Consider the following 55,308-nt stretch of genomic DNA (forward strand, 5'->3'; position numbering starts at 1 on the left):
ATCGCCGTGGACTACGCCCTCACCCACCTCGACGCGGACCTGCGCTGGCTGCAGAGCGCCCTGCACCGCGTCGCCGACCTGCACCGGGAGGTGCGATCATGAGCCCGATCCTGACCGCCCGCGACCTGACCAAGACCTTCGGCGTCCAGCCCGCGCTGCGCGGCGTCGACCTCGACCTGCACGAGGGCGAGATCGTCGCGGTACGCGGCCGCAGCGGCTGCGGCAAGTCCACCCTGCTGCACTGCCTGAGCGGCATCATCCGGCCCGACGGCGGGCAGGTGCACTTCCGGGGTGAACGCCTCGACGACACCCGTGAGGCATACCGCAGCACGCTGCGCCGCACCCGGTTCGGCGTGCTGCTGCAGCATGGCCACCTGGTCGCGGAACTCACCTCGGCGGAGAACGTGGCCCTACCGCTGCTGCTCGGCGGCGGCACGCGTCGGGCCGCGCTGGCCGCGGCGGACACCTGGCTGGGCCGGCTCGGCGTGGCGGAGGCCGCCGAGCAGACCCCGGGCCGGCTGTCCGGCGGGCAGTTGCAGCGGGTCGCGCTGGCCCGCGCGATGGTGACCCAGCCCGAGGTGCTGTTCGCCGACGAACCCACCGGGGCCTTGGACTCCCTGGCCGGCGAGCTGGTGATGCAGTTGCTCACCCGGGTCGCCCGGGAGCAGGGCACGGCCGTCGTGGTGGTCACCCACGACGCGACGATCGCCGCGTACGCCGAGCGGGAGCTGGTGCTGCGCGACGGGGCGGTGGACCCGACCGGACTCGGCGTCGCCGTCGGGGCGGGCGCGTGAGGCCCGGGGTGCTGGTGCGGCTCGCCGTGGCGGGCACGCGCACCGACCTGGTGCGGGTGGTGCTGACGACCGCCACGGCGACCCTCGCGACCGCGATGCTGCTGGTCGCGGCAACCGTGCTGGCCGTCGACGTGCCGGAGCCGCGATACCAGGTGGTCCTGCTGAACCACTTCGACCTGCGGCAGACCGTCGCGGCGACCCTGCTGCTGGTGAGCCTGCCGGTGCTGGTCCTGGCGGCGCAGGCGGGCCGCATCGGGGCACCGGCCCGGCACCGCCGTCTCGCCGCGCTACGGCTGGCCGGGGCGACCCCGCGCCAGGTCGTCACCATCGCGGCGGCGGAGACCGGCGTCGCCGCCGCGCTCGGCAGCGCGCTGGGGCTGGCCGCCTGCCTTGCCGGACGGGTGCTGCTGCACCAGCGCAACCCGGAGGGTCGGCTCTGGCTGCCGACCGACGTGTCACCGTGGCCCTGGCTGCTCGTGCTGATCCTGGTGGGGTTGCCCATGGCCGCAGCGTCAGTCGCCGCGTTGCTGCTGCGGCACATGCAGCACTCGCCGCTCGGCGTGGTCCGGGCCGCCGATACGCCGAAGCCGAAGCCGTGGCCGTTGGTGTTCGTGCCGCTGGGTTTCGCGATCTTCGCGGTGACCGAGACCCGCGGCGGCATGAGCGGATCGGTGGTGCTGCGGCTGTTCTTCGGTGGCGCGGTGACCGCGGCCGGGCTGGTGCTCGGCATGGCCTGGCTGAGCTACCAGGCCGGCCGGCTGCTGCACCGGGCCGGCCGTGGACCCGCGACGCTGCTGGCCGCCCGCCGACTCACCACCGACCCGTGGAGCGGCAGCCGCACCGTCGGCGTCCTGCTGGTGTGCGCGCTGGTCGCGGGCGGCGGCCTCGGCATGCGCGACCACTACGCGGCGCAACTGCGCATCTGGCTCCGCCATGAGCCGCCGCCGGAGCTGGTCGACCGGGTGCGGCAGGGCGAGCCGATCGATCCCTTCTTCGCCAGCGGGCTCAAGGGGATCAGCCTGGCGGTCGGGGTCGCCGCCGCGATCGCCGCGATCGGCGTGCTGACAGCACTGTTGGAGGCGGTCGCGGCGCGGCGGCGCGCCTTCGCGGCGCTCACGGCCGTCGGCGTGCGGCGGCGCGTGCTGGCGCGGGCCCTGCTCTGGCAGGCGCTGCTGCCGGTCGCGCTGATGATGCCCGCCGCCGTCGTCCTGGGCGCGGGCATGGTCCACCAGATCCTGCCCGAGATGTACGACATGGTGTTCACGGCGCGCATGATTCCCGGCTGCACGGTCGGGGACTGCGTCACCGGGGACTTCTCGTACCAGCACGAGACGTGGTTCGCCGACTGGGCCGAGGTCGCCCTGGTCAGCGCCGCGGGCATCGGGCTGGTGGCGCTGATCGCGGGCCTGGCCGCGGCGACCCTGCGCACCCGTACCGACCTCCAGGACCTGCGGGCCGCCTGAGCCACGGGCCGTTCCCGGATCATGCCGTCACGGGGCGGCGTGATCCGGGAACGGGCCGATGAGGGCGGCGACGGCGGCGCGCAGGTTGTCGCGGGCCGCCTCGGGCGCGCCGAGGTAACCCGCGACCATCGCCCCGTCGCGCAGCATGACCAGGGTGTCGGCGCCCTGGCGCGGGTCCGCGTACCCCATGGTGGTCAGCAGGTCGACCAGCGCCGCGCGGAACCACCCGCGGTGAGCCACGACGGCCTGGTGCACGGGGTGGGCCGGGTCCGGGAACTCGGCCGCGGCGTTGATGAACGGGCAGCCCCGGAACCCGGGCGCGCAGATGTCCGCGCCGATGCCGTCCACGAGCAGACCCATCAGCATGTACGGGTCGGACGTGAGCGCGAGCGCCTGCGCCAGCCGGGCCCGGATCGCCGCGTCGGCATGCTCGACGTACGCGCGGACCAGATCGTCCTTGCCGGGGAAGTAGCGGTAGAAGGTGGCGCGGGTGACCCGCGCCTGCTCGATCACCCGGTCCACGCCGACCGCGTGGATGCCCTCGGCGTAGAAGACCTGTGCCGCGCCCGCGAGCAGGCGCTCGCGGGCCGCGGAAGGCCGTACGGTCATCTCGGTCACCTGACCAGGGTAGGGACCCGGGCTCAGCGCGCGTTGCGCACGGCCCAGGCCAGGGACTGATCGGCCACGTCCTGCCAGCCGTCCTGCCCGACGGTGTAGTGGCTGCGGCCGGGGTACTCGCGGTATTCGGTGAGCGCCGACGAGTGCCGGTAGAGGCGGTGGTTGGACCGGTTCACCGAGGCGGGCACGATGTGGTCGGCGCCGCCCGCGACGAACAGCAGCGGCGCGCGGTCGTCGCGGCGCACCTCGACCTTCAGCGGCGAGTTCGGGTCCAGGTTGGCGAAGGCGCCCTGGAACAGGGCGCGTGCGGCGGCCGGGACGTGGTATCGGTCGTACACCTGCCGTGACTGCTCGGCGGTGAGCGTGTTGGTGAAGGCGTAGTGGAACTGCTCGGGCGTGAGCGGCACGGCCTTCTTGCGGTTGGCCGGGTTGCCCAGCACCGGCGAGGCGGCCTTGAGCTGACTGAGCGGGAGCCGGTGGACGCCGCGGATCTGGCCGGAGTTGATGGCGACACCGGCCGCGCCCAGGCCCCGGCCGAGCAGGATCTGCGTCAGGGCGCCGCCGAACGAGTGGCCCATGATGATCGGCCGGGTGCCGAGGTCGGCGATGATCCGCTCGTAGTGGTCGGCGACCTCGCCGACGCCCAGGCCGGCCAGCGGCGACGGGTCCCGGCGCAGCGCCTCGACGCCGACCTCCAGGCCGGGCCAGGACGGGGCGAGCACCCGGAAGCCCTGCTCGGTGTAGCGCTCGATCCAGTGCTCCCAGCTCAGCGGGGTCATCCACAGGCCGTGGATCAGCACGATCGTGTCGGGGGCGGTCATGGCCGGTCAACTCCTCGTTCGTAGTAGACAGAACGTTCTGTCTGTATCCGAATTTACGCTCGGCGGTGGCGCGAGTTCAAGGGGAGGGAGAACGATCGTTCTGTGAGCTGGGTCACGGTGACGGCGCGCGGGATAGGGTGCGAGGCATGACCGGTTCGGCGCTCGACGCGCTCATCTCCGCAGGCCTAGACCATCGCGTGATCCGGCACGGGCCGGTGCGCAGCCTCGCCGAGGCGGCGGCGGCGCGGGGTGTGGAGATACCCGACGTGGTGAAGACGATCGTGGTGCGGCGCGGGGACGACGACTTCCTGTTCGTGCTGGTCCCGGGCGATCGGGTGATCTCGTGGCCGAAGCTGCGGGCGCTGCTCGGGGTGTCCCGGCTGTCCATGCCGGACGCGAACGAGGCGAAGAACGCCACCGGGTACGAGCGCGGGACGATCACGCCGTACGGCTCGCTCAAGCCGTGGCCGGTGATCGCCGACGAGCGGCTGCGCGGGCGGGAGATCACGCTCGGCGCGGGCGAGCACGGGGTGGCCGTCGCGGTCGACGCCGACGCGGCGGTGAACGGACTCGGCGGCACGTACGCCGACGTCACCGACCCGGAACCGGCGAAGTAGCCACCGCCGGCCCGACCCCTCTTGCCATAGACGTTGGCCTATTACATCGACTTCGATCTACGTTCAGTCGACGTGATAGGCCAACGTCTATGACATCGGTATGACATCGGGCGGACGCCGCGCCGATGAGGCCGGCGGGCGCGCCTCGGACCCACGCCGCAGGTCAAGGCCGCATCGCCGTTAAGAAGGTGCCCTTCCTCTACACGGAGCGATGTGAAGGTGCCCTTCCTTTCGCCAAGGCGTGGGCGAGGCGGGTGATGGCTTCGTCGTGGTGGGCGGGTGGGGCGGCGGCGTAGGTGAGGCGCAGGTGGGGGGCCGGGGGTTCGGCGGCGTACCAGGGGCGGCCGGGGAAGACGATGACGCCCTCGGTGGCTGCCGCGGTGGCGAGGGCGATGTCGTCGGTGCCGTCGGGCAGTGGGGTCCAGAGGTGCAGGCCGCCGCGGGGGACGACAGGCGGGACCAGGTCGGGCAGGTGGCGGCGCAGGGCGGACAGGAGGGCGTCGCGGCGCTCGCGCAGGGATGAGCGCAGGGTGCGGCGGTGGCGGGTCCAGGCAGGGGAGGTGACGAACTCCAGGGCGGCCTGCTGGAGTGGGCCGGCCACGTAGAAGTCGTCCAGGAGGCGGGCCGCGCGCAGGCGCGCGCCGGCCGGGCCGCGGGCGCCGATGGCCGCGACGCGCAGGCCGGGAGCGGTCGCCTTGGTCAGCGAGCGCAGGTAGACGACGTGGCCGTCGGGGTCGTCGGCGGCCAGCGGCGGTGGGGCCTCGCCGTCGATGGTGAGGTCGCGGGCGTAGTCGTCCTCGATGAGGAACGCGCCGGCGGCGCGTACGGTCGCGGCGACCTCGGCGCGGCGGTGCCCGGCCAGGGTCGCGCCGTGCGGGTTGGCGTACAGCGGCTGGCAGTAGAACAGCCGCGCGCCGGTACGGGCGAAGGCGGCGGCGAGCTGGTCGGGGCGTACGCCGTCGGCGTCGGCCGGGACCGGCACCACCCGCAGCCCGGCGGCCCGCGCCGCGGCCAGCGCGCCGAGGTAGGTCGGCGACTCGACGAGCACCGTGTCGCCGGGGGCGCTGAGTGCGCGCAGCGCGGTGGACAGCCCGGCCTGGCCGCCGGCGCAGATCACCATGTCGTCGGCGCGCAGCCCGGCCCCGGCCTCACGGGCGAACCAGGCCCGCAGGTCCGCGCGCCCTTCGACGGGGCCGCGCTGCCACGCGGCCGGTTGGCGGGCGGCCCGGGTCAGCGCCGCGCCGAGTGCGGCGGCGGGCTGCAGGTCGGCGTCGAGGTAGCCGCCGACGAGCGGGATCGCCCCGGTGGGCGGTAACGCCAGCAACGCCTGCAGCTCCTCGTCGCCCGGCGGGCGGACCCCGAGCGCGACGGTCTGCCAGGACAGGTCGGGCACGGCGGGCTCGTCGGGCGGGACGGCCACGAAGGTGCCCTTGCCCGGCCGGGCCTCGATCACGTTCTGCGCCACCAGCTGCCGGATCGCCTCGGCGACGGTGACCGGTGAGGCCTGGTGGCGGGCGGTCAGCTCGCGTACCGACGGCAGCCGGGTCCCCGGGCCCGCGGCGGCGGCGAGCCCGCGCAGATCTTGGATAACGCGGGCCACTGCGTTACCGTTACTCATGACGGACAAGAGTAGCGCTACTGTCCCCGAAACGGTAACAGCGGACCGGATCACCGGACTGGCCCTGGGCGCGGTCGGGGTGCTGGCGTTCAGCATGTCGCTGCCCATGACCCGGATCGCCGTGCAGCAGCTCGACCCTTGGTTCGTCGCCTTCGGCCGGGCGGTCGGCGCGGCCCTGCTGGCGTTGGCCTACCTGCGGTTCACCGGCGCGCCCCGGCCCAGCCGCGCCCAGTGGCGGCGGCTGGCCGTCGTCGCCCTCGGTGTGGTGGTCGGGTTCCCGCTGTTCACGTCGCTGGCGCTGACCACGCAGACGTCCGCGCACGGGGCCGTCGTGAACACCGTGCTGCCCGCCATGACCGCGGTCTTCGCGGTGCTGCGGGCCGGCGAGCGCCCGCCGCCCGCGTTCTGGGCCGCCGGCGCGGCCGGGCTGCTGGCCGTGCTGACCTTCCTGGTCACCAGCGGCGCGGTCCAGGGCGCGCTCACCATCGCGGACCTGTTCCTGCTGGTCGCGGTGGTGCTGTGCGGGCTCGGGTACGCCGAGGGCGGCGCGCTGTCGCGCGAGCTCGGCGGCGCGCGCACCATCTGCTGGGCGCTGCTGGTGTCGCTGCCGGTCACCGTGCCGGTGACGATCGCCGCCGCGGTGGCCCAACCCCCGCGCGCCGACACCACCGGCTGGACCGCGTTCGGCTACCTCACCGTGATCTCCATGTTCCTCGGCTTCTTCGCCTGGTACGCGGGCCTGGCCCGGGGCGGCATCGCCCAGGTCGGCCAGGTCCAGCTCACCCAGCCCGTGCTCACCCTGGGCTGGTCGGCGCTGCTGCTGGGTGAGACGGTGACTCCCGCCTCGATCGGAGCCGCGCTGGTGGTGCTCGCCTGCGTCGTGCTCATCCAGCGCACCCGTGCGAGCGCGCCCGCGCCCGCCGTCGGAAAGGTCTGACCATGTACACACCCGCCCACTTCGCCGCCGACAAGGCCGCCGTCCGCGAGCTGCTGACGAACCACGGTGCCGCCGACCTGGTCACCGCGACCGCGGACGGCCTGGTCGCGACCACACTGCCGTTCGTGTACGACCCGGACACCGGCCCGCACGGCGCGCTGCTCGGCCACCTGGCCCGCAACAACGACCAGTGGCGCCGCCCCGTGCTCGGCGAGGCCCTGGTCATCCTGCGCGGCCCCGACGCCTACATCTCGCCGAGTTGGTACGCGGCCAAGGCCGAGCACGGCCGGGTCGTGCCGACCTGGAACTACACCGTCGTGCACGCGTACGGCGAACTGGTCGTGCACGACGACCCTGACTGGACCGGGGCGCTGGTGCGCCGGCTGAGCGACCAGCACGAGGGCGGCCGCCCCGCACCGTGGTCGGTCGACGACGCCCCGGCGGCGTTCGTCACCGGCCAGCTGCGCGCGATCGTCGGCGTCGAGCTGCGCATCAGCCGCATCGAGGCCAAGTGGAAACTGAGCCAGAACCGCTCGGCGGCCGATGTGGACGGTGTCGTCGCCGGGCTGCACGCCGACGGTGCGTCTGCCGCCGCCCACGCCGTGGACCACGCCCGGCGCAGGGACTAAAGTTCGAGGCCCCCGACAGCGCCACACCCCCGGAGCGCAACCCATGACGACGAGGTCGACTCGGCTGTTCATCATCCTCGGACTGGCGCTGGCGCTGCTCGGCGGTGGGGCGTACGCGGCGGTCCAGGTCACCAAGGACCGGGTGAACGAGGCGATCCCGCAGGTCGACCTGTTCGGCCCGAGCGAGGAGCCGTCGCCGTCGCCGAGCCCGAGCGCCAGCCCCACTCCCCCGGCCGGGGCGGACATCAAGGGCCCGCTGAACATGCTCATCCTCGGCCGCGACACGCGCGAGGAGCAGAAGGGCTCGCCGCCGCACGGCGACGTCGTGATGATCCTGCACGTCGACAAGGACCTGACCAGTGCGTACCTCACCTCGCTGCCGCGGGACCTGGTCGTCGACATCCCGGCGTTCACGCCGTCGCGTTTCGGCGGGGAGCGCAGCAAGCTCACCCACGCCCTGACCTACGGCGCGCGGGTGCCGGGCAGCGGCTCGAAGTGGAACCTCGCGCAGGGTTTCCAGCTGCTGGCCAAGACGGTGAGCAAGTACACGGGGATCGCCCGGTTCGACGCGGGCGCGATCATCTCGTTCGGCGGCTACGTCCGGCTGATCAACGCCATCGGCGGCGTCGACATCTACGTCGACCAGAAGGTCGTCTCGATCCACCGCCGCCCCGACGGCGTGCACCGCGCGACCTGCCGCGGCTGCGCGCACGGCTACTCCGGCCCGCGGATGACCTACAACGTCGGCACCCGGCACATGAACGGCTGGATGGCCCTGGACTACGCCCGGCAGCGTTACATCACCGGCAGCGACTACGCGCGCCAGCGCCACCAGCGCCAGCTCATCAAGGCGATGCTGACCAAGGTGCTCAGCGGCGACCTGCTCACCGACCCCACCAAGCTGGACGACGTGCTCGGCGCGCTCGGCGCGACGTTCACCTTCGACGGCCGCGGCCGCAAACCCAGCGAGTTCGCGTACGCCCTGCGCAACATCCGCCCCGCGAACCTGACCCTGGTCGGCCTGCCCGGCAGCGGCGTCTTCAGCGGCGGCGCCTACCGTGGCGAACGCCTCGACGCCGTCCAGTCCACCTACTTCGCCGCCCTGCGCGCCGACAAACTCGACGCCTGGACGAAATCCCACCCCAAACTCGTCAACCTCCGCTGAGGCAAGGAAGGGCACCTGCACAACGCTCCGCGTTGTAGAAGGTGCCCTTCCCATCTCTCGGTGCGGGTCTGCAAGGATCGGGGCATGGTGGAGCAGGCGGTGGCCGTGCGCGCGGCGCTCGCGCAGGACGTGCCGGCGATCGTGGCGCTGGTGGAGTCGGCGTACCGGGGGGACAGCAGCCGGGCCGGGTGGACCACCGAAGCCGACATCCTGCAGGGGCAGCGCACCGACGCCGAGGCCGTCGCCGCGCACGTGGCCGACCCGGGCAGCGTGGTGCTGCTGGCCGAGCGCGGCGGGGAACTGCTGGCCTGCTGCCACCTGGAACGGCACGACGGCTACGCCTACTTCGGCATGTTCGCGGTGCGCCCGCTGCTGCAGGGCGGCGGCCTGGGCAAGACCGTGATCGCCGAGGCGGAGCGTTTCGCCGCCGACGAGTGGGGCGAGCCGGAGATGCACATGACCGTCATCTCGGTCCGGGAGGAGCTCATCGCCTGGTACGAACGCCGTGGTTACACGCGCACCGGGCAGACGAGCCCCTTCCCGTACGGCGACGAGCGCTTCGGCCTACCGCAGCGCGACGACCTCGCCTTCGAGCTGCTCGTCAAGAAGCTCTAGACGAAGAACTCCTTGAGCACCGGCGCGACCGCCTCCGGCTTGAGCAGGTGGGTCTGCCCCGGCAGGGTGCGGTAACCGGCGCTCGGCAGCGCCTGGGACAGGGCCTTGGCCCCGTTGCGCATGTACTCCGGGCTCTTGCCGCCGTCCATGACCAGCGCCGGCAGCTGCGCACCGGCCCAGCGGGACGCGTCCAGCGGCCTGCCGCGGCCGGTGTCGCCGAGCACGCGGAAGTCGTACGGCAGCGTGTGCGCCACGGCCTTGAGCTTCTTGAAGTTCGGCGTCAGCTTCATGATCGCGACCACGAAACCGGGCACCCCGACCGTCTTCATGAACGTGGTGACGGCGTCGCCACGGCGGTCCTGCGCGATCATCGTGTCCATCTTGTCCAGGTAGTCGTCGGGCCGGGCCTCGTGCGTGCCGTCGACGATGAACGGCGGCTCGTACACGGCGAGCTTGCGGACGCCGCCCAGCCGCGCGGCGGCGTCGCAGGCCAGCACCGCGCCGGACGAGATGCCGTACACGTAGGCGCTGCCGCCGGCCTCCTTGACCAGCGCGTCGAGGTCCTCGACCTCCCGCTCGACGGAGTACGGCGCGGTGTCGCCGCTGTCGCCCCGGCCGCGCCGGTCGTAGGTGTAGACGGTGTAGGAGTCGGTCAGCAGCTTCGCCAGCGGCTCGGCCGGTCCCATGGCCCGGTGGCACATGGCCCCGTCGACCAGGATCACCGCCGGCCCCTGCCCGGCCCTGCTGTACGCGATGACGGTGCCGTCCGCGGAGACGACGGTGTTCACGGGGTGCTCCTTCTCAGGCATACAACTCGTCCAGCCAGGACTGCCAGGCGGCGGATTCGTCGGTGGGGGTGAAGACGTGGTGCATGGCGACCATCGAGCCGGTGAAACCGCGCACGAAGCGGTACATCGCGTCCGGGGTGCGTACGGCCAGGGTCTGGGCGCTGACGTGGTAGACGGTGGCCTCGCGCGAGACGCCGTCGATCGTGAACACGGCCGGGTCGCCGGGTTTCGGCGCGTCCGGCAGGCCGAGCGCGCCGTGCAGCAGCCGCCAGGCGTGCGGCCAGTCGCCGACCGGCGGGCCGAACACGGTGACCGGGCGGGCGGTGCGGCCGAGGAACCAGGTCAGGTATTCGACAAGGGTGCGGTGGAACAGCGCCCCGCCCAGGCCCATCGCCTCGAACTCGTCGGCCCAGTCGTCGCCGGGCAGGAAGCCGCTGGTCACCGTACGCACGACGGCACTGCCGCCGGCCCGGCCCTCGATCAGGAACTCGTACGCCACGAAGCGGCCGTCGGGATCGGGCGACTCGCCGTAGGCCAGGCGGAGTCCGGGCTCCCACGCGGTGATCGGCAGGGTCGGGGTGTACGCCCCGAACGCCGTGCTCACCGTGCCGCCGGGACCGGGTGCCACCTCGTTGCGGCCCATGAACCACGAGTCGATGCCAGGACCGGTCGCGATGGCGTCCCAGACCTGCTCCGGGGTCGCGTCGACCGGCAACTCCTCGGTGATCTCGAAGTCCTTGCCCATGTCAGCCCTCCTCGGCCGGGCGGGTCACGCTCGGGTGCACCGCGACGATGATCCGGTGCTCGCGCCCGCCCTCGGCCTGCTCGTCGTGATACTTGCTCACCAGCGCGGCCACGGCACCGGCCAGCTCCTCGGCGAACGCGGACCGCTGCGCCGGGCTCGCGAACCGCACCGTGCCGTCCATCGCGAACGTGGCCAGCCGCTTGTTCGCCTTGGCCGCGCCGGTCAGCAGCTCGCCGATGTCGCGCACCAGCCGCGCGGCCAGCGCCAGCAGCCAGCGCGCCGACAACCGGTCGGGCGCACGGCCCGGGTCGGGCTGCACCGCCGACAGCGCGATCGGCGAGATCACATAGGACGCGGCCGTGGCCTGCAGCACGCGCTCGGTGACGTTGCCCTTGCGCCGCTCCTCGACCAGCTCGACCAGCCCGTGCCGCTCCAGCTCGCGCAGGTGGTAGTTGACCTTCTGTCGGGGCTGGCCGACCTTGGCCGCCAGCGAGGTGGCCGAGCCCGGCTCCACCAAGGCAGCCAGCAACCTGGCCCGGATCGGATCCAGCGACGCCTCGGCCGCCGCCGCATCATCGATCACCGCAACATCGAACATGCCCCGTATCCTGCTACCGACAAATTTTTTTGTCAAGCTATGAGCTGGGCAGAACACGAACCGGGCAGACCGTGCCCTTCGCCGGGAGTGTGCACCTGGCGAAAGTCAGAAACCCCACAAAAGATCACCAGATCGTCGAAGAGACAGCTACACAGCGTTAGCGTCGGAGGCATGACGAACCCGATCGCCGATATCAGCGTGCCGGAACTCAGCCGGCAGATCGCGCTGCTGGAGGGTCAGGAGATCGCCCGGGGCGCGCTGGACGTCTGCACCCTCACCATGGACCTGCGCCACAAGTACCGCCGCGCCCTAGTCGCCCGCGACCAGGCCGCGCTGTCGCTGGTGCGGCACGAGAACTGGACCGCGGCCGACATCGCCGAGGTCATCTGCGGCCACCGCGCCTGCGGCCCGCGCGCCGCGGTCATTCTGGAGTGGACCGGCCTGACCACCGACGGCGGCACCGCCCGCGACCTGGCCGAACGCCAGCAGGTCGCGGCGCAGCTCCGCGAGCTGCTGTCGCTGGCCTACGACAAGGCGCTGCGCCTGCTCCCGGCCGCCCCGGTGGACCTGAACCTGCCCGAAGACCCCACCGAGCGGCTCGCGTACTGCGCGCACTGGCTGCGTTTCGTGGACGGCTACCGGGCCGCCAACGAGGCCTCGCGCATCCTGTTCGCCGCGATCCTGGTCCACCACCACGGCTGGCCGCTGACCGACGTCGCCGAGCTGGGCGGGGTGACCACGGACGAGGTCGCCGCGGCCCTGGCCGCCGCGGAGGCCAGCCCGCCGTCCGATGCCGACAGCGGCCTGCTGGCCCAGCTGACCCTGCTCGACCGCGTCCTGGAGCACAACACCGAACGCCTGCTGGCGGTACGCGAACGCGCGCTGGCCGACAGCCTCGCCGACGGGGTGCCCGAACGCGTCGTCGCCGCCCACATCGGCCTGCCCGAGCAGGAGCGCTCCGCCGGCCACGACCTCGAACCCTGCCCCGCCTAGGGACGAAGGAAGGGCACCTTCACAACGCTCCGCGTTGTAGAAGGTGCCCTTCCTAACGCCTGCCTGCCGCTGATCAGGGCAGGAGGGGCTTGGCGTAGCAGACGCTCAGCTCCCAGCGGTCGTACGGCGGGTAGTTGGGGATGCGGGTGAAGCCGGCCCGCTCGTACACGGCGATCGCCTCCGGCTGGCGCACGCCCGTCTCCAGTTTGAAGCGGTGCGCGCCGGTCCGGACCGCGAGCGCCTCGGCCTCGGCCATCAGCCACCGGGCGATGCCGCGACCGCGCCAGGCCGGGTCGACGTACATGCGTTTGAGCTCCGCCTCGCCGCCGTCGAGCGGTTGCACCGCGCAGCACCCGATCGCCGTGCCGTCGGCGAGCACCAGCAGGAAGCGGGCCGCCTCCTTGACGCTCGGGTGGGCGAAGTCGATCTCCTCGGGGTAGAGCGCATCCAGCTCGACGCGCATCGCGCCGACCAGCGGCCCCAACCGCGCGTCGCCCGGCGGCACCTCGACGATCTCCATGGCGGCGGTCTCCGTGCTCATTCCTCGGCTCCCAGCAACAGATCGAGATGGTTGTCGAGGGCCCTGACCAGCAGGTCCGGCGGGTAGAGGTCGGGCGTGGCCACCCCGCACAGCGCCAGCCCCTCCAGCAGCGCGACCAGGTTGCGCGCCCGAAGTTCCAGATCTTCCGGGGGTACGGCGTAAGCGTCGCGCAGCAGCCCGGTCAGCCGCCTGATCCACGACTCGTGCCGGACCACGTGTTCGGCCAGCAGCACCGGATCGGTGCGCGCCGCCATGAGGAAGTAGGCCCAGATGGTCGAGTTCAGCCGCCGCTCCTCGTCGAGCGGCACCCCCTCCCGCAGCACCGCGCGCAGCCGCTCCCGGGGGCTGTCGAAGTCACCCAAGGCGTCGATGCGCGCGGCCATGCGCCGGTGCATGACGTCGCGGGCGTGGGTGAGCAGCGCGTTCTTGTCCCGGAAGTAGTGCGCCACCCGGCCCGTGGTGCAGCCGGCGGCGTCGCCGACCGCGCGCAGGGTCAGCCCGTCGAGCCCGTGCTCGCTGACCACCTGCCACACGGCGGCGGACAGCTGCTCGCGGCGCTCGTCGTGGTCCACCTGTCGCGGCACGCCCCACCCCGTTTCATCACAGCCGTTACGTAACAGGCGTTACGCTACCAAGCTCGCCTCCCGCCTGTCCAGGGGTTACGATGCGCACGGCGTGCCCGTACGCCATACCTCCTGACCGGCGCCCCACGCGCGCCGGCGACGCGGGGGCGAAGGTGACCATCTCATCGCGGGCGGGACCGCCTGTGCAGCTGGAACCCTCTTTCAGCGACGGACGCGTCACCGGCGTGGGAGGGGCGCAGCGCCGTCGCGGAGGACGCCGTCATGACTGCACGCAGGAACTTCAAGAAGCTCGTCCGGGAGCGTATGGACCGCACCGGCGAGAGCTACACCACCGCGGCCCGCCTGCTCGCCGGACCCGTCGTCACCGCCACCGGACAGCACCGCGAGTCCGTGCTGGTCGGTCACCTGCTCGCCGCCGCCGGGCGGCCACTGTCCGAGGCCATGGTGTGCGGGCTGGGCGGCGGCATCGGCTTCATGTACGCCGTGTTCGAGTACGACACCGTGCCCCACCCGCTGCTCACCATCGTCGCCCAGCACCATCCGCAGCCCTGGGCGCCCGCCGTGCTCGACCGGCTGGGTGTGGCCTACCGGCAGACCAACGGGACCTCCGCGAAGGCCGCCGTGGCCCGGCTCCGGGCCGCGCTCGACACCGGGCAGCCCGCGTTGTGCCTGGTCGACCGCGGTCGGCTGCCGTGGCAGCAGCCCGCGCCGTTCGGCGCGGCGGAGCCGTACACCGTCGCGGTCACGGCGCTCGCCGACGACACGCTCACCGTGCTCGACCCGCCCCACGGCACGCGGGACCTGTCCGTCGCGGACTTCACCGCCGCCTGGACGACCCACCGCCAGGGCCGCCACCAGCTCCTCACGATCTCAGCCGAACCCGGGCACGGCGTCGCCGAAGCATCCGGCCCGGACCTGCGGCCCGCCGTCCGCGACGCGCTGCGGACCATGGTCGCGCACCTGACCGGGCCGGTGCTGGGCAACAGCTTCGACGTCAACTTCGGCTTCTCCGGCATGGCCAAGCTCGCCGCCGAACTGCGCGACACCGGTACCCGCAAGGGGTGGGCCAGGCGCTTCGGCGACCCGGCCGGACACGCACACGCCATGCGGCGGCTGGCCGAGTGCCTGGAACGGGAGTACACCGCCCCCGGCGCGACCCGCCCGCTCTACGCCGACTTCCTCGACGAGGCCGCGGCGCTGCTCGCCGCCCCGGCGCTCACCGCCGCCACGGCGCTCTTCCGCGAATCCGGGCAGACCTGGTCGGCGCTCGCCGCCCACGCGACGCGCGCGGTGTCCGATGACGACCTGCGCGCCTGGTGCGACCACGCCGCCGGCCTCGTCGACACCGCGCTGTCCGCCGAACATGCCGCCGTCGGCCACCTGACCACGGGCTGACGGCAGGACGGGCGCGATCCGGCGAGAAAGCGGCGCAGACCGGGCAACCGGGCAGGAGTCCGGACCGTGGAAGGACCGTGACCGAACGAACCAAGGCCCTCAGCGAGGGCGACCAGGCGTTTGCGGCCTTCGTCGAGCTCGCCTGGCAACGGCACCTTCGGCTGGCCATCCTGCTGACCGGTGACCAGTGGCAGGCGGAGGAACTCCTCCAGGACAGCCTGGTCAAGATCTACGAACGCTGGCGTCGGCTGTCGCGAACCGACGACCTGAACGCGTACCTGCGCAAGGTGGTGGTGAACAACCACACCTCGATCTGGCGCCGCCGGCGCCGGGAGAGCCTCGTCTCCGACGTTCCCGACCGGCCCGGTCCGGCCGGGAACGTCGTCAGCACGCAGGCTCTGGTGGTGCGCGAGGCCCTGCGGGCGCTGCCACCCAGGCAGCGCGCGGTCGTGGTGCTGCGGCACTACGAGGACCTGCCCGAACGTGAGATCGCCCGGGTGCTCGGCTGCTCGCCGGGCACCGTCAAGAGCCAGCACGCCAAGGCCTTGGCCAAGCTCAGGCACTCGATGTCCGAACCGGCAATCCCGAGCATGAGGTGAGGCAGATGAACGATCTCGATGGGCTCTCCGGGAGCCTGCACGAGCTGGTCGGCCAGGCCGCCTCGGCAGCGCCGACGCAGCGGCTGCTGAGCCGCGGGCGGCGGGCCCGCCACCGGCGTACCGCGCTGACCGGCGCGTCGCTGGCCGTCCTGGCGGTGGGTGCGGTGGCCGCCGTCGCCGCCGTGAACCAGCCCTCCGGCGGGGGCGTGATCGCCGAGAGCCCGCCGGCCTCGGTGGCCGCGACCGACCCGGGCACGCGGTTGGTGGCGGCGATCACGGCGAGCCAGAGCACCAGCTATCAGCTGAAGATCACGCTCACTTCGACCACCGTGCCAGAGGCCGCCGCCGTGGTCTCCACCGGGGCGTTCGACCCGGCGGCCCGGACCGGCTACCTGCGGACACCCTTCGGCGAAGGTCCCGGTGTCGGCGAGGAGCGGCTGGTCAACGGCGTCCAGTACTTCGGAGAGAGCGGAGTCGACGGCATCTGGCACTGGACCCGACGGCCGGGCACGCACGACAGCCTCGGCGGCCGACCGCCGCTGGACGGCCCGCTGGGCAGCACCGCCGACCCCGCGGAACTGCTGGCGGCGCTGACGCAGGCCGGCGCGGTCGTCACCCAGACCGGACCGAACCTGCTGCACTTCGAGTACACCGCGCAGCAACCCCAGCCCCCCCTGGTCAGCGAGACCGTCACCGGGGACGTGACGCTCGACGCCGACGGCCGCATCTCCGGCGTCGTCTATGACCGCAACGCCGTCTGGCAGAAGCCCGGCGGTCAGCCGGGGCCCGCCGGCACGCACGTGGTCGTCGAGTTCAGCGCCTACGGCACCCCCGTGACCGTGGCGGAGCCAACGGTCGACTGACCCGCCGCACGATCATCGGACTTGCCTGGCACCTGGGCGTATCTTGAGCACGCTTTCGCCCACGTGCCAGGCAAGTCCGTCGATCTTGCGGGGCGCGCTCAGCGGCGGGACGCGAAGCGGGCCACGGCGGCGAGCACGACGTCGCCGATGCCGCCCCGGGAGCCGTGCCCGGCGCGGTCGACCAGGGTCAGCTCGGCGTCGGGCCAGGCCTGGGCGAGGTTCCAGGCGATGTCGGCCGGGCCGCTGATGTCCAGGCGCCCGTGCACCAGCACTCCAGGGATGCCGGCCAGCCTGCCCGCGTTGGCCTGCAGCTCGCCGTCGGCCAGGAACGCCGCGTTAGCCCAGTAGTGGGTGACCAGCCGGGCGAAGGTCATCCGGAACTCGGGGTCCTCGAAACGCGGGTCGGCCTCGAAGCCGGTGGCGATGGCGACGTGCTGGTCCTCCCAGGTGCACCAGTCCCGCGACGCCTTGTCGCGCACCGCCGGATCCGGGTCGGCCAGCAGCCGGGCGTACGCCGCGGCGAGGTTGCCGTCGCGGTCGGCCTCGGGCACGCCGTCGCGGAACCGGGACCACTCCTCCGGCAGGATGCGCCCCATCTGCCGGGTCACCCAGTCGACCTCCCGGTGGGTGGTGTTGGTGAGGCTGAACAGCACCAGTTCGGACACCGACGACGGGTGGCGCTGCGCGTAGGCCAGCGCCAGGGTGCAGCCCCAGGACGCGCCGAGCACCAGCCAGCGCTCGATGCCCAGATGTTCGCGGATCTGTTCGAGGTCGCGGATCAGGTGGTGGGTGGTGTTGACGCTCAGGTCGGTGGCCGGGTCGCCGGCGCTGGGTGTGCTGCGGCCGCAGCCGCGCTGGTCGACGAGCACCACCCGGTAGTCGGCCGGGTCGAAGTAGCGCAGCCAGCCCGGGGTCGCCCCGGAGCCGGGGCCGCCGTGCAGCACGACCGCGGGTTTGCCGTCGGGGTTGCCGCAGACCTCCCAGTGGACGAGGTTGCCGTCGCCGACGTCGAGCAGGCCGCCGTCGTACGGCTCGGTCTGCGGGTGCATGGCCACCTCCCAGAAAATACAACAGTGCTGTTATGTTTGTAGCATGGCTCCTCTCCCGGAACGCGAAGCGGTCGGCACCCTGCTGCGACACGTGCTGGAGCTGCTGGACGGCGACGTGGCCAAGGTCTACGCCGAACGCGACCTGGCCGACTACCGCCCGCGCTACTCCCCCGTGGTCCGTGCGCTGCTGGCACAGGGGCCGATGCCGATCCGCGACCTGGCCCGCACCGTCGGCGTCACCCACTCCGCGGCCAGCCAGACGGTGGCCCAGATGAACCGCGCGGGCCTGGTCGACCTGACCCCCGGCACCGACGCCCGCCAACGCCTCGTCAGCCTCACCACCAAGGCCCACGACCTGCTGCCCCTGATCACCGCCGAATGGTCGGCCACCACCGCGGCGATGCGCACTTTGGACACCGAACTCTCCATGCCTCTGTCCGACCTCCTCACCGAACTCACCACCGCCCTGACCCGCCGCCCTTTCCGCCAACGCATCACCGACGCCGGCCTCCCCACCCCACCGCCACAAGATCGTCAAGGCGAGTCGGGGCTGCCGTGAGCTGTTGCCGGGTGTCCTTACCCTTCGCGGCATGGGGACGAGCAAACGCAAGAGGCACCGCAGCGCGCTGGTGACCGTGGCCGGCCGCCGGTTCACCTGCCTGGTCTGCGGGCAGCGCGAATTCACCAGCCGAGAGATCCTGCTCAACACACCCGGCCTGGAACTGTTCGACCTGGCCTGGGCCAACCGCTCGTCGCTCGGCGTGATCTGCATGGCCTGCGGCTACGTGCACGAGTTCGTCGGCAAGGCCGTCGAGTTCTGGACCGTCTCCGGCGGCTACCCGGCCACGGCCACCTGACCGCTGGCGCCCTCCCGAGGCAGGACGCCGGCGTACGGCGTCAGCTCTCCAGGGCCGGTTCGGCCGCCACCCGGGTGGGCCGGACCAGGTAGCCGAAGGCGGCCGCGGTGAAGAACATGATGATGCTGTACACCGCGGCCGGCACCGCCAGCGCCGTGCTCGCCAGCAGCGTGGTGGCGATGAAGATGGCCAGCGTGCCGTTGTGGATGCCGATCTCCATCGCGGCGGCCACCGAGTCCGCGCGGTCGAGCCCGGCCAGGCGCGGCAGGAAGTAGCCGACACCCAGGCTGATCACGTTGAACAGCAGCGCGACCAGGCCCGCGTCGGCGAAGTAGTCGGCGATGTTGTCCCGCTCGGACACCAGCGTGCCGATGATGACCAGCACCAGCACCACCACGGACAGCAGACGCACCGGGCGGTGCATCCGGTCGGCGAAGTCGACCGAGCGGCTGCGGATGAACATGCCGATCGCCACCGGGATCAGCACGATCGCGAACACCTGCAGCGACTTGCCGAACTGCAGCCCGATCTGGTCGGTGCCGGACAGGAAGTGGTTCAGCGCGAAGTTCACGACCAGCGGCAGCGTGAAGATCGCCAGCACCGAGTTCACCGCCGTCAGCGTGACGTTGAGCGCCACGTTGCCGCCGAACAGGTGGCTGTACAGGTTCGCGGTGGTGCCGCCGGGCGACGCGGCCAGCAGCATCATGCCCGCCGCCAGCGTCGGATCCAGATCGAGCAGCAGGACCAGCCCGAAACACACCGCGGGCAGCAGCAGCACCTGGCAGACCAGCGCCACCAGCACCGCTTTCGGGAACACCACGATCCGCTTGAAGTCGGCGACGGTGAGCCCGAGGCCGAGGCCGAGCATCACGATGCCGAGGGCGACGGGCAGGAACACCTGGGTCAGCACTGAATCCATAGCCGAGGATTCTTCATGGCCTGTGACCGGCGACACATCAGCCGGACAGCCGACGTGGCAGACTCCTCGCCCATGGGGAGCCAGCGATGAACCACGTACGCGACGCCGCGATGACCGCACTGATCTTCGGTTTCTTCGCCTCGGCCTGGTTCGGCTGGGCGCAGGAGGCCCCGCCGCAGGCCTGGAAGAAGCGGCTCGGCCTCGCCGGTGGCGTGAGCATCCTGGTCTCGGTGATCGGCGGCATCCTGGCCTGGCAGCACTGGTCCGACGGGTCCGCGCTGAGCGAGCCGGGCGCGATGCGCAAGTACGGCATCATCGTCGGGATCGAACTCGTCGCCGCGGCGGGCGGCGCGCTCGTGCTCGGCCTACGCGGCAAGCGCGAGCTGATCGCCCCGTGGGTCTGCCTCGTGGTCGGCGTGCACTTCATCCCGCTGGCCGGACCGCTGCAGAGCCCGATCCTGTTCCCGCTGGCGGTGGCGATGACCCTGGTCGCCGCCGGAGCCACCCCGCTGGCCCGCAGGCACGGCATCCCGCCGAGCGCGACCACCGGCGTCGGCGCGGGCATCTCCCTGCTGGCCTGCGCCCTGGCCGCCCTGGTCTACGCCTTCACTCTCTGACCTGTGGTGGCCGACCGGGCGACCGGTCGGCCGGGACAGGTCAGAGGGCTCGGCGGAGCCACTCCTCGACACCGGCGACGTGGATGAGGGCCCAGGACTGGGCCAACTCCGGGCGGCGGGCGGTGATCGCGTCGAGGATGGCCAGGTGCTGCTCGCGGGTGCGTTCGACGGCCTTGTCCTGGGTGAGGCCGCGCCAGATCCGGGCGCGGGTGGTCGGGCCGGACATGCCGTCGATCAGCGAGCACAGCACCGCGTTGCCGGTGCCGGCCGCGATCAGCCGGTGGAACTCCAGATCGTTGGCGACGAGCTCCTCCATGGACGCGTCCGGGCCGATCTCCTCGACGATCGCGGCCAGCTTGGCGATGTCCTCCTCGGTCATCCGCTGCGCCGCCAGCGCCGCGGCGGCGGGTTCGAGGATGCGGCGCATCTCCAGGAACTGCAGCACCGTGTCGTCGCGGTGGAAGTCGACGACGAACGTCAGCGCCTCCAGCAACAGCCCGGGTTCGAGACTGGTCACGTATGTGCCGTCGCCCTGGCGGACGTCGAGGACCCGAATCAGGGACAGGGCGCGTACGGCCTCGCGCAGCGAGTTGCGGGACAGCCCCAGCCGCTCGGCGAGGTCGGCCTCCTTGGGCAGCTTGTCGCCGGGCCGCAGGGCACCCGACAGGATCATCTCTTTGATCTTCTCGATGGCCTCGTCGGTCAGTGCCATGGTGTGCTCCCTGGTGCGCTGGGCGGGGCGGTGGGGAGTTTCGCCGTCTCTATTGGACAACACTGCTCGGACCTGCGATAGGGCACTACCCGATCACATGCCCGATCGTCTCCTCGCCCTCCCGGCGGGAGATGTTCCACTTCACGACCTGCGAAGGTGCGGCGAAAACCCGGCGACGGGGCAGACGGGCGGCGGTAGGGTCCGCGGCGTGGGACGAATCGTGACGCTGGTGCTGGTGGACCCGGCCGGAACGGTGCTCGGGGCGCTGCCGCCGTACGCGGTGGAAGTGCCCTGGTGGCAGGAGGTCTCCGGCGTCGTCGGCGGGGCACGCGAGCACCACGGCGTCGACGTGACCGTGCTGCGCCTGCTCCACGCCGACCAGCCCGCCCCGCCCGGCGGCAAGGTCACCTACCTGGCCGAGGTCGCCGGTGATCCCGGCCCGGTGCGCCCGGCGGCCGCCGCGCTCGTGCCGCACCCGCGCCGCGCGCCGTACGCCGAGATCGGCGGCCCCGCCGCCAGCCTCGCCTGGGCCGCCGACGCCCTGGCCGCCCGCGGGCGGACGCTGACCGCAGCCGCCCAGCAGCGCACCTGGAACCTGTCCGCGATCTGGCGGCTGGAGACCGACACCACGCCGGTATGGCTCAAGCAGGTCCCCGCCTTCTTCGCCCACGAAGCCGCCGTGCTGGGCTGGCTGGCCGAGCACTCCCCCGGCACCGCTCCCGTCCCCCTCGCCGCCGCCGGCGGCCGGGTCCTGCTCGACGACCTGCCCGGCACCGACCGCTACAGCGCGCCCACCGGCGAGCGGCTCACCATGCTGTCCCTGCTGCACCCCGTCCAGGTAGCGGCCGCGGCGCGGGTCGTCGACCTGCTCGCCCTCGGCGTGCCCGACCAGCGCTCGCCCCGGCTGGCCGAACGCCTGCGCGCGGTCGTCGCCCGCGAAGGCGCGAGCCCGGCCCCGACAGCGTCCGGGCCGCACGCGGCGACCGACCGGCCTGCGGCCGCCGCTCGGGATCGGCTGGCCGCGCTGCTGGACGGGCTGGACGAGCGGCTGGCCGCGCTCGCCGCCTGCGGGCTGCCGGACACGCTGGTGCACGGCGACTTCCACCCCGGCAACGTGCGCGGCACCGACGAACGGCTGCATGTCATCGACTGGGGTGACGCCGTGATCGGCCACCCGGCGATCGACCTGCTGCGCATGTGCGAGCGGGTCGCCGACCCGGGGCCGCTGCGGCAGGCGTGGAGCCGGGCCTGGCGGGCGGCCGTGCCCGGCTGCGACCCTGACCGGGCGGTCGAGTTGATGGAGCCGCTGGTCGCGCTGCGCAACGCCGCCGCGTACGCCGGGTTCCTCGACGCCATCGAACCGTCGGAATGGCCGTACCACGCCGACGACGTGCCGTATTGGCTGGCGCAGGCCGCTGCCTGAGCGCCGCCGCCTGAGCCGCCGAACGTGCCGCGCACGGCGCGGGCCGATGTCATGATCCGAGATGGTGGGCGATCTCTACCCCATCCGGCTGGTCCCGAAGGAACCGAACAGGGCTCACGGAACGTTTGGGCGATGCGGCAGGATGTTCCGCGATGTGTGGATCTGGGGAGCGGGGTAGGCGGCGATGAGCCTGAGCACGATGGCGCGCAGGAGCGCGATGGCACTGGTGCTGGCGGTGGTCGCACCGCTGGCCCTGACCGCGTGTTCGAAGGACGGCGGCGAGACGCCGTCCTTCGTGGCACCCACGCAGTCGGCTCCGGTGCCCGCGCCCGCGAGCACGGAACCGCTGGCGCTGGCGGTCACGCCCGCCGAGGCGGCCAAGAACCAGCCGGTGAGCGCCGAGATCGGCACCAAGGTCAGCGGGGGCGAGGTGAAGTCGGTGACGATGACCGACTCGGCCGGCGCCAAGGTGGCGGGCACCATGCGCGCCGACGGCTCGTCGTGGGTGCCGAGCAAGCCGCTCAAGTACGGCAAGAAGTACTCGGCGACGGTCGTCGCGGTCGGCCCGGACGGCACGACCATGGAGAAGAAGACGTCGTTCACGACGATGGGCAAGCCGGGCAAGACGACCGGCGCGGGGCTCTACCTGTTCTCCGACCGCACCTATGGCGTGGCGATGCCGGTGGTCATCGAGTTCACCAAGCCGGTGCCGGTGTCGGCGCGGGCCGCCGTGGAGCGCCGCCTGTTCGTCAAGGTCGAGCCGCCGCAGCCGGGCATCTGGCACTGGTCGAGCTCGCTGCAGGTGATGTACCGCGGCCCGCAGTACTGGCAGACCGGCACGAAGATCACCGTGCGGGCGGCGCTGGAGGGCGTGCCGATGGGAGACGGCCGCTACGGCGACGCCGACCGCTCCGGCGTCGGCAACATCGCCAAGGAGAAGATCGAGCTGATCGTCGACAACGCGAACAAGCGCATGCAGGTGTTCAAGAACGACGTGGTGGTCAAGACGATCCCGGTCAGCCTGGGCAAGACGAAGACCCCGTCGTCGTCCGGAACCATGGTGATCATGGACAAGCAGCGCAAGACGGTCTTCGACACCACCGACGACCCGGGCAACGTCGACCGCTACGTCGTCAACATCGAGTACGCCCAGCGCCTGACCTGGGGTGGCGAGTACATCCACGCCGCGCCGTGGTCGGTGCAGCACCAGGGCGTACGCAACGTGTCGCACGGCTGCGTGAACGTGTCCACGGCCAACGCCGTCTACCTGTTCAACCTGACCAGCATCGGCACGCCGGTCACCGTGAAGGGCACCGAGCGAAAGATCAAGCCCGCCAACGGCTGGACGGCATGGTCCGTGGGCTGGGAGGACTACATGAAGGGCAGCGCCCTGCCGATCCCGCCGGAGCTGGCCGCGCTCGGCTCCCCCGACCCGTCCGCGTCGGCGCAGCCGTCGCCGAGCGTGTCCCCGACGGCGTGACCCAGGCCACCTGACTTTCGTCATACGCAGGTCCCGACCGACGACGGATGCGGTCGGGACCTGCTATTACGCAGACTGGAACACGTCGGCCCGGGTTCGCCTCAACGGCGCGGTGAACCGGGGCCACCCAGCACCACCCGTCCCCGTCCCCGCCCTCGGGCCGCCTCCGGCGCCGAGGGCGGCCCCGTCTCCGGGTCCGGTCAGGGTCACGTCCCTGATGCGGGCCCCGGCGGCAAGGGCGAGGCTGGCCCGCATGGCACGCAGAAATGGGCGGTGGGGGCGGCAGACGCTGGTATGGCTGCACGCCGTCACCTCGATCGGCTGGATGACCCTGGCGCTGTGCCTGTGTGTGCTGCTGATCACGCGCACCCCGGCCGGTCACGCGGCCGCCCGCGTCCTCGACAAGCAGCTGCTGGCGCACCTGGCGACCTCGTCGGCGTTCACCGGCCTGATGCTGTCGGCCCTGACGGCCTGGGGTTACCTGCGCTACTGGTGGGTGCTGGCGAAGTTCGCGATCACGCTGACCCAGCTGTACGTGGGCATCGCCGTGCTCAGCCCGCGCCTGGACGCACTGGCGGGCGGCGCGACCGCCGACGCGGGACCGCTGATCGCCGCGTCGGCGCTGATGGCCTCGGCGATCGCCGGGCAGGCCTGGCTCTCGGTCGCCAAACCCTGGCGCCACACCCCGTGGGCCGACCCACGGTGGCGCACCCCGGCCTTCCCGCCCTGGCTGTACTGGGCCGCGGTCGCGGTCCCGGTCCTCGACTTCTTGGTCTGGCGGGCGCTGTTCGGCTCACCCGCGCCGCTGCTCTCGCTGGTCATCGTGCTGGTCTTCCCGCTCTACCGCCGCCGTCGCCTGCGCTCGGCGACCACCCCGTGACGGTCAGCGGGCACCGGCGGGTCCGAAAAGCTGCGGGACGCCGCTCTCGGCGATCAGTGTGGCCAGCACCGGGTCCTGGGCGAGGGTCGCCGGGTCACGGGTCAGCCTCGCCTCGCCCAGCCGCGCGACCGCGTCCTTGAGCGCCGCGCTGAACCGCTGCGCCTGCGCCGTCGACGGCAGGTGCCCCACCAGCAGCGCGGGCAGCAGCAGTCGGCGGGCGAGCAGTTCCTGTGCCGAGGTCGTGTGCGGGCGGCGCAGCACCGAGACGTTGACCCGTACGGCGTGCTCGTTGCCCGGTGGCACGCCCGGCCGGTCGGTCTCGATCGCCACGTATCGGAAGCCGTGCGCGACCTCGCACGACCCGCACGACATCGGCCCGGAGCCCTGTCGGCCGCCGCACTCGGCGCAGGGCAGCCGGTCCAGGGCCGCGTCCACGACCCGCCAGTCGTGGCGGTGCGGTTCCTGCACGACCATCCGCGCGACGTCGACCTGATCGTCGGCTGACAGCACGCCGAAGCCCGCGACGTAGTCCCGCCACTGCTCCTCGACCAGCGCGTCGACCAGGGCCGCGCAGCGGGCGCAGTGCGGTGCGCCGCCGAACTCCCACGCCGGGCAGTCCGGGCAGGGGCGCAGCGGGTCACCGACCTGCGGCCGTACCGCCACGATCACCTCCCACGTGTCCGGGCCGTCACCGGCCGCGGCCAGCCTGCCAGGCGCGGCGGCCGAGCCGCCGGCGGATTCGCGAGACCCCGGTCAGGGCACGTCGCCGGACGCCCCCAGCAGCACCCGGTTGCCCAGCGGCTGCGCCAGCCGCACGGTGTACAACGCGGTACGCAGCATCGCGTCCCGTACGCAGCCCTCGCCGCCCGCGGTGGCGGCGGGGGACACGACGGCGATCCGCAGCCGCACGACGGCGGCCTGCGCCGACTCCACCACCTCGGCCGTGTGCTCCCGCACCGGCTCCCCGGGGCAGGGCGGGCCGGGGGCGGGCAGGCGCAGGGTCAGCGTCACTCCGTCAGCGGCGAGCCCTGCCGGGTTCAGCACCCCGTCCGCGTGCTCCACCGGCCAGAACGCGGTGTCGGCCAACGCGGCGACGGCCAACGGCTGGATCGACTCCGGCGCGGTGAACAGCCACGCGGGCAGCATCCGCGGGCCGCGGTCGGTGGCGAACTCGGCCGTGCCGAGCGCGACCTTCGTGATCAGCAGCGGCGGCGGGCTGACGTCGGGCGCCGACTTGGGGTCACCCACGGCCGCGAGCAGCTCGTACGCCTGCCGGGAGCTGATCGCGGGCAGCTCGAAGGCGCCGTCGGACAGCACGGCGCCGACCGTCGCCGGGCCGTCGGGCAGCTGCGCCTGCAGCTTCAGCCGCCCCTGCGACATGGCGATCTTCGCGTCACCGGTGGTGTAGCCGAACTCCCGCACCCGGCTGCCGAGCAGCAGGATCGGCCGCGGTCTGCGGTCCACCGGAAAGCCGGCGAACCTGGCGAGCTGTGCCGCGGCGTCGGCCGCCGGGGACGCCGCGCCGACGAGCGGCACCGTGCCGGCGGGTTCGGGCGACGGCACGGGCGCGCACCCGGCGAGCACGAGCAGCGCGGCGAGTGGCCCCGCGGCGAGATGGATCGATCGGCGGTTCATGAGCGCTCCCCCGGTTCGGCGGTGCATGTCATTTCATCGACGCATCGTGGTGGGTCCCGGTTGCTGCCCTAGCCGACATGATCTCCCGAGCCGGGCGGGGTGGCCACCCGCCAGTACTGCCGGCGCTGCTCGTCGCGCACCAGCACACCCAGCCGGCGCAGCTCCTCGCGCAGTACCGCCGACTCGGTCTCCTCGCGTTTGGACAGCGCCTTCGCGCGGGCCGTCAGCAGCGCGCCCGCGCCCGCGGGCAGGCCCGGCAGATCGGGCACCCAGAGCCGGAACAGCGCGCCGTGCGGGTCGCCCTCGTCGCGCCACGGGTAACCGTGCGCCGCGAACGCCGCCCGCAGGTCGGCGGCACGCAGGTCGGAGGCCTCACGGGCGTGCTCCCAGCCGTCCGCGCCCTGCAGCACCAGCTGCTTGCCGTCGACGAACACCGCGGCCACGTCCGCGCGGGCGACCGTACGCGACGGGCCGTCGACGCGGGCCAGCACCGCCGTCCCGTCGGTCACCGTCACCGTGAGCCGCTCGCCGATCGCGGTCAGCACCAGCAGCAACCCGGCGACCAGGCCCAGCACGAGCGCACCGATCGTGGCCCACGGCTCGGGGATCTCCGCGACCAGCTTGAACGGACCCTGGAACGGCGCCCAGGACAATCCGGCGATCCAGCCCGCGGCGGCCTTGAGCAGCCAGCCGAGGGCCAAACCCGCGATCGGGAAACCCCAGGCGATCAGCGCCCGCTCCCCCGCCGGCACCGTCACGACCGTCTCCGCGCCACTGCGCGACATCTCGCCCCCTGCCCGCCGGATGATCCGGGCCGCGGCCGGCTCGGCGGATCCGCGGCGTCGTTGCCGAGCGTGGCACACGACGGGCCGCCGCGCATCGCCGGGCACCGTGGGACGCGGTTCGTCGGCTTCGGATCGAGTCGGCCTGCCCGGGTCGGCCGCCGGACAGCGTCCGGGCGGGTCCCGGTGGACCCGCCCGGACGATCGGTCTCAGTTCGGGGTGCTGTGCTTGTCGAAGCCGATGTACAGACGGGCCTCGGCGTTGCCGCCGAGCGCGGTCATCGTCTCCAGCTCACGTAGCCGCAGCAGCGCCGGGTGCTCGGCGTACACGGCCGCGGCCTCGGCCAGCCGGCGCAGCGCGTCGACCTCGGCCTCGACCCGGATGCGCTGCGCCGCGGCATCGGCCTCGGCGGCCAGCCGGGTCGCCTCGCGCTTGCCGGCGGCGGTGACCTGGTCGGCTTCCGCGCGCGCCCGCGCCTCCAGCACATCCTTCTCGGCCTTGGTGCGCGCGTCGACCAGCTGCGCCTCGGCGAGCCGCTGCGCGGCCAGCACCCGGTTCATGACCTCCTGCAGGTTGCCGGGGAACACGAGGTCCTTCACGTCGGCGCGCAGGATCTCCACGCCGTACCCGGCGGCGGCGCCCTGCACGTCACGCAGGATGTCCTCGGACAGCTGGTTGCGGTTGGTGAGGATGTCCTCCAGCGTCATCGACGCCAGCGAGCGGCGGGCCGCCAGCTGCACGTCGCTGTAGACACGGTCGGTGTAGCTGTCCACCCGCTCCACCGCGGCGACCGGGTCGACCACCTTGAAGTGGGTCAGGATGCTCACCCGCAGCGCGACCTTGTCCGAGGTCAGGATCTCCTGGCCCTTCAGGGTCAGCTCGCGCTCGCGCATGTCCACCAGGGTCACCTCGACGACCGGGCCGCGCTTGCCGAACCGGCCGCTCGCGGCGGGCAGCTCGTAGCGGCCGGCCTCCAGCACGCCGGTCAGCCGGCCGTCCTCGTAGCGCAGGCCGCGGTGGGTGTTCTTAATGATGATCTCGGTGGTGGCGCCCATGGCGATTCCTCATGGTGAAGGGAAGAGGGTCGCCCCGGAGCGGGTCCGATGGCTAGGACGGGTATCAGGCGAAAGAGGCCTGTCAGCATGGAATGACGATTCCAGTGCACTTTGTCTGGCAGACACCCGCTATGAGCCCGCCGGGGCGAGATCACTTCATCACGGACCCCGTTGCCCGGCAACGGATTTTCGGCTCCCGTGGCGGCCTGCCCGGCCATGACCGATGCTGGAGGCGTGTACGACGTCGCGATCGTCGGGGCCGGGCCGGCCGGGTCGGCCGCCGCGCTGGCCGCCGCGCGGGCCGGGGCGAAGGTGCTGTTGCTGGACCGCGAGATGTTCCCGCGTGACAAGGCCTGCGGCGACGGTATCGCCCAGCAGGGCCTCGACGTGCTGGCCGGGCTCGGGGTCACCGGGCTGACCGACGGCCACCCGCCGATCCGCTCGCTGCGCCTGACCGGGCCCGGCGGCGCGCAGGCGGCGCGGGAGCTGCCCGAGCCGGCGTATGTCATCCCGCGCGCGGTGTTCGACGCCCGCCTGGTCGCCGCGGCGGTGCGGGCCGGCGCCACGTTCCGGCAGCACACGGTGCGCGCCCTCACGGTGCGCCCGGACGGCGTGGACCTCGGCGGCGGTCTCGCCGCACGGGTCGTGATCGGGGCGGACGGCGCGAACTCCACCGTGCGGCGCGCCCTGGGCCTGCCCCGCAACCCGCCGGACCGACTGGCCGTGGCCATCCGCGCCTATGCCCCCGACCCCGCGCCGCGGCCGGAGCAGCGCATCGTGATGACCGGGCAGCGGTGGCCCGCCTACGCCTGGTCGTTCCCGATCGGGGACGGGCGGCGCAACGTCGGCTACGGCGAACTGGCGTCGATCGGCCCGCTCAGCCGGTCTCATCTGCTGGAGCGGATGCACGACCTGCTCGGCGACACCGGCCCGGCCGAGCTGTCCGACGCGCGGGCGCATCACCTGCCGTTGTCCACGTGGCGTCCCCGCCCGGGACACGGGCGGTTGCTGCTGGCAGGAGACGCGCTGTCGCTGATCAACCCGTTCACCGGCGAGGGCATCTTCTACGCCGTGCTGTCCGGCTCGTTGGCCGGTCGGGCCGCAGTGGCACCGGGCGGCCCGACCGCGGGCCGCGCCTACACGGTCGCGCTGCGCCGCCGCCTGGCCCGCCACCTGCGGCACACCAGCGTGGTCGCCGGGCTGACCGCACGACCGTGGGTGGTCGACGCCGGGATGCGTGCCGCTGCCCGCGACCAGCGCGTCTTCGACGGCTTCGTCGGCCTGGGCCTCGGCGACGGCCTCCTCACCCCGCGCCTGCTCGCGGCAGTGGCCACCGCCGCCGTCCACCGCGCCTGACCTCCGGTCTTCGCTGTTGCCGTTTCGGGGAAGCTGCATGAATCGGGGCGTGGATTCCTGCACTTTCCCCGAAACTGCAGGACGAACGCGCAGGGACGACGTGTCAGGGCGGGTGCTTCATCTAAACGTTGTACTGGCGGGCGTCACGGTGTGGAGGCGCGCGACTACATTGGACCGGCGCCGTCCACCTACCTGAGGACCGCCGATGACTGAGATTCCTGCCCGGCCGCGGTTGCGGCCGCTGCTGACCGCGACCGCGGTGACGCTGACGATGCTGTTGGCGGGCGCTGCGGCCTGCGGACCCAAGGACAACGCACCGACGACCGTGGACGACCTGTTCCGGAAGACCGACGTGTACGGCCAGCCGAGGATCAAGATCGGCGTGGCCGAGGACCAGCCGCTCATGGGCAAGATCGTGAACGGGCGCTTCGAGGGCTTCGACATCGAGATCGCGCGCTACCTGGCCGAATCGCTGGGCTTCCAGGGCGAAAGCCGCATCGAGTGGGTGCCGCTGCAGACCGAGGACCGCGAGAACGCGCTCGTGTCGGGCCAGGTGCACCTGGTGGTGGCCAGCTACTCGATGACCCCGGACCGGGAAAAGGAGATCGACTTCGCCGGGCCGTACTTCGCCACCAAGCAGGAGCTGCTGATCCGCACCGCGGACCGCGACAAGATCCGTAACCTCAACGACCTGGCCCAGCCGGGACGGGAGACCTGTGTGGTCGGCGGCTCCACCGGCGAGCGCCAGTTCACCGACCGGGGGCTGAAGGTGTATCCGGCGGCGACCAACCGCGAGTGCCTGGAGCGGCTGATGTCGGGCAAGTCGCACGCCTACTCCACCGACGAGACGATCCTCGCCGGATACCTGTCCGAGCACCCGAAGGACCTGTTCATCGTCGACGTGCCGATCGGCGCGAACGAGCGGCTCGGCGTAGGGGTGTCCAAGCAGGATCCCGAGCTGCGCGACCTGGTGGCGTTCTTCCTGCGCAAGAGCTACGACGCGGGCCGGTCGACGGGCACCAGCCCGTGGCTGGCTGCGTACCGGCGCACGCTGGGGCCGTGGCTCGGCGACGACACCACCCAGCCGCCCATCGACGCCCCCGACCTGGTGGACTACGACGAGAAGGCACGCAAGCCATGACCGGGTCCGGCGAGCCGGGGCCGCCGCCGCTCCGCAAGCGTTCCGCGTGGCGCGCCGGACAGGGCTTCTGGACGGTGGCCGTCGGTGTGCCCGCCGTCTTCTCGGTGATGCGGCTGTGGATCGAGGCCGGCGGGGAACTGCAGACGACGCTGCTGCTGGTCGCCAACGTCGGACCGGTCAACCTCCTGGCGGCGCTGTTCACCACGGCCACCCGGCTGGTGACCACGGGGCTGGTCGCGGTGTTCGCGCTGGGCTCGGTGCTGGCCGTGAGCACGGAGGGCTGGCCGCGGCGGCGGCCGCTGTTCGCGCGGTGGTACGCGATCGCGCCGCCGTGGTTCCTGGCGGGGCTGTTCGCGATCGCGCTGACCACCTGGCAGATCATCTACCTGCCGTTGCTGGTGGTCGCCGCGGTGGCGGTGTTCCAGCGGGAGCTGGCCGCCCTGGCCTGGCCGCGCTGGCGGTGGGCGGTGACCGTGGCGGTGGCGCTGGCCGGATACGGCTGGCTGGTCGGGCCGACGGTGCTGCAGGCGTGGCGGACCGGGGAGCTGTTCGCGGTGGCGCTGCTGGTCGTGCCGCCGCTGCTGGCGTCGGGGGTGAGCGGGCCGCTGCCCCGATGGCTGGTGCTGCCGGCGGCGGCGCTGGCGCAGCCCGGCATCGCGGTGGTGCTGCTGATCGCGGCCGTGCCCGTGGTGATGACGCCGGTGCTGCCGATGACGGTCACCACGGTGGCCACCCCGGCCGGGGTGCCCGAGGAGGTGCGCGGCCACGTGATCAGCACCGATGACGTCAACACGGTGATCCTGCAGGAGCGCGGGGGTGTGCGGTACATCGACAACGACGACATCGCGGCGCGGGTGCTCTGCCCGACGGCGGAGGAGCTGGTGCGCTACCGGTTGTGGGTGCGCGAGTTCCACGTCGAGGACTCGCTGCTCGGCGCGCTGGGACGCCGGGTGCGCCCGATGGCCCCGGTCAGCGCGGTCTGCCGCATCCCGACCTGAGCGGGCCGTGGTGCGGTCACCCCGCCACCTGCCAGACGAGGCAGAACGGGTGGCCGATCGGGTCCGCGTACACCCGGAAGGTCTTGCCGCCGCCGGGCAGCGGGGTCGCGCCCAGCGCGAGCACCTGCGGCTCGGCCTGCTCGATGTCGTCGACGCGCACGTCGAGGTGCATCTGCTGAGGGTGGGCAGGGTCGGGCCACCGCGGGGGCGTGAAGTCGGCGACCCGCTGGAACGCCACGCCCGGCCGGTCGGGGGCGTCGCCGATGACGACCCAGTCGCCCTCCTCGTACACCCGCTCCATGCCGAGCAGCTCCTGGTAGAACCCGGCCAGCGCGCTCGGGTCCGGGCAGTCGATGATGAGGCCGTGCCAGCGTCCGATCACGGCGAACATTCTGCCGCACGGGTCCGACCGATGCCGTGAAATACGGCGCGCGCGCCGGCCGCGGGCGGACGTCCGGCGACGGGTGTTGGATGGGGAGTGGATCGACATCCAGGGCCTGCGCGACGCGTACGACGGCAGGTCCTGAGCCTGGTGATGTTTGGAAGGGCACCTTCTACAACGCGGAGCGTTGTGAAGGTGCCCTTCCTTTCCCCTCAAGAGCGGGCGGGGGTGCGCCAGAGGGCGTACGCGAGCCAGAGGCAGCCGGCGGCGACGAGCACGCCGTGGCCCACGCGGACGGCGGCGGGGGTGAAGAACTGCGGCAGGAACGTCGCGAAGCCCACGGCGAAGAGCACGCCGGACATGCGCGGCAGGACGCCGGAGCGGGCGATCGCGACGGCGGCGAGGACCGCGCCGACGGCGAGCAGGATCAGTCCGATGCCGAAGGTGGTCACCGCGGCGGGCAGGTAGCGCACGCCTTCGGCCAGGCCGAGCAGGTCGAGCTGGGCGCCGCCGGTGCTCTCGGCGGCCAGCACGTGCAGGGCGAAGTCCTCCGCGCCGTAGAACGGCAGGGTCAGGCCGACGCCGATCCAGGCGGTGACCGCGGCGGTGAGCGCGAGCGGCTCGGCGCGGGTGCCGTCGACGACGCGGCGCACCGCCAGCAGGGCGAGCGGCACGAGGATGAACCCGATCATCGCGAACAGGTGGGTGGCGACCCACCAGGGCGAGGACATGGCTTCCTGCGCGCCCTGCAGAGTGGTCTCGTCCCGCCACGGGCGCAGACCGGGGTACAGCGCGAACAGGACTCCGGCGGCGGCCAGCGCGGCGGCGGCCAGGCGGATGCGGGTGAGGGGTGCGGACACGGGCTTCTCCTCAGGGGTGGGCCGGCAGGGAATCGAGGAAGGTGGCGATGAGCTGCTGGTAGGTCTCGTCGAGGTCTTCGGGCAGGCCGAAGCCGCCGGCGGACTCCAGCGAGGCGAAGCCGTGCGCGATGACGCGCAGCTTGCGAATGGTGTGGACCTGACTCGCGGGGTCGAGCCGCCACGGCCGCAGCGCGGCCTGGATGACTTCGAGCTGCCGGATGCCGGCCGCGGCGAGTTCGGGATGGTGCAGCGGGTCGACGGGCATCGCGGCGTAGCGGGCGGGGTGGGCCACCACGTATTGCCGGTAGGCGTGCATCAGCGCGGTGATCGCGTCCGTGCCGCTGCGACCCATCGCCGCGGCGGCGAACCGGTCCGCGAGTTCGTTGAGCACACGCACGCCGACCTGGGTCTTCAGTTCGGCGAGGCCGTCGACGTGTTTGTAGAGCGAGGGAGCGGCGACGCCGCAGCGCGCCGCGACGGCGGCGAGGGTCAGCGCGTCGACCCCGTGCTCGTCGATGACCTCGACGGCCGCCTGGACGACGGCCTGAGTGGACAGTCCGGCCCTGGGCATGTCGCCACCTCCTTCCACTAGCTAAATTTCGTAGCCTTAAAGCTACTGTCATTAGCCAGCTGTCGTCAAGCGGCGCTGCGCGGCGCGGTCAGGCGCGGCGGATAAGCGGGGCAATTATGGACATTAAGGACTAAATCCGATACAAAGGGCATACCTGATCGAGCGCGTGGCGGGGATGCGCTCCAGGTGTGCCGGCGACGGCTCCCCCTGACACCTGTGCCTGCCGCTACGCCTCCAGGAGCAATGTCCATGGTCTACGAGTCGGCTCGGTCGATTCGGGTTCGGAGGCTGGCATGTCGTTTCGAAGGTCCCTGGCGGCGGGCGCGGCGGTGGCCACCGCCCTCCTGCCGTCGCTGCTGAGCGCCACGCCCGCGCAGGCGGCGGTGATCCCCGGCGTCGGCTCCGCGCCGCTCGTCGCGTACGCCGACCGCAACTTCACCGGCGCCAAGCAGTCCTACGGGACGGGCGTGTTCGACGCCGCCAAGAAGGAACTCGGCGTCGTCGGCAACGACGCCATCACCTCGCTCTACGTCGCCTCCGGATATCGGGCCCTGGCCTGCGACAACGGCGGGTCCGAGGGCAACGTGAACAAGGGCTCGCTGGGTGCCTGCCGCTACTTCGACGCCGGGCTGCACCAGTTCGTCGGCGACGGCCTCAACGACAAGATCTCGCTGCTGGCCGTCATGGGCAAGCCGGTCAAGGGCACCGCCGTCACCGCGTTCCAGAACACCAAGTTCACCGGCACCTCGCTGCCGCTGGGCTCGGGCGGCTTCGGCCAGGTCGCCGGCAACCTGTCCACGCTGGCCGACTCGGTCAAGTCGCTGAAGGTCACCGACGGATACCGCGTCGTCGCCTGCGACAACGACGCCAAGCCGGGCACCGCCACCCTCGACCTCGGCAAGTGCCGGCTGTTCCGCGGCGGCGAGCACGCCACCGTCGGCGGCGACATGGAGACGAAGATCTCCCTGATCGCCGTGGGCACACCCCCGCTGATCGCCGCCGCCGACGCCGACCTGGGCGGCCTGCGCCAGTCGTTCAACCCGGGCGTGTACACCGGGCTCGCCAACGAACTGGCCACGGTCGGCAACGACAAGATCAGCTCGCTGCGCGTGGGCGACGGTTGGCGCGTGGTCGGCTGCCGCAACGACAGCACCGGCCCCAGCGGGCAGGGCGACCTCGGCCTGTGCCGGATGTTCGGCGCCGGCGAGACCAACCTGGGCGGCAGCGCGCTCAACGACGGCATCTCCACCCTCGTCGTGCAGGCCGGCCCGGCCTCGGGCAGCCTGCTGAACGTGTACGCCGACCGCGACTTCAAGGGCGCCACGGCCACCTTCGGGCCCGGCATCTACACGGCCGCGGACCTCGCCCCGGTCGGCAACGACGGGGTCAGTTCGCTGCGCGTGCCCGGCGCGGGCCGTGCCGTGCTCTGCGACAACGACTCCGGCCAGAACCTGGGCACCTGCCGGCTGTTCGTCAAGAGCGACCACCTGTACGTCGGCGGCGACATCAACGACAAGACCTCGCTGATCGCCCTGGCCCCGTAACACCCGGTTGTGAGCGACGCGGCCCGCGCCACCTGGCACGGGCCGCGTCCGCGTTGCCGGGACCGGCTCAGCCGGTCGGCTCGGACTCCCGGCGGCGCTGCTGCTCGGCGGCCACCTGGCCCAGGCTCGCGCCGAGGATCTGGCTGCGGTAGAAGTCCGTCGAGTCCTCCCGCGTCAGCTGGAAGCAGGCCACGGCCAGCAGCACCACCTCCAGCGTGGTCAGCACACTGCGGGCCGTCGAATGCCAGCCCGGCAGCAGCCCCAGGTCCGCCAGGGTGTACACCGGCATGCTCACGTCCGACGGTGGCGCGTACTCCAGGCCCACCGCGATGCCGCAGACGAGCACCACGACGAACGGCACGGCCGCGACCCACGTCAGGACCCGCCCGGCCTGCCACGGCCGCCGGATCGCGACCGCCAGGACCGCGAAGGCCACCACCGCCAGGGCCGCGACCCCGAGGTCGAACCACAGCGACTCCCGCACGACGTCGACGACGTCCGCCGGGTCGGCCACCTGCGCGGCGCGCGCCGAGGCCAGGAACGCGTCAGCCGCGTCGGCGAACCGGCCCAGCGAGACCACCGACACGACCACGTCGGCCACGCCTACGGCGACGAACGCCGCCAGCGCGGCGCTCGCCACGGTGACGGTACGCGGCCGGACCTCGTTGCTGACCATGCTTCTTCCCTCCGATGACGACGGCGTCGCACAGTGTGACGGATCCGCCCGGCCGCGCGTGGCCCCGTCGGGTCACGATTCGGCCGCTCGTCGCGGTGGAGCAAACGCGGGTCAGGCGCCGGTGACGCCGTCGACGCCCTCACGGAGGAAGTCGGCGTGGCCGTTGTGGCGGGCGTACTCGTGGATCAGGTGCAGCATCACGAACCGCAGCGAGACGTCCTGTCCCCAGCGGGGGTTGTGGGCGACCACGTCCAGCGACTCGGCCTCGCGTTCGATGCGCCGCGCATGCTCGACCTCGGCCTGCCACGCGGCGAACGCGTCCGCCCGGGTCGCGCCGGTCGGGTCGTACGCCACCTGGTAGTCGTTGTCCGGCGACCAGACCAGGGTGATGTCCTCCCCGGCGATGACCTTGCGGAACCAGGTGCGCTCGACCTCGCACATGTGCCGGACCAGGCCGAGCAGGCTCAGCGTCGACGGCGGCATGGACCGCTCACGCAGCTGCTCGTCGGTCAGCCCGTCGCACTTCCAGGCCAGCGTGGCCCGGTGGTAGTCGAGGAACTGCCGCAGCATCTCCCGCTCACCGGCGATCAGCGGCACATCGGGGCGCTCGGTGGCCATCACGAAGATCCTTCCGTCGGAAGCCACCTTTGTACCAGCCCGTGCGGGTTCACGCGGCCGGCAAGATCGCCGTTTCGGGTCAGTAGGCGTGGTCAGAACACAGATCATGGCCGCAAACAGCGATCTTGCCGGCCACCCGGTCCACGACGGACAGCCGCCGTTAGCGGGGTGGACACCGCGTCTTCGTGGCGCGTTGCGCCCGTTTTCGTACGGTCCGGGGCATGGCCTCCACCTCACTGCGTACCCCCTCGTGGCGTAGCCGGACCACGGCGGCGCTGGCCGCCCTCGCCCTGTGCGGCACCGCACTGGCCGCCGCGCCCTCGCCGGCCGTCGCCGCACCCGGCGACGTCGTCGTGTCGGCGGACTTCTCCTCCGGCACGCTGCCCGCCGGATGGCGGGCCGTGGACGGCACGTGGACCGTGCAGAACGGCCGCCTCCACGGCACGTCGACCAGCTCGTCCGCCAACAACAAGATCACTTTTGGGCGGAACCTCGCCCACTTCCGGTTCGAGGCCACGGCCCGGTTCGAATCCGTCACGGCGAGCACCCGCTGGGCCGCGCTCGGCCTGGACGTGCCCGCCGACGGCGCGACGCCGTGGTGGATCGCGACGATGCGCAGCGGCACCACCGCGAGCAACGGCGTCGAGTTCGCGCAGCGCACCACGGCCGGGGCGTGGAACGTCACGAACACCGCCGCCGCCCCGTACGCGGCGGGGACCGGCCGGGATGTGCGCATCGCCGCGGAGGTGCACGGCAGCCAGGCCCGCTGGCTGTTCGACGGGGTCGAGGTGCTGCGCACCACGAGCCTGCAGCGCTCGACCGGCGGCGGGCAGGCGCTGTTCGTCAACGGCGCCACGGTGTCATTCGACGACGTACGGGTGACCGAGCTGGCCCCGGCCAACGCCTACCTGCGCGGGCCCGGCGCCCCGGTCGCCGTCATCGCCCACCGTGGCGCGTCGTCGGCCGCGCCGGAGAACACCCTGGTGGCGCAGGAGATCGCCCGGCGGGCGGGCGCGGACTGGATCGAGAACGACGTGCAGCCGTCGTCCGACGGGGTGCCGTTCATCCTGCACGACAGCACCGTAGACCGGACCACCAACGGGACCGGCGCGATCCGCGGCATGACGTCCGCTCAGCTCAAGGCTCTCGACGCCGGTTCCTGGTTCGCGCCGCACTACACGGGCGTGCGGATGCCGACGCTGGCCGAGCAACTGGCCGACCTGCGCACCCGTGGCGGCAACCTGCTGCTGGAGATCAAGGGTGCGCACACCCGCGACCAGGTCGCGAAGATCGTGCAGGTGATCCGCGAGCAGCAGATGACCGGCCGCGTGTTCATCCAGAGCTTCGACGCGGCATCACTGCAGTACAGCTACGAGCTGGCCCCGGAACTGCCCATCGGCCTGCTGCGCAGCACGCTGGACGCCGACCCCGTCGCCCTGGCCGCGCAGCTGCACCTGACCGCGTACAACCCGGCGGGCTCGGCGCTGCTGACCCGCCCGGCCCTGGTCGCCGACCTGCACCAGGCCGGCGTGGCGGTGATGGCCTGGACGATCGACTCCGCGGCCCAGTGGCGCTCGCTGGACCAGCTCGGCGTCGACGGCATCATCACCAACCGCCCGGCGGAACTGGCCGGCTGGATCTCCGCGGGCTGACCCGGTCGGGGCTCGCCTGGCGAAGCCGGCGGGCGAGCCCCGCTCAGCGGTCGGTGCGCAGGAACGTCATCGACCTCAGGTGGTCGATCAGTGCCTCCATCTCGGCGAGTTTGTACCCGGCCTCTTCGCGCAGCTCGATGTCCATGCTGTGGTCGACCACCGAACGCAGCGAGAAGCTGATGCGCGACATCCGGTTGAGGAAACGCTCGCGCAGGTCCTCGGCGAACGCCAGGTGCCGATCGGTGATCTCGCTGTCGGTGTTCAGGGCAGCCGCCCCGGCGAGTTCGAGCGCCAGGCTCGCCTGGCCCGCGAATACCGAGGCCATCTCGACGTCGACGGCGTCGAAACACGACTCGCCGGGCTTCTTCGACAGCAGGATCGCCCCGAGCGCGGCCTCCTGCCCGGTCAGCGGCGCGATCATGATCTGCCAGGGGTGAGCGGTGCCGAGCAGGTCCCGCAGGCGCGGATCGGCGCCCGGTTCGACGACCAGCACCCGGCGCTCGCACCTGGCCAGGGTGCACACCGACAGCAGCGCGTCGGGGGCGTCGATGAGCTGCTTCAGCGTTCCCATCGCCTGCACCGCGGTCACCCTGAGGCCGTCGGACGAGACCAGCGCGACGCAGGCCCCGTCCGCCCGGTCGGCCTTCTCCGCCTGGCTGATGAGCTCGGCCATCAGCGCGTCGACGCCCACCCCGCCGAGCACCCGCTCGGTGATCGTGATCATGGCCTCCTGCCAGGCGTGGCGGCGGCAGGCCTCGGTGAAGATGCCGGCGTTGCCGATCGCGGCCGCGGCGACCCGGGCGAAGTCGGTGATCAGTTCCTCGTCGGCGGCGCTGAACTCGGCCGCCCCCACCTTCTCGGTCAGGTAGAAGTTGCCCAGCAGGCGGCCGCCCGAGGCCAGGACCGGCACCCCGAGGAACGACTTCATCGGCGGATGGTGCTCCGGGAAGCCCACCGAACACGGATGACCGGAGATCTCGGCCACCCGGATCGGACGCGGTTCGGCCAGCAGCAGCCCGAGCAGTCCACGCCCCTCGGGCAGGTGCGCCATGCGGTCGGCGGTCGCGGCGTCCATGCCGTCGAAGACGAACTCGGTGATGTGGCCGTCCTCGACCACGCCGAGCGCCGCGTACCTGGCGCGCACCAGGTGCCGTGCGGTCACCACGAGCCGGTGCAGCACCTGGGCCAGGTCCACCCCGTGGGCCATCTCCAGGTTCGCCCGCAGCAGCGCACGAATGCGCTCCTCGCCCGCGCCGAGCGCGCGAGCCCGCTCGATCAGGCGTTGCAGGGCGAGGTCGAGTTCCAGCCTTCCCGCGTGCGTATACCGAACCGCCGAGCCGAGGCTGCCCTCTGCCAGGTCTCTCGATCCGATCATATTCGCCGCGAACGGCTCACCACCGGCCATACTTCACAGCCTTCCTGGAAGGAGGCGTGTCCGAAGCCCTGGCGGAGGCCCTCAATAAGCATATTCCCTGTTCAAAGCGGTCGCGTCGGTTGACGGCGGCTCTGGTGGACCTCGGGTCAGCGCCGGCCCCCCGCGCCGGCGGCCTCGCGCAGGGCGGCACGGGCGGCGGTGTAGTCGGTGAGCACCGCGGTCGCCGGGGCCTCGACCAGCTGCTTGACCACTCCCTGCACCGAGGTGCGCAACCGCCGAGCGGCGCGGCGGCGGCGAGCGCGGGCGGCCAGCCGGACCACCGGGCGCACCAGCACCGCGATCAGGAACCCGGCGAGCAGACCACCGGCCAGCAGGGCTGTCGGCATCGGCAGCCAGCCGTCCACCATGGGCGTACGCAGCGGCGGCAGCGCCAGCGCCTGCATGCCCAGCCGTACGCCGAGCCACAGCAGCCCGACCAGCGCCACTGCGGTGACCAGCCATTGCAGCAGCCCGACCGCGCGCCACCACCAGCGTTTGCGGGCGACGCCGAGGTCGGTCTGCGCGACGGCGCGGTCGAGCGCGTCGGGCAGCTCGTCACGAAACGAGCGCACCGCCGCGAGCATGGCGTCCTGCCACGGCGCGGGCAGCGGCGCGCTCGCCCGGTCGGCGGCCTCGCGCAGCGCCTTGGCGACCGCGGCCGTGGCGGCGGGTGAGGCCGGGGCCAGCGAGGTCGCGGCCGGCACGGCGGCCCGGTGGTCGCCGAGGTGCAGGCGCTCCAGCGGATCGGGCCGGGTCCGGCGGATCCAGCGCAGCAGCGGCCAGCCGGTCATCTTGCGGGCCCGGTGCACGTAGGCGTTCTCGACCGCGGCGGCCACCGTCGGCACCGCGGCGGCCTGGGACAGGGCGGCGGTCAGCGCCTTGCTCGCCTCGGCGTCCAGGGCGGTCTTCGGCGGGTCGGCGGCGACGGCCGGGGCCAGCGCGGCGGTGACCTCGTCGAGGTCGGCGGCCAGCCGCCGCACCGCGGCCTGGCGGGCGACCACCGCCTGCCGGATCGCCTTGACCAGCGGGTCCAGGCCGGGCGGGCCGACCGTGGAGGTGGTCAGCACGGGCAGCCCGTCGAGGCCGTCGGCGGCCAGCAGGCGGCGCAGGTCCGCCGTGCAGTCCTCCAGGTCGGCGGCGGACAGCAGGTCGGCGGCGTTGAGCGCGACGACGGTGATCTCGCGGTGGCGGTGGAACCGGGCCAGGTAGCCGCTGTGCACGATCTTGTCGGCGTACTTCTGCGGATGCAGCACCCAGACGATGAGGTCCACCACGGACAGCAGCCGGTCGGCCTCGGCGCGGTGCGCGGCCTGCACCGAGTCGTAGTCGGGCAGGTCGAGCAGCACCAGGCCGGACAGGTCGGGCTCGGTGCCGCCGTCGCGGGTGTAGCGGCGGTCGACGCCGAGCCAGTCGAGCAGCGGGTCGGCGCTGTCGGATCCCCATACGCAGGCGTGCGCCTCGCCGGTGGTGGGGCGGCGTACGCCGGTCTGCGACAGCGGCACCCCGGCCAGCGCGTTGAAGATGCTGGACTTGCCGGTGCCGGTCGCCCCGGCCAGCGCCACCACGGTGTGCAGCTGCGACAGGGCCAGCCGCTCCCCGGCCCGCCCGATCAGCACGCGGGCCGGGGCCAGGTCGCGTTCGGGCAGCCGGTCGGCGGTCGCGGCGGTGAACCGTTCGAGCGCGGCCATGCGCTCGACCACCGTCGGCGCGCTCACCCGGCGGCCCCGTCCTGGGAGATCGGGTCGGCCCGGCGGGCGGTGCCGACGGCAGCGGCGGCGGCGCGCAGGCGGTCACCGTCGTGCGTGGACACCCCCGTGCCGTCGAGTACGGCGTGGAAGCGGGCCGCCTCCTGCTGGAGCAGCCCGTCCACCTTGGCCAGGAAGTCCTGCCGGGCCCGTTCGGCCAGGCGGCGCACGGCGTCGTCGCCGAAGATGGCTTCGAGGACCTTCTGCGCCGCGACGGTGGCCCCGGCCCCGACGGCGATCTCCGCACCGGTCGGGATGAACGCGGTGGCCGCGAACACCAGGATCATCAGGCACAGCCCGAGCGCGTTGACGGCGTACGCGCTGAACTTCGCGGCGAACAGCTTGCCGCCGGACTCGTCGCGGACCAGGTCGAGCACCCCGCGCTGCCAGTCGCGCACGACCCGGTCGGCGCGGGCGTCGATGTCGGGGCCGACCCGGGCCAGGCCCGGGTTCGCGGCGAGCAGCTCACCGCCTGCGGGGTGGGCCCGCCAGGCGGCGGCCGCGTGCTCGGCGGCGTCGGCGGCCGCGCCGTGCACGAAGACGACCAGTTGCGACTCGATCGCCGTGATCAGTTCGTCGGCAGGGCGGGGCCGGCCGGTGATCGCGCTGACGAGCTGGTCACGCAGCCGCCCGACCCGAGCCTGCAGACTACGCATGAACTCGCCCGTGCCGACCAGCTCCTGCCAGCGGGCGAGCACCTCGCCGCGAAACATGGTGCCGTCGCGGATGCCCTGGTCGACGGCGTTGGCGGCCTCGCGGTAGGCGTTGTCGACCGACGCGCCGAGCGCCGTGACGGCCTCGGCCTGGGCGTCGGCCTCGGCGGCGAGCCGGGCGGTGGCCGGGGTCAGCGCAGCGACGGCCCCGTCGACGGTCTGGCGCACCACCGCCGCGCGGGCCGCGGCGGAGCGGGCCAGTTCGTCCAGCCATTCGCGCAGCGGGGCGACGGCCTGTTCGGACAGCAGCCCGTGCTGGTCCAGGCGCTGCTCGTCGAGCACGAACATGCGCACCCCGCCGAGGCCGTGCTCGGCCAGCATCTCGGTCAGGTGCGGCGTCACCTCGGCGTCGGCTCCGGGTGGCACGCGGTTCAGGATGATCGACACTGCGGTGCCCCGGTCACGGGCGGCGTGCAGCAGCTCCCACGGCACCGCGTCGGCGTAGCGGACCGCGGTGGTGACGAACAGCCACAGGTCCGCCGCGGCCAGCAGCTGCTCGGCGAGCGCCCGGTTGTCCTCCTCGACGGAGTCGATGTCGGGCGAGTCGAGCAGCGCGACCCCGGGGCTGAGCACCGCGACGGGCATGACCAGCAGTCCGATGCCGCCGCCGTCGGCGGTGCCGGTGCGGCCCAGCCGCGGCAGCAGGTTGGCCTCGCTGAACCAGGCGGCGTCGGAGGGATGGCAGACCAGCACCGGCGCCCGTGTAGTGGGCCGGCGCGCGCCGGCGACGCTGACCGGGGCCCGCACCAGGCTGTTGACCAGAGTGGACTTGCCCGCGCCCGTGGAGCCGCCCGCGACGGCCAGCAGCGGCGCGTCCAGCCGGGCCAGTCGCGGGATGAGGTAGTCGTCGAGCTGCCCGGCGGTGGCCTTGGCCAGGCTGGTGGCGGCGGCCGCGCCCGGCAGGGCCAGCGGGTAGCGCACCCCGGTGAGCGCGTCGCGCAGCCGCGTCAGTGCCCCGCCCAGCCCCGCGTCCGTCATTGCCACCACATATCCAGCATGGCGGAAACTATGCCCCGCGACGGGCCTGTGCCGGAAACACGATCATCGCGCGCCGTTCCCGCGCCCCGCCGGGCAGCCTCAAACGACGGACCCGCCCCGGCCACCGCCCGCCGCCGATGCCGTGGACGCGGCGGCCGCCCTGGCGGTGGCCAGGCACGCGCCGTAGCCCTCGGCGCGGGCGGTGATCCGTCCGGACACGACGCGCACCGCGGACTCGGTCGCGTCGCTGACGGCGTCCACACCGGCCGCCGCGGCGAGCGCGCCGCTCTCGTCGTACACGATGCGCAGGCCCGGCCACGCCCGGCGCGGGAACGCCGCGCACAGGCAGCGGCGGAACTCGGCGAGCATCAGCCGGGCCAGCGGCATCAGCTCTCCCGGCGCGCCGCTGACGAGGACCGCGGTGACCTGCGCACCGGGCGGCGCGGCGCGCACAGCGTCCTCGATCGCGGCCAGCCGGTGCAGGCCGAGCACGGCCACCACCCCGTCGGCGCGCAGGTCCACGGGTTCGCCGTGGACCGCGTCGAGGGGCGCGGACTCCTCGCCACCGGCGGCGGGCCACGGCTCGTCGGCCGGGCGCGGCGGGGCGACGTAGTCGGCGTACAGCGGCTGCCAGCGGTCGTGCAGGTCGAGTCCGCCGAGGTGCTCGCAGGTGGCGACGATGTGGAACGGCTCGACGAAACCGGGCGAGGTCTGCGCCAGCACGCTCGCGCCCTGCAGCGTGGTCAGCGCGGCCTCGGCCACCCGCACCCGGCGCTGCGCCCGTCCACGCGACGCCGGGGCCAGACCCTCCAGAGCCAGCCCGAGCAGGATCGCCTGGAGTTTGAGCAACTGGGCGAAGGGCCGCCGGACCCGGTCGTCGTCGAGCACCTCGGGTGCCAGGTCCAGGCCGGATGGTGGCGCGCCGGTCGCGACCGGCAGTCGGGCCATGGTCGCCCTCGCATACGCCCCCAGCGCCTCCCCCGGCGTGCGGGCCGGTGCCGGCGGCGGCTCGGGTGCGCGTTCGGCGTCATCGGCCAGCACAGCGAAGTAGAGGGCCCGCTTGCCGGGGAAGTTGGAGTAGACCGCGCCCCGGGTCAGCCCGGCCCGCTCGGCGATGCCGTCGACGGTGGCTTCCCGGTAGCCGCGGGCGGCGAACTCGGCGCGGGCGGCCGACAGCACGCCGGCGCGGTTGCGCTGCTGCGTCTCAGCCCTGGTGAGGCGGCTCATCCCTGCTCCCGTGTCCGTCCGGTTAGCAAGATAACGCGGCACTCGAATGTTGTCATCATCTGGCGGTATCATCTGAGAGTCGACGACACCCGAGGAGCGCCCGTGACCCGCAGCGACGTGCTGGCCTGCTCCTTCTGCGCCAAGACCCAGCGGCAGGTGCGCAAGCTCATCTCCGGCCCCGGGCAGGTCTGCATCTGCGACGAGTGCGTCGGTCTGTGCAACGAGTTGATCGAGGAGGAGGCCACCGAGCAGGCGGCGGCCACGCTGCTGCGCCCGCCCACCCCGCGCGACATCCACGCCGCGCTGGAGCAATACGTCGTCGGCCAGGAGAGCGCGAAGACGGCACTGTCGGTGGCGGTCTACAACCACTACAAGCGGGTCGCCGCACGCAACGCGGCCGCCGCCGGGGAGCAGCCGGTCGAGCTGGGCAAGTCCAACATCCTGCTGATCGGGCCGACCGGCTGCGGCAAGACCTACCTGGCGCAGACCCTGGCCCGCACCCTGGGCGTGCCGTTCGCGATCGCCGACGCGACCGCACTCACGCAGGCCGGATACGTCGGCGAGGACGTCGACAGCATCCTGCTCAAGCTGATCCAGGCCGCCGACGGCGACCTGCGCCGGGCCGAGACCGGCATCGTGTACATCGACGAGATCGACAAGATCGCCCGCGGCGGCGCGGACCGCACCGCCGTGCGCGACGTCTCCGGCGAAGGGGTCCAGCAGGCCCTGCTCAAGATGCTCGAAGGCACCACGGTGCGGGTGCCGCAGCCGAACGCGCGCAAGCAGCCCGCCGAGGAGTTCCTCCAGATCGACACCACCGACGTGCTGTTCATCCTCGGCGGCGCCTTCGCCGGCCTGGAGGAGATCATCGAGCGGCGCTCGCAGCGGCGCGGCATCGGCTTCGGGGCCAGCATCCAGGCCGCCGAACCCAGCCTCGACGAGGTCATGCCCGCCGACCTGGTCACCTTCGGGATGATCCCCGAGTTTGTCGGGCGGCTGCCCATCGTGACCACGGTGCGGCCATTCGACCGGGCCACCCTGATGCGCATCCTCACCGAGCCGCGCAACGCGCTGATCAAGCAGTACCAGCTGCTGTTCGAACTGGACGGGGTGGAGCTGGAGGTGACCACCGACGCGGTCGCGGCCATCGCCGAGCAGGCGCTGCTGCGCCGCACCGGCGCCCGCGCGACCCGGGCCATCCTGGAGGAGATCCTGCTCAACGTGATGTACGAGGTGCCCAGCCGCGACGACGTCGCCCGCGTCGTGATCGACCGGGCGACGGTGCTGGACAACGTCAACCCGACCCTGGTCCCCCGCGACCATCCTGCCCGTCGCCGCGCCCGTCGCGCCGACACGGCCTGACCGGCGCGCTCAGCCCAGCAGGTCGATGATCGTCTTGTCGGCCCGCGAGACCCGCCGGTAGACCGTCCACAGCAGGGCCAGGTCCTGCCAGGGCAGGCCGACGGGGGCGTACACGGTGGGCCGGTCGGTGCCGTCGCGGGCGGGCAGGTCGCCCCGCAGCACGTCGCCGAGCGTGCCCGCGGCCACCGCGGCCTCCAGCCCCACATTGCCCAGCGCGCCGGCGGCCGCGGCCAGCGCTCGGTCGTCGACCACCACCCGGCTCGCCAGCAGCAGGTCCGCGGGCAGCTCGACCTTGCCCGGCTCGTCCGCGCCGAGCGTGGTGAGGTGCTGGTGCGGGCGCACCTCGTCGGCGCGCAGCAGCGGGCGGCGCGACCAGGTCGCCAGCACCACCACGTCGGCGGCCAGCGCCACCGCCGACGCGCTCTCCAGCGGCAGCGCGCCCAGTTCCGCGGCCCGGTCCGGGTCCAGGTCGGTGGCCACCACCTCGCGCCAGGCGCGCAGGCGGCGCAGCCCGGCCACGACGACCCGGGCCTGCGCGCCCGCGCCGACGAAACCGAGCGTGCCCGCGCCCGGATCGGCCAGCAGGTGGGTGCCCAGCGCCGCGGCCAGCCCGGTGCGCCACGCGGTGACGGCCGCCGAGTCGGCCAGCGCCAGCAGCTCGCCCGTTTCCAGGTCGTGCAGGCAGACCACGCCGCGCAGCGCGGGCGAGGCGTCCGGGAACTTGGCATTGACCTTCACCGTGTACGCGGGCACGCCCGGCAGCAGCCCCGGCATGAGGCAGGTCGCGGTCCCCGGTCCGGGCAGCTCGGTGCGCACCCGCAGCGGCGGCTGCATCGGAGCGGGCGCGCGGAAGCCCTCGCCGAGCACCTCCAGCACCTCGTCCACGTCGACCGCACGCTCGACGTCGGATCGGGTCAGCAACACGGTCACGTCTGGAACGCTAGTCCGCGCGGCCCGACACGATGGTCGTTAACAAACTGATCACGTCGTGAACTGGCGTTTCAGCCGACCTGCGGATGACCTTGGGTGAAAGGTTGTCCTGATGCGATACGTGATGCGCCGCGGGCGGCGGCTGGCCGCGATCCTGACGGCGGCCCTGGCCACCGCCGCCGTCCTGGGCGGCGGCCCGGTCCACGCCGACCCCGACCGCGAGCGGCAGACCCGGCCGAACGTGCTGATGGTGGTGCTCGACGACGCCCGGCCCGAGGGCATGGCCGCGCTGCCGCAGACCACGGCGTGGCTCGCCGACGGCACCGCGTACCCGAACACCGTGGCGGCCACACCGAGCTGCGGCCCCAGCCGGGCCACTCTGTTGACCGGCCAGTACGCGCACAACCACGGAGTGCTGCACCAGGCGGACGTCGGCAATCTCGACCACACCCGCACGCTCCAGCACACGCTGCACGACGCCGGCTACGCCACCGCCGCCGTCGGCAAGTTCACGAACAACTGGGCGCTGGACGAGACGCCGCCCGGCTTCGACCACTCCGCTCTGGTCGGCGGCGGGTACACCGACGCGCGGTTCGTGGTCGACGGCAGGCAGCGGCGCGTGCCGTACTCGACGACGTTCATCGGCCGGCAGGTCAACGCCTACCTCGACGGATTCGAGGCCGACGACGCCAAGCCGTGGTTCGTGTACGCGGGCTTCACCGCCCCGCACGCCCCGTGGACCCCCGAGCCGCAGTACGCCAAGCGGGCTTTCGACTGGCAGCCCAGCCCGGCCGTCGGCGAGGCCGACCGGTCCGACAAGCCCGCGTACGTGCGCCGCCACAGCGCTGGCGTGGCCGAGGGCGACGTCATCCGCCTCGGCCAGTTGCGCACCCTGCTCTCCGTCGACGACGCGCTGGCCCGGGTCCGCGAGCACCTGGACCGCCTCGGCGAGCTGCGGAACACGCTCGTCGTGCTGGTGTCGGACAACGCCAAGTTCTGGGGCGAGCACGGCCTGGAGGAGAAGTTCATGCCGTACGCGGCCGGGTACCGGGTGCCGCTGTACCTGTCCTGGCCCGGCCGCATCCCGCGCGGGGCCGACGAGCGCCTGGCCTCGACCGTCGACGTCACCCCGACGGTGCTGGCGGCGGCCGGGCTCACCGCCGGCTACGTGATCGACGGCCGTGACCTGCGCGGCGACGTACGGCGGGACGCGACGCTGCTGGAGTACTGGCAGGACTCGCACAACGGCGGCTTTCCCACCTGGGCCTCCCGCGTCGCACCCGGCGACCGTCAGTTCACCCGGTACACCGACCTGGCCGGCAATCCGATCTCGCAGGAGTACTACAACCTCGCGGCCGACCCGTGGGAGCTGGTCAACCTGCTCGGCGACGCCGACCGGGGCAACGACCCCGACGTCACCGCCGACGCCGCGACCCTGGCCGCCTGGCAGCAGTGCGCGGGTGCGACCTGCCCCTGACCGGCGTCAGCCCTGGGCGTGCCAGGCCTGGTAGCGGTGCCAGGCCTGGAGCCCGTCGGGCACCCAGTCCCACTCGCCGAGCCGGGCGGCGATCTCCTCCTCGGTGAGGAAGTCGTGCCAGGCGACCTCCTCGACCTGCGGGTCCACCGGCCCGTCGCAGCGGACCTCGTACAGGGCCGAGAACCAGGAGTGCTCGGGGGTCTCGTACAGGAAGGTGAACAGCGGTCGCGGCGCGGGCAGGCCGGAGACGCCGAGTTCCTCCTCGGCCTCGCGCAGCGCGGCGTCGTCGTAGGTCTCCCCGGCGCCGACCACCCCGCCCACGAACATGTCGTAGCGGGACGGGAAGACCAGCTTCTGCGCGGTGCGCCGGTGCACGAACAGCCGCCCGTCGCCGGTGCGGGCCAGCACGAACACGCAGCGGTGGGTGAGCCGCCGGGCGTACGCCTGCGCCCGGGTCGCCTGCCCCACCACCCGGTCCTGCGCGTCGACGATGTCCAGCAACTCCCCCGCCGACCGCGGTTCCTGCTCACCCATGCCGCCCATTCAACACGTACGCGGGCCAAGGGTGCGCGGGCCTGTCGTACCCGCCCGATACCGTCATGCTGATCTTCAGAGAGCGGGTGGTCAGCATGTCGGTTCCGGTGTTCCAGGTCGGCCAGGGTGACGCGTCGTCCCCGGTGGTCCTGCACGTGCCGCACGCGTCGCGGCAGATCAGCGGGCCCGCGCGGGCCTCGATCGCGCTCGACGACGCCGCGCTGCTCACCGAACTCGACCACATGACCGACGCGCACACCGACCTGATCGCCGCGCGGGCGGCCGGGGCGGCCCGGCTCCGGCCCTGGACGTTCGTCAACGAGTGGTCGCGGCTGGTCGTGGACCCGGAGCGGTTCCCCGACGAGCGGGAGGAGATGGCCGCCGTCGGCATGGGCGCGGTGTACACGCACACCTCGCACGGGCAGCGGCTGCGCCCCGACGACCCCGCCTTCGCGCAGCGGCTGCTCGACGTGCACTTCCACCCGTACGCCCAGGGCATGACCGACCTGGTCGACGAACGGCTGGCCGCGACCGGCCGCGCGATCGTCGTCGACGTGCACTCCTACCCCGCGCTCGCGCTGCCGTACGAACTGCACGGCGACGGCCCGCGCCCGCAGATCTGCCTCGGCACGGACCTCGCCCACACCCCGCCGTGGCTGCGCGACGCCGCCGCGAAGGCCTTCGCGGGCTACGAGGTCGGCTTCGACACCCCGTTCGCCGGCTGCTACGTGCCGCTCAAGCACTACGGGATCGACGACCGGGTGTCGGCGCTGATGGTCGAGATCCGCCGCGACGCGTACCAGTCCGAGCCCGGCGGCGACCCGCACTCGGGCCTGGACCGCCTGGCCGCGTCCCTGGCCACGCTGGTCGACGCCCTGGAGTCGGCCTGACGCGCGGGTCAGGCCGACGCGCGGCGGACCAGGCGGGTGGGCAGGATCAGCGGGTGGGGTTCCTCGCCCGCGATCAGGCTGAGCAGCATCTTCGCCATCTCCCGGCCGAGCCCGTGGATGGGCTGGTGGACCGTGGTCAGCTGCGGGTCGGTGTGCAGCGCGGTCAGCAGGTCGTCGAACCCGACCACCGCGACGTCGCCAGGCACCGTGCGCCCGTGCGCCTTCAGGGCGCGCAGCGCGCCGGCGGCCATCGCGTCCGATCCGGCGACCACCGCGTCGACCTCCGGATAGGCCGCCAGCAGCCGGGTCATCGCCGCGGCGCCGGAGGATTCGGTGAAGTCGCCGTGCTCGACCCGGGCCGGGCTCAGCCCGGCCACCGCCATCGCGTCGAGGTAGCCGCGGTGCCGTGACGCGCCCGCGTCGGTGTCCATATGGCCGGTGATGACGGCGATGTGCCGCCGGCCGAGGCTGATGAGGTGCTCGGTGGCCAGCCGGGAGCCGCCCCGGTTGTCGGCGTCGACATACCAGCGGGGCTCGGCGTGCAGCGGGCGGCCGCCGAAGACGACCGGGACGTCGTGCTGCTCGGCGAGCGCCGCGAGCGGGTCGTCACCGCGCAGCGCCATGAGCATCACGCCGTCGGCGCGCCGGGACTTGAGGATGCGCCGCAGCCGGGCCTGCCCCTGGGTCGTGCTGGCCAGCACCAGCAGCAGTTCGAGGTCGGTCTTCTCCAGTTCCGCGTTGACGCCCAGGATGATCTGCGCGAAGAACGGGTCGGTGAACTGGGCCGGGTCGTGGTGCGACAGCGCGAGCACCACCGCGCCGACCTGTTGCGTGGCCAGCGCCCGCGCGGTGGGGTTCGGCACGAAGCCCAGTTCGGCGACGGCCCGCTCGACGGCGTCGCGCTTGGCCTGGCTGACGTGCCGGGCGTTGTTGATGACGCGGGAGGCGGCGGAGCGCGACACACCCGCCCGTGCCGCGACCTCGTCGAGCGTCGGCTGACGCTTGGGACCCATGGAGCCGTGACACCCCTCTGCGGAGACGGTGGCAAGAGCGTACGCGTCACCGCAGGGTTATTGGAAGCGCTCCCGGGCCCTACTTTCCCACCGGGACGGGGAGCGGCGCACAGGACACACGGCTGATGTCACCGGATCCCGTGCTGCGACGGCTCACGCCCAGCACACCGGCTTGCCCGGAAGCCGGGGAAAACCGGGAGCGCTTCCAGTTGCAAGATAGGAGTGTCGCGTTAAGACGTCAAGACAAGTGTCCGAAACTCTCGCCAGCAACAACCGAACAGTGGTAGGCACCTGGCGCATGTAATTTTCAGCCGGCTGGAACCGCTTCCAGTCATGCCGATCTCCCCCGCGACTCCGCGTCGGGGGATAACCGCAGGACGGGCGGTGGGGCGGCTGGCAGGATGGCCGGGTGACGTACGAGGTGCGCCCGTTGGGGCCGGATGACAACAAGCTGGCTTGGGACCTGGGCAGTCTCGCCTTCGGCTACCACGAGCAGCCCATGCCCGAGACCTGGAACTCGAACTCGCCCGGTCGGCACACCCTCGGGGTGTTCGATCCGGCCGGGCGGATGGTCGCCAAGGCCGTGGACCGCGAGCAGGGCCAGTGGTTCGGCGGGCGGGTCGTGCCCACCAGCGGCGTCGCCGGTGTCGCCACCGCACCCGAGCTGCGCGGGCGAGGGCTCGGACGGCTGGTGCTCACCCGGCTGCTGGAGGGGGCGCGCGAGCGCGGCGCGGTGATCAGCACCCTGTTCGACACCACCCCGCTGCCGTACCGGGCGCTGGGCTGGGAGGAGGTCGGCGCGCTGGTCTACTGGACGGTGTCCACCCGGGTGCTCGGCGCGATCCGCCCCGACCCGAAGACCACGCTGCGGCCCGCTACCGAGGACGACATCCCGGCCGTGCACGAGATCTACCGCAAGGTCGCCAGCGCGGGCGCCGGTCTGATGGAGCGCTCCGGCCCGGCGTTCGGCGCGACCCCGGCCCAGCTTCTGGCCGACTACCACGGCTTCACCGTCGCCGTGGACGACGCCGGAACCATCGTGGGTTACGCGAGCTGGGATCGCGGTCCCGGCTACGACGCGAGCGGCCGGCTCACCGTCGACGACCTGATCGGGCTGACCCCGGAGGCGACCCGCACGCTGCTGGCGATGTTCGGCGGCTGGGCCAGCGTCGCGCCGACCACGGTGCTCCGGCTCGGCGCGACCGACCCGGCCTGGTCGCTGATCGCCCGGATCGACGCCAAGGTGCACACGGCGCAGCCCTGGATGGTGCGGGTCGTCGACGCGGCCGGGGCGGTCGCGGCGCGCGGCTGGCCGCGGCACCTGACCGGCGAGGTCGACCTGGACCTGGTCGACGACGTGTGCCCGTGGCAGCAGGGCCGGTGGCGGCTTTCCCTGTCCGGCGGCGAGGGCCGGCTGGAGGCCGGTGGCGCGGGCACGGTCCGGCTCAGCCCGCGCGGCCTGGCCGCCTGGTACGCCGGTGCCGCCACGCCGGAGCAGTTGCGCCGCACCGGCTTCCTGACCGGCGGCGACCCGGACACCGACGAGCTGCTGCGCACCGCGACCGCAGGTCCGCCGCCGACCCTGCACGACTACTTCTGACCTGCGGCCGCCACGCCGAACGCCGCACACACTAGGCAGACGCCCAGCTCGGGCCGTCGTCAGGTGGGGAAGGGCACCTTCTACATCGCGGAGCGATGTGAAGGTGCCCTTCCTTTCATGCGGAGCGGGTGCCCTCTGCTGCGGGGCGGCGGGGGCGGGCGAGGGAGAGGAGCAGGCCGCAGGCGGTGAGGGTCAGGCCCGCGTAGGCGGCGTAGGCGGGCAGGTCGGCGGGGATGCCGAGGTAGACGGTGATGCCGAGGATGCGGGACAGGCCCCAGGGGAGCAGGGCCAGCTGGTCGTTCCAGACGGTGAGGGCGCGTTCCAGGCCGATGGCGGCGACCAGGCCGCCGATCAGGCCCAGCGGCACGCCGATCGCGGCCAGGGTGAGGCCGACGGCGCGGCGGCGCAGCAGGCCGTACCGGTCGCGCAGGACGACGGCGGTGGCCACGAACAGCCAGCAGAACGCGGCGAACGCGACCGTGACGTAGACCGAGCGCTGGGTCGGCGAGGTCCAGAAGGCGAACCAGTACTTGCCCGGTCCGCGCCCGGCCAGCGCCGCCAGCAGCAGCACGCTACGCAGCAGGGCGACGCCGCCGATGACGGCCCACAGGTGGAACGGGTCCCGCCTGCCGACGACCAGCCGGGCCACGGCCGCGAACAGCAGCCAGCCGCCCAGCGTCACCAGCAGGTGCGCCGGGGCCGCGAACCAGGTGTACACGGCCCGGCTTGCCACCAGCACGAACGCGGGCACCAGCCAGACCAGCACCCGGTCCAGGCGTGCCGGCGGCGACTCCAGGCCCGCGACCCGCCACGGGCGCACCGCGCCGCGCAGCAGCGCCCGCGCGGCTCGACTGCCCCGGCCGCGCCCCCGCAGGCCGAGCAGGACCACGACCAGGATCAGCACCAGCAGCCCGCGGGCGGCCCAGGCCATCGCCGGGTCGCGGTCGGCCCGGACCGCGCCGAGGTCGGCGGCGGTGAAGTTGTACGCGGGCAGGTCCAGGTCACTGCCGTAGCGCTGGGTGTGCACGTCGCGGGCGCCGCGGTAGACGATCTCGGCTTCGCGCCAGCCGTCGTAGGCGGCCTGGTCGCCGGTGTCCAGCCACTGCGCGTGGCGCAGCACCATGGCACGGTAGGCGCCCAGCGTCTCGAACAGATTGACCTGGTAGTCGAGGGTGCGCGTGAACGACGTGCGCAGCCGCGGATCGCGCCAGGTCGCCGGGTCGGTCACCGCAACCAGGTCGCGCATGCGCCGGGCCAGCACAACGGCCTGCTCGCCGTCGGCGATCGCCTGGTCGACCCGGCCGCCGGTCACGGCGTAGATGCTGTCGAGGGCGGCCGAGTCGCCGGTGGCGATGTCCCACTCGAAGATCCACATCATCGGCGGCGGCTCCAGGCCCAGCGCCTTGACCGTGCGGTCCGCGTACGGCCCGATGTACAGCCCCTTGGTCAGCGCCTCCCGGGACAGCGCCATGGCCTGCCCGATCGCCGCGACCGTGGCCTGGTCGCCGGAGAACGTACGGTACGCCCAGTCGGCCGTCAGCTGCGCCGGATCGGCGTCGGGGTCCCAGGCCAGCCGTGCGACGGCGTACGTGTTGAGGTCGTACAGCTGCCAGAAGCCCGCGCGCAGGTAGAGCGACATCGGGCCGGCGCGCAGCGGGCCGCCGTCCTGCGTCCAGTTCCAGACGCCCTCGACCTTCGGGTTCGCGGCCAGGAACTCGCGCAGCGCCTGTCGGTGCAGCACGCCCAGGTCGTTGGGCAGCGAGCCGAAGCCCTCGAACTCCCGCCGCGCCTGGAACTCCACGATCCGGCGGTGCTCGCCCGCCAGCAGCGTCGTGTTGAGCGGCAGGTGGCTGTAGAAGTCGCCGAGGGTGTACTTGGTCGACACGATCAGGTGCGGGTCGTCGAACCCGCCCAGCACCTGCCGGTAGGAGTCGGGATTGGTGTGCAGGTCGCCGACCGCGCCGACCCCGACGGTCCAGGTCCGGAAGATGACCTCCCGGTCGGCCCGGCCCGCGGTGTCCAGCAGCGCCCGCAGCATCGCGCGCACCGCGGCGTCGGTGGTGACCGCGAGCTTCGACGAGTAGTCCCAGCCGTTCTGGGCGTACACCTCGCCGCCCTCGCCGATGCGCACCATCAGCCCGTCCACGAACGGCAGGCTCTCGAACAGTTCGACCAGGCCCGCCTGGTAGACGGCCCACAGCCGGGGGTCGGCGACGTCCAGCCCGCCCACGGTGCGCTGCAGGTACACCTCCAGCGGCGGCGACACCGCGAGCATGTCCGTGAGCAGGAAGACCTTCATGCCCATGTCCTCGGCGTACCGGAAGACCGGCCCGAACGCGGCGACCAGTGCCCTGGCCCGGTCGACGTGCGTGTCGCCCGCCGGGTACACGGCCCGGCCGTCGCCGACCTTGGCGAACGTGACGTACTCCAGGAAGCCCGGCACGACCACGCCGTTGTAGCCCTGCGCCGCGGAATGGTCCACGAACTGCCGGAACTGGTCGCCGATCCGCGCCACCGCCGCCGCGTCGACCCACGGGGCCTGTGGCAGCAGGGCCTCGCCGACCACGTCGGTGTTGAGGTTGTAGTCGTCGCCCGCGGCGAAGGCGGCGGCGTGCGGCTCGCGCCCGACCGAACCGGCGTCGGTCAGCCGCAGCCCGAGGCGCGGCGTGATCACCCGACCGTCGTCCCCGGCGGGGATGACGGCGACGCCCGAGCGGATGCGGTCCGCGACCCGGTAGAGGCCGTCCGCCGTCCCGGCGACGTCGGAGCCGTCGACGGCCAGTTCCGCGCCGCGCGCGGTGAGCCGGTAGGAGTCGGCCGCGGGTGCGAGGGTCGCCAGCACCCCGGCGCGCAGCGTGGTCGCACCGGCCGTCGCGGGTGTTCCTCCCGCGGGTGCCCCCGTCGCTGGTGTCCCGGTCGCGGCGGGCGCCGGCGTGCCGGGCAGCACAGGCATCCTGGTGATCGCCGGGCGGGGCAGGCCGCGGGAGGCGAGGGCGTCGCCGATCGTGTCGGCTGCCTTGGTCAGGCGCAGCAGGTCGGGCACGACGATGGTGGCCAGCGGCGGCGCGGGCACGGGCTCGCGCCGTGGTGCCGCGGCCGCGTCCTCGCGCGGGACGGCGGCCGCGGTGTGGCTCAGGCCGAGCGCGTCCCCGACGCCCCAGGCCACGCCCGCGCCGAGCAGCAGCAGGACGACCGCTGCGGCGAGCAGCGGATACGGTTTCCGGGCGCGGGGAACGTGAAACACGCTCGCATCGTAGTGCCCGCCGGGCCCGTGGTTTGATCACGATTTTCCAACGGAATCGCCCCGTCAGCGGCCGGCCGGTTGCGGCGGGGGCGGCCCGCTGACGCGGTCGCGTCCGGCCCGCTTGGCGTGGTAGAGCGCGTCGTCGGCCCGTTCGAACAGCTCTTCGCTGGTCCGGGCGTGCCAGGGGTAGCAGACGACGCCGATGCTGGTGGTCACCAGGACGGTGGCCGTCGCGTGCACGACCGGGCAGCGCGCGATCGCGGCCCGCAGCCGCCCGGCGACCGCCGTCGCGTCGCGGTGGCCGATGCCGGGCAGCAGCACGCCGAACTCCTCGCCGCCGAGCCGCGCCGCCACGTCCACCGCCCGCAACTCCCGCACCAGCAACGCCGCCACCGTGCGCAGCACCTGGTCGCCCGCGGGGTGGCCGTACCGGTCGTTGACCGACTTGAAGTGGTCCAGGTCCAGCATGAGCAGCGCCACGGGGGTGCCGGTGCGGTCGGCGTACGCCAGCGCGCCGGTCAGCCGCTCGGCGAAGGAGCGCCGGTTGTGCAGGCCGGTCAGCGGGTCACGGCCGGCGAGCTCGGTGAGCG

56 protein-coding genes (2 of these 56 cut by a window edge) are annotated in these 55,308 nt (G+C 73.0%); 27 read left to right on the top strand and 29 right to left on the bottom strand.

All coding sequences use genetic code 11. The features are described from left to right. The 3 genes in view from AB0B66_RS26975 to AB0B66_RS26985 are tightly spaced (each overlapping or abutting the next) and all read left to right on the top strand, a layout consistent with a single transcriptional unit that may run on beyond the window. Positions 1-102, top strand: the end of a protein-coding gene (locus tag AB0B66_RS26975; protein ID WP_360535138.1) for a PadR family transcriptional regulator. Its footprint begins 435 nt before the window's first position; 102 of the gene's 537 nt are visible here — the last part of the coding sequence; its start codon lies beyond the left edge, outside the window; the stop codon is at positions 100-102. Further along, a complete protein-coding gene (locus AB0B66_RS26980; RefSeq protein ID WP_360535140.1) occupies positions 99-794 on the top strand; it encodes an ABC transporter ATP-binding protein in 696 nt (231 codons plus the stop codon). Before AB0B66_RS26975 ends, AB0B66_RS26980 begins: the two co-directional genes overlap by 4 nt. Next, on the top strand, positions 791-2,257 hold the full coding sequence (locus AB0B66_RS26985) for an FtsX-like permease family protein (RefSeq protein WP_360535142.1): 1,467 nt from the start codon (positions 791-793) through the stop codon (positions 2,255-2,257). Before AB0B66_RS26980 ends, AB0B66_RS26985 begins: the two co-directional genes overlap by 4 nt. Positions 2,258-2,284: 27 nt before the next feature. Here AB0B66_RS26985 and AB0B66_RS26990 read toward each other — a convergent pair whose 3' ends face one another. Continuing rightward, the gene (locus tag AB0B66_RS26990) at positions 2,285-2,866 is read right to left on the bottom strand and encodes a TetR/AcrR family transcriptional regulator (RefSeq protein ID WP_360535285.1); all 582 of its coding nucleotides are present in this window, start codon (positions 2,864-2,866) and stop codon (positions 2,285-2,287) included. Positions 2,867-2,898: 32 nt separating this feature from the next. Further along, positions 2,899-3,696 carry an alpha/beta fold hydrolase gene (locus tag AB0B66_RS26995; protein WP_360535144.1) on the bottom strand — a complete coding sequence of 266 codons (798 nt, stop codon included), beginning with the start codon at positions 3,694-3,696 and terminating at the stop codon, positions 2,899-2,901. A 146-nt stretch (positions 3,697-3,842) separates the two neighbouring features. Here AB0B66_RS26995 and AB0B66_RS27000 point away from each other — a divergent pair, with 146 nt between their 5' ends. Further along, positions 3,843-4,313, top strand: coding sequence for a YbaK/EbsC family protein (locus tag AB0B66_RS27000; protein WP_360535146.1), 471 nt, complete (start codon positions 3,843-3,845; stop codon positions 4,311-4,313). A 199-nt stretch (positions 4,314-4,512) separates the two neighbouring features. Here the strand turns inward: AB0B66_RS27000 and AB0B66_RS27005 are convergent, their stop codons facing one another. Continuing rightward, entirely contained in the window at positions 4,513-5,931 is a 1,419-nt protein-coding gene (locus tag AB0B66_RS27005) for a PLP-dependent aminotransferase family protein (protein ID WP_360535148.1), read from the bottom strand. Here AB0B66_RS27005 and AB0B66_RS27010 point away from each other — a divergent pair. From AB0B66_RS27010 to AB0B66_RS27025, 4 genes are all read left to right on the top strand, one after another. Continuing rightward, positions 5,930-6,868 (top strand): DMT family transporter, encoded by a 939-nt coding sequence (locus tag AB0B66_RS27010; RefSeq protein ID WP_360535150.1) that lies wholly within the window; start codon positions 5,930-5,932, stop codon positions 6,866-6,868. The genes AB0B66_RS27005 and AB0B66_RS27010 overlap by 2 nt on opposite strands. A gap of 2 nt (positions 6,869-6,870) precedes the next feature. Continuing rightward, positions 6,871-7,497, top strand: coding sequence for an FMN-binding negative transcriptional regulator (locus tag AB0B66_RS27015; protein ID WP_360535152.1), 627 nt, complete (start codon positions 6,871-6,873; stop codon positions 7,495-7,497). A gap of 43 nt (positions 7,498-7,540) precedes the next feature. After that, a complete protein-coding gene (locus AB0B66_RS27020; RefSeq protein ID WP_360535154.1) occupies positions 7,541-8,662 on the top strand; it encodes an LCP family protein in 1,122 nt (373 codons plus the stop codon). An 84-nt stretch (positions 8,663-8,746) separates the two neighbouring features. Continuing rightward, positions 8,747-9,277 (top strand): GNAT family N-acetyltransferase, encoded by a 531-nt coding sequence (locus tag AB0B66_RS27025; RefSeq protein WP_360535156.1) that lies wholly within the window; start codon positions 8,747-8,749, stop codon positions 9,275-9,277. On the opposite strand, the gene AB0B66_RS27030 is transcribed toward AB0B66_RS27025, so the two are convergent. The 3 genes from AB0B66_RS27030 to AB0B66_RS27040 are packed head-to-tail and all read right to left on the bottom strand — an operon-like array spanning position 9,274 to position 11,408. After that, on the bottom strand, positions 9,274-10,065 hold the full coding sequence (locus AB0B66_RS27030; protein ID WP_360535158.1) for an alpha/beta hydrolase: 792 nt from the start codon (positions 10,063-10,065) through the stop codon (positions 9,274-9,276). The two genes, AB0B66_RS27025 and AB0B66_RS27030, sit on opposite strands and share 4 nt — an antisense overlap. A 13-nt stretch (positions 10,066-10,078) precedes the next feature. Further along, positions 10,079-10,810: an SRPBCC domain-containing protein gene (locus AB0B66_RS27035; protein WP_360535160.1), complete on the bottom strand. Its 732-nt coding sequence runs from the start codon at positions 10,808-10,810 to the stop codon at positions 10,079-10,081. 1 nt (position 10,811) lies between these two features. Continuing rightward, positions 10,812-11,408, bottom strand: coding sequence for a helix-turn-helix domain-containing protein (locus AB0B66_RS27040; protein WP_360535162.1), 597 nt, complete (start codon positions 11,406-11,408; stop codon positions 10,812-10,814). A gap of 171 nt (positions 11,409-11,579) precedes the next feature. On the opposite strand from AB0B66_RS27040, the gene AB0B66_RS27045 reads away from it, so the two are divergent. Continuing rightward, positions 11,580-12,401 carry a hypothetical protein gene (locus AB0B66_RS27045; protein ID WP_360535164.1) on the top strand — a complete coding sequence of 274 codons (822 nt, stop codon included), beginning with the start codon at positions 11,580-11,582 and terminating at the stop codon, positions 12,399-12,401. 73 nt (positions 12,402-12,474) lie between these two features. Here the strand turns inward: AB0B66_RS27045 and AB0B66_RS27050 are convergent, their stop codons facing one another. Together AB0B66_RS27050 and AB0B66_RS27055 are read right to left on the bottom strand one after the other, a co-directional pair. Beyond that, complete coding sequence (locus AB0B66_RS27050) at positions 12,475-12,942, bottom strand: GNAT family N-acetyltransferase (protein WP_360535166.1); 468 nt, start codon at positions 12,940-12,942, stop codon at positions 12,475-12,477. Beyond that, a complete protein-coding gene (locus AB0B66_RS27055) occupies positions 12,939-13,526 on the bottom strand; it encodes a TetR/AcrR family transcriptional regulator (RefSeq protein ID WP_360535168.1) in 588 nt (195 codons plus the stop codon). The genes AB0B66_RS27050 and AB0B66_RS27055 overlap by 4 nt, the downstream gene beginning before the upstream one ends. Before the next feature lie 261 nt (positions 13,527-13,787). Between AB0B66_RS27055 and AB0B66_RS27060 the strand changes: the two genes are divergently transcribed. The 3 genes from AB0B66_RS27060 to AB0B66_RS27070 all read left to right on the top strand — a co-directional run bounded on the left by AB0B66_RS27060 (position 13,788) and on the right by AB0B66_RS27070 (position 16,383). Then, a complete protein-coding gene (locus AB0B66_RS27060; RefSeq protein ID WP_360535170.1) occupies positions 13,788-14,921 on the top strand; it encodes a DUF4872 domain-containing protein in 1,134 nt (377 codons plus the stop codon). 77 nt (positions 14,922-14,998) lie between these two features. Beyond that, positions 14,999-15,520, top strand: coding sequence for a SigE family RNA polymerase sigma factor (locus AB0B66_RS27065; RefSeq protein WP_360535172.1), 522 nt, complete (start codon positions 14,999-15,001; stop codon positions 15,518-15,520). Between the two features lie 5 nt (positions 15,521-15,525). Further along, positions 15,526-16,383, top strand: coding sequence for a hypothetical protein (locus AB0B66_RS27070; protein ID WP_360535174.1), 858 nt, complete (start codon positions 15,526-15,528; stop codon positions 16,381-16,383). 98 nt (positions 16,384-16,481) lie between these two features. Here AB0B66_RS27070 and pip read toward each other — a convergent pair whose 3' ends face one another. Next, entirely contained in the window at positions 16,482-17,432 is a 951-nt protein-coding gene (gene pip, locus AB0B66_RS27075; RefSeq protein WP_360535176.1) for a prolyl aminopeptidase, read from the bottom strand. Positions 17,433-17,475: 43 nt separating this feature from the next. Here pip and AB0B66_RS27080 point away from each other — a divergent pair, with 43 nt between their 5' ends. Further along, positions 17,476-17,991 carry a MarR family winged helix-turn-helix transcriptional regulator gene (locus AB0B66_RS27080; protein WP_360535178.1) on the top strand — a complete coding sequence of 172 codons (516 nt, stop codon included), beginning with the start codon at positions 17,476-17,478 and terminating at the stop codon, positions 17,989-17,991. A 31-nt stretch (positions 17,992-18,022) separates the two neighbouring features. Beyond that, positions 18,023-18,289, top strand: coding sequence for a hypothetical protein (locus tag AB0B66_RS27085; protein ID WP_360535179.1), 267 nt, complete (start codon positions 18,023-18,025; stop codon positions 18,287-18,289). A 40-nt stretch (positions 18,290-18,329) separates the two neighbouring features. On the opposite strand, the gene AB0B66_RS27090 is transcribed toward AB0B66_RS27085, so the two are convergent. Next, the gene (locus AB0B66_RS27090; RefSeq protein WP_360535180.1) at positions 18,330-19,244 is read right to left on the bottom strand and encodes a bile acid:sodium symporter family protein; all 915 of its coding nucleotides are present in this window, start codon (positions 19,242-19,244) and stop codon (positions 18,330-18,332) included. A 50-nt stretch (positions 19,245-19,294) separates the two neighbouring features. On the opposite strand from AB0B66_RS27090, the gene AB0B66_RS27095 reads away from it, so the two are divergent. Further along, positions 19,295-19,825 (top strand): hypothetical protein, encoded by a 531-nt coding sequence (locus AB0B66_RS27095; protein WP_360535182.1) that lies wholly within the window; start codon positions 19,295-19,297, stop codon positions 19,823-19,825. A gap of 40 nt (positions 19,826-19,865) precedes the next feature. On the opposite strand, the gene AB0B66_RS27100 is transcribed toward AB0B66_RS27095, so the two are convergent. Continuing rightward, on the bottom strand, positions 19,866-20,537 hold the full coding sequence (locus tag AB0B66_RS27100; protein ID WP_203694066.1) for a FadR/GntR family transcriptional regulator: 672 nt from the start codon (positions 20,535-20,537) through the stop codon (positions 19,866-19,868). 208 nt (positions 20,538-20,745) lie between these two features. Here AB0B66_RS27100 and AB0B66_RS27105 point away from each other — a divergent pair, with 208 nt between their 5' ends. The 3 genes from AB0B66_RS27105 (at position 20,746) to AB0B66_RS27115 (ending at position 24,320) form a co-directional block, all read left to right on the top strand. Continuing rightward, on the top strand, positions 20,746-21,960 hold the full coding sequence (locus AB0B66_RS27105; protein WP_360535184.1) for an aminoglycoside phosphotransferase family protein: 1,215 nt from the start codon (positions 20,746-20,748) through the stop codon (positions 21,958-21,960). A gap of 199 nt (positions 21,961-22,159) precedes the next feature. Continuing rightward, positions 22,160-23,440: an Ig-like domain-containing protein gene (locus tag AB0B66_RS27110; protein WP_360535186.1), complete on the top strand. Its 1,281-nt coding sequence runs from the start codon at positions 22,160-22,162 to the stop codon at positions 23,438-23,440. Between the two features lie 253 nt (positions 23,441-23,693). Continuing rightward, positions 23,694-24,320 (top strand): hypothetical protein, encoded by a 627-nt coding sequence (locus AB0B66_RS27115; protein WP_360535188.1) that lies wholly within the window; start codon positions 23,694-23,696, stop codon positions 24,318-24,320. A 3-nt stretch (positions 24,321-24,323) separates the two neighbouring features. Here AB0B66_RS27115 and AB0B66_RS27120 read toward each other — a convergent pair whose 3' ends face one another. From AB0B66_RS27120 to AB0B66_RS27135, 4 genes are all read right to left on the bottom strand, one after another. Then, positions 24,324-24,983, bottom strand: a complete 660-nt coding sequence (locus AB0B66_RS27120; RefSeq protein ID WP_360535190.1) for a hypothetical protein — start codon at positions 24,981-24,983, stop codon at positions 24,324-24,326. Between the two features lie 90 nt (positions 24,984-25,073). Then, a complete protein-coding gene (locus tag AB0B66_RS27125) occupies positions 25,074-25,955 on the bottom strand; it encodes a hypothetical protein (RefSeq protein ID WP_360535192.1) in 882 nt (293 codons plus the stop codon). Between the two features lie 68 nt (positions 25,956-26,023). After that, positions 26,024-26,740, bottom strand: a complete 717-nt coding sequence (locus tag AB0B66_RS27130; RefSeq protein WP_360535194.1) for a hypothetical protein — start codon at positions 26,738-26,740, stop codon at positions 26,024-26,026. Positions 26,741-26,947: 207 nt separating this feature from the next. After that, entirely contained in the window at positions 26,948-27,793 is an 846-nt protein-coding gene (locus AB0B66_RS27135; RefSeq protein WP_360535196.1) for a slipin family protein, read from the bottom strand. Between the two features lie 216 nt (positions 27,794-28,009). Here AB0B66_RS27135 and AB0B66_RS27140 point away from each other — a divergent pair, with 216 nt between their 5' ends. From AB0B66_RS27140 to AB0B66_RS27150, 3 genes are all read left to right on the top strand, one after another. Beyond that, positions 28,010-29,149, top strand: coding sequence for a geranylgeranyl reductase family protein (locus AB0B66_RS27140; RefSeq protein ID WP_360535198.1), 1,140 nt, complete (start codon positions 28,010-28,012; stop codon positions 29,147-29,149). Between the two features lie 205 nt (positions 29,150-29,354). After that, positions 29,355-30,290: a transporter substrate-binding domain-containing protein gene (locus AB0B66_RS27145; RefSeq protein ID WP_360535200.1), complete on the top strand. Its 936-nt coding sequence runs from the start codon at positions 29,355-29,357 to the stop codon at positions 30,288-30,290. Continuing rightward, complete coding sequence (locus AB0B66_RS27150) at positions 30,287-31,288, top strand: hypothetical protein (RefSeq protein WP_360535202.1); 1,002 nt, start codon at positions 30,287-30,289, stop codon at positions 31,286-31,288. Before AB0B66_RS27145 ends, AB0B66_RS27150 begins: the two co-directional genes overlap by 4 nt. A gap of 16 nt (positions 31,289-31,304) precedes the next feature. Here the strand turns inward: AB0B66_RS27150 and AB0B66_RS27155 are convergent, their stop codons facing one another. The 3 genes from AB0B66_RS27155 to AB0B66_RS27165 all read right to left on the bottom strand — a co-directional run bounded on the left by AB0B66_RS27155 (position 31,305) and on the right by AB0B66_RS27165 (position 33,101). Continuing rightward, on the bottom strand, positions 31,305-31,670 hold the full coding sequence (locus tag AB0B66_RS27155; protein ID WP_360535204.1) for a VOC family protein: 366 nt from the start codon (positions 31,668-31,670) through the stop codon (positions 31,305-31,307). A gap of 212 nt (positions 31,671-31,882) precedes the next feature. Beyond that, positions 31,883-32,530: a hypothetical protein gene (locus tag AB0B66_RS27160; RefSeq protein WP_360535206.1), complete on the bottom strand. Its 648-nt coding sequence runs from the start codon at positions 32,528-32,530 to the stop codon at positions 31,883-31,885. A gap of 10 nt (positions 32,531-32,540) precedes the next feature. After that, positions 32,541-33,101, bottom strand: a complete 561-nt coding sequence (locus AB0B66_RS27165; protein WP_360535208.1) for a TetR/AcrR family transcriptional regulator — start codon at positions 33,099-33,101, stop codon at positions 32,541-32,543. Positions 33,102-33,394: 293 nt separating this feature from the next. Between AB0B66_RS27165 and AB0B66_RS27170 the strand changes: the two genes are divergently transcribed. Continuing rightward, positions 33,395-34,645: a hypothetical protein gene (locus AB0B66_RS27170; RefSeq protein WP_360535210.1), complete on the top strand. Its 1,251-nt coding sequence runs from the start codon at positions 33,395-33,397 to the stop codon at positions 34,643-34,645. 67 nt (positions 34,646-34,712) lie between these two features. Here AB0B66_RS27170 and AB0B66_RS27175 read toward each other — a convergent pair whose 3' ends face one another. Together AB0B66_RS27175 and AB0B66_RS27180 are read right to left on the bottom strand one after the other, a co-directional pair. Beyond that, complete coding sequence (locus tag AB0B66_RS27175) at positions 34,713-35,321, bottom strand: hypothetical protein (RefSeq protein ID WP_360535212.1); 609 nt, start codon at positions 35,319-35,321, stop codon at positions 34,713-34,715. A gap of 111 nt (positions 35,322-35,432) precedes the next feature. After that, entirely contained in the window at positions 35,433-35,939 is a 507-nt protein-coding gene (locus tag AB0B66_RS27180; RefSeq protein WP_360535213.1) for a DinB family protein, read from the bottom strand. Positions 35,940-36,160: 221 nt separating this feature from the next. Here AB0B66_RS27180 and AB0B66_RS27185 point away from each other — a divergent pair, with 221 nt between their 5' ends. After that, positions 36,161-37,591 carry a glycerophosphodiester phosphodiesterase family protein gene (locus AB0B66_RS27185; protein ID WP_360535215.1) on the top strand — a complete coding sequence of 477 codons (1,431 nt, stop codon included), beginning with the start codon at positions 36,161-36,163 and terminating at the stop codon, positions 37,589-37,591. Positions 37,592-37,634: 43 nt separating this feature from the next. Here the strand turns inward: AB0B66_RS27185 and AB0B66_RS27190 are convergent, their stop codons facing one another. The 4 genes from AB0B66_RS27190 to AB0B66_RS27205 all read right to left on the bottom strand — a co-directional run bounded on the left by AB0B66_RS27190 (position 37,635) and on the right by AB0B66_RS27205 (position 43,668). After that, a complete protein-coding gene (locus AB0B66_RS27190; RefSeq protein ID WP_360535217.1) occupies positions 37,635-38,966 on the bottom strand; it encodes a GAF domain-containing protein in 1,332 nt (443 codons plus the stop codon). Between the two features lie 146 nt (positions 38,967-39,112). Beyond that, a complete protein-coding gene (locus AB0B66_RS27195; RefSeq protein WP_360535219.1) occupies positions 39,113-40,720 on the bottom strand; it encodes a GTPase in 1,608 nt (535 codons plus the stop codon). Beyond that, positions 40,717-42,441, bottom strand: a complete 1,725-nt coding sequence (locus tag AB0B66_RS27200) for an ABC transporter (RefSeq protein WP_360535287.1) — start codon at positions 42,439-42,441, stop codon at positions 40,717-40,719. Before AB0B66_RS27200 ends, AB0B66_RS27195 begins: the two co-directional genes overlap by 4 nt. Positions 42,442-42,540: 99 nt before the next feature. Further along, the gene (locus AB0B66_RS27205; protein WP_360535221.1) at positions 42,541-43,668 is read right to left on the bottom strand and encodes a helix-turn-helix domain-containing protein; all 1,128 of its coding nucleotides are present in this window, start codon (positions 43,666-43,668) and stop codon (positions 42,541-42,543) included. 102 nt (positions 43,669-43,770) lie between these two features. On the opposite strand from AB0B66_RS27205, the gene clpX reads away from it, so the two are divergent. Next, entirely contained in the window at positions 43,771-45,030 is a 1,260-nt protein-coding gene (clpX, locus tag AB0B66_RS27210) for an ATP-dependent Clp protease ATP-binding subunit ClpX (protein WP_360535223.1), read from the top strand. Between the two features lie 9 nt (positions 45,031-45,039). On the opposite strand, the gene AB0B66_RS27215 is transcribed toward clpX, so the two are convergent. Beyond that, complete coding sequence (locus AB0B66_RS27215; RefSeq protein ID WP_360535225.1) at positions 45,040-45,960, bottom strand: ornithine cyclodeaminase family protein; 921 nt, start codon at positions 45,958-45,960, stop codon at positions 45,040-45,042. A gap of 112 nt (positions 45,961-46,072) precedes the next feature. On the opposite strand from AB0B66_RS27215, the gene AB0B66_RS27220 reads away from it, so the two are divergent. Next, positions 46,073-47,437 carry a sulfatase-like hydrolase/transferase gene (locus tag AB0B66_RS27220; RefSeq protein WP_360535227.1) on the top strand — a complete coding sequence of 455 codons (1,365 nt, stop codon included), beginning with the start codon at positions 46,073-46,075 and terminating at the stop codon, positions 47,435-47,437. Positions 47,438-47,443: 6 nt separating this feature from the next. On the opposite strand, the gene AB0B66_RS27225 is transcribed toward AB0B66_RS27220, so the two are convergent. After that, a complete protein-coding gene (locus AB0B66_RS27225; RefSeq protein ID WP_360535229.1) occupies positions 47,444-47,971 on the bottom strand; it encodes an NUDIX domain-containing protein in 528 nt (175 codons plus the stop codon). Between the two features lie 65 nt (positions 47,972-48,036). Between AB0B66_RS27225 and AB0B66_RS27230 the strand changes: the two genes are divergently transcribed. Then, positions 48,037-48,861 (top strand): N-formylglutamate amidohydrolase, encoded by an 825-nt coding sequence (locus AB0B66_RS27230; RefSeq protein ID WP_360535231.1) that lies wholly within the window; start codon positions 48,037-48,039, stop codon positions 48,859-48,861. A gap of 8 nt (positions 48,862-48,869) precedes the next feature. On the opposite strand, the gene AB0B66_RS27235 is transcribed toward AB0B66_RS27230, so the two are convergent. Further along, positions 48,870-49,874, bottom strand: a complete 1,005-nt coding sequence (locus AB0B66_RS27235) for a LacI family DNA-binding transcriptional regulator (RefSeq protein ID WP_360535233.1) — start codon at positions 49,872-49,874, stop codon at positions 48,870-48,872. Positions 49,875-50,283: 409 nt separating this feature from the next. On the opposite strand from AB0B66_RS27235, the gene AB0B66_RS27240 reads away from it, so the two are divergent. Beyond that, positions 50,284-51,474: a GNAT family N-acetyltransferase gene (locus AB0B66_RS27240; RefSeq protein ID WP_360535235.1), complete on the top strand. Its 1,191-nt coding sequence runs from the start codon at positions 50,284-50,286 to the stop codon at positions 51,472-51,474. Between the two features lie 115 nt (positions 51,475-51,589). Here the strand turns inward: AB0B66_RS27240 and AB0B66_RS27245 are convergent, their stop codons facing one another. Together AB0B66_RS27245 and AB0B66_RS27250 are read right to left on the bottom strand one after the other, a co-directional pair. After that, on the bottom strand, positions 51,590-54,718 hold the full coding sequence (locus tag AB0B66_RS27245) for a hypothetical protein (RefSeq protein WP_360535237.1): 3,129 nt from the start codon (positions 54,716-54,718) through the stop codon (positions 51,590-51,592). Positions 54,719-54,781: 63 nt separating this feature from the next. Then, positions 54,782-55,308, bottom strand: partial view of a GGDEF domain-containing protein gene (locus AB0B66_RS27250; RefSeq protein ID WP_360535239.1) — the end only. Its footprint extends 790 nt past the window's final position; the window shows 527 of its 1,317 coding nt (coding positions 791-1,317); its start codon lies off the right edge, out of view — the gene reads right to left on this strand; the stop codon is at positions 54,782-54,784.

Origin of the sequence: Catellatospora sp. NPDC049111 (assembly GCF_040648615.1) — a bacterium.
GTDB classification, from domain to species: Bacteria; Actinomycetota; Actinomycetes; order Mycobacteriales; family Micromonosporaceae; genus Catellatospora; species Catellatospora aurea.

Coding starts and splice junctions, on each gene's coding strand:
- AB0B66_RS27145 (WP_360535200.1), top strand. CDS start 29,355: ATGACTGAGATTCCTGCCCGGCCGCGGTTGCGGCCGCTGCTGACCGCG.
- AB0B66_RS27035 (WP_360535160.1), bottom strand. CDS start 10,810: ATGGGCAAGGACTTCGAGATCACCGAGGAGTTGCCGGTCGACGCGACC.
- AB0B66_RS26995 (WP_360535144.1), bottom strand. CDS start 3,696: ATGACCGCCCCCGACACGATCGTGCTGATCCACGGCCTGTGGATGACC.
- AB0B66_RS27125 (WP_360535192.1), bottom strand. CDS start 25,955: ATGAACCGCCGATCGATCCATCTCGCCGCGGGGCCACTCGCCGCGCTG.
- AB0B66_RS27070 (WP_360535174.1), top strand. CDS start 15,526: ATGAACGATCTCGATGGGCTCTCCGGGAGCCTGCACGAGCTGGTCGGC.
- AB0B66_RS27095 (WP_360535182.1), top strand. CDS start 19,295: ATGAACCACGTACGCGACGCCGCGATGACCGCACTGATCTTCGGTTTC.
- AB0B66_RS27190 (WP_360535217.1), bottom strand. CDS start 38,966: ATGATCGGATCGAGAGACCTGGCAGAGGGCAGCCTCGGCTCGGCGGTT.
- AB0B66_RS27170 (WP_360535210.1), top strand. CDS start 33,395: ATGTCGTTTCGAAGGTCCCTGGCGGCGGGCGCGGCGGTGGCCACCGCC.
- AB0B66_RS27130 (WP_360535194.1), bottom strand. CDS start 26,740: ATGTCGCGCAGTGGCGCGGAGACGGTCGTGACGGTGCCGGCGGGGGAG.
- AB0B66_RS27225 (WP_360535229.1), bottom strand. CDS start 47,971: ATGGGTGAGCAGGAACCGCGGTCGGCGGGGGAGTTGCTGGACATCGTC.
- AB0B66_RS27080 (WP_360535178.1), top strand. CDS start 17,476: ATGGCTCCTCTCCCGGAACGCGAAGCGGTCGGCACCCTGCTGCGACAC.
- AB0B66_RS27100 (WP_203694066.1), bottom strand. CDS start 20,537: ATGGCACTGACCGACGAGGCCATCGAGAAGATCAAAGAGATGATCCTG.
- AB0B66_RS27040 (WP_360535162.1), bottom strand. CDS start 11,408: ATGTTCGATGTTGCGGTGATCGATGATGCGGCGGCGGCCGAGGCGTCG.
- AB0B66_RS27010 (WP_360535150.1), top strand. CDS start 5,930: ATGACGGACAAGAGTAGCGCTACTGTCCCCGAAACGGTAACAGCGGAC.
- AB0B66_RS27230 (WP_360535231.1), top strand. CDS start 48,037: ATGCTGATCTTCAGAGAGCGGGTGGTCAGCATGTCGGTTCCGGTGTTC.
- AB0B66_RS27150 (WP_360535202.1), top strand. CDS start 30,287: ATGACCGGGTCCGGCGAGCCGGGGCCGCCGCCGCTCCGCAAGCGTTCC.
- AB0B66_RS27020 (WP_360535154.1), top strand. CDS start 7,541: ATGACGACGAGGTCGACTCGGCTGTTCATCATCCTCGGACTGGCGCTG.
- AB0B66_RS27205 (WP_360535221.1), bottom strand. CDS start 43,668: ATGAGCCGCCTCACCAGGGCTGAGACGCAGCAGCGCAACCGCGCCGGC.
- AB0B66_RS27165 (WP_360535208.1), bottom strand. CDS start 33,101: ATGCCCAGGGCCGGACTGTCCACTCAGGCCGTCGTCCAGGCGGCCGTC.
- AB0B66_RS27140 (WP_360535198.1), top strand. CDS start 28,010: ATGACCGATGCTGGAGGCGTGTACGACGTCGCGATCGTCGGGGCCGGG.
- AB0B66_RS27060 (WP_360535170.1), top strand. CDS start 13,788: ATGACTGCACGCAGGAACTTCAAGAAGCTCGTCCGGGAGCGTATGGAC.
- pip (WP_360535176.1), bottom strand. CDS start 17,432: ATGCACCCGCAGACCGAGCCGTACGACGGCGGCCTGCTCGACGTCGGC.
- AB0B66_RS27000 (WP_360535146.1), top strand. CDS start 3,843: ATGACCGGTTCGGCGCTCGACGCGCTCATCTCCGCAGGCCTAGACCAT.
- AB0B66_RS26980 (WP_360535140.1), top strand. CDS start 99: ATGAGCCCGATCCTGACCGCCCGCGACCTGACCAAGACCTTCGGCGTC.
- AB0B66_RS27015 (WP_360535152.1), top strand. CDS start 6,871: ATGTACACACCCGCCCACTTCGCCGCCGACAAGGCCGCCGTCCGCGAG.
- AB0B66_RS27220 (WP_360535227.1), top strand. CDS start 46,073: ATGCGATACGTGATGCGCCGCGGGCGGCGGCTGGCCGCGATCCTGACG.
- AB0B66_RS27200 (WP_360535287.1), bottom strand. CDS start 42,441: ATGACGGACGCGGGGCTGGGCGGGGCACTGACGCGGCTGCGCGACGCG.
- AB0B66_RS27185 (WP_360535215.1), top strand. CDS start 36,161: ATGGCCTCCACCTCACTGCGTACCCCCTCGTGGCGTAGCCGGACCACG.
- AB0B66_RS27135 (WP_360535196.1), bottom strand. CDS start 27,793: ATGGGCGCCACCACCGAGATCATCATTAAGAACACCCACCGCGGCCTG.
- AB0B66_RS27005 (WP_360535148.1), bottom strand. CDS start 5,931: ATGAGTAACGGTAACGCAGTGGCCCGCGTTATCCAAGATCTGCGCGGG.
- AB0B66_RS27180 (WP_360535213.1), bottom strand. CDS start 35,939: ATGGCCACCGAGCGCCCCGATGTGCCGCTGATCGCCGGTGAGCGGGAG.
- AB0B66_RS26990 (WP_360535285.1), bottom strand. CDS start 2,866: ATGACCGTACGGCCTTCCGCGGCCCGCGAGCGCCTGCTCGCGGGCGCG.
- AB0B66_RS27115 (WP_360535188.1), top strand. CDS start 23,694: ATGGCACGCAGAAATGGGCGGTGGGGGCGGCAGACGCTGGTATGGCTG.
- AB0B66_RS27050 (WP_360535166.1), bottom strand. CDS start 12,942: ATGAGCACGGAGACCGCCGCCATGGAGATCGTCGAGGTGCCGCCGGGC.
- AB0B66_RS27025 (WP_360535156.1), top strand. CDS start 8,747: ATGGTGGAGCAGGCGGTGGCCGTGCGCGCGGCGCTCGCGCAGGACGTG.
- AB0B66_RS27235 (WP_360535233.1), bottom strand. CDS start 49,874: ATGGGTCCCAAGCGTCAGCCGACGCTCGACGAGGTCGCGGCACGGGCG.
- AB0B66_RS27110 (WP_360535186.1), top strand. CDS start 22,160: ATGGCGCGCAGGAGCGCGATGGCACTGGTGCTGGCGGTGGTCGCACCG.
- AB0B66_RS27045 (WP_360535164.1), top strand. CDS start 11,580: ATGACGAACCCGATCGCCGATATCAGCGTGCCGGAACTCAGCCGGCAG.
- AB0B66_RS27085 (WP_360535179.1), top strand. CDS start 18,023: ATGGGGACGAGCAAACGCAAGAGGCACCGCAGCGCGCTGGTGACCGTG.
- AB0B66_RS27175 (WP_360535212.1), bottom strand. CDS start 35,321: ATGGTCAGCAACGAGGTCCGGCCGCGTACCGTCACCGTGGCGAGCGCC.